The organism is Dyella sp. EPa41 (genome assembly GCF_016586165.1).
Lineage (GTDB): Bacteria > Pseudomonadota > Gammaproteobacteria > Xanthomonadales > Rhodanobacteraceae > Dyella.
Window position 1 is genome coordinate 111,936 of the sequence record NZ_BCPR01000002.1, and the last position, 55,822, is coordinate 167,757.

Annotated in this window: 54 protein-coding genes, 1 tRNA gene and 1 other RNA gene (2 of these 56 only partly in view); 42 read left to right on the plus strand and 14 right to left on the minus strand. The window is 66.6% G+C overall.

Translation table 11 applies throughout. From position 1 onward, the window contains the following. Positions 1 to 662, plus strand: the 3' portion of a protein-coding gene (locus JMF82_RS01355; protein WP_201312735.1) for an SDR family oxidoreductase. It extends 397 nt beyond the left edge of the window; 662 of the gene's 1,059 nt are visible here — the last part of the coding sequence; the start codon falls outside the window, past its left edge; the stop codon is at positions 660 to 662. 27 nt (positions 663 to 689) lie between these two features. Then, positions 690 to 1,706, plus strand: coding sequence for a zinc-binding alcohol dehydrogenase family protein (locus tag JMF82_RS01360; RefSeq protein WP_201312736.1), 1,017 nt, complete (start codon positions 690 to 692; stop codon positions 1,704 to 1,706). A gap of 64 nt (positions 1,707 to 1,770) precedes the next feature. Here JMF82_RS01360 and JMF82_RS01365 read toward each other — a convergent pair whose 3' ends face one another. After that, the gene (locus JMF82_RS01365; RefSeq protein ID WP_201312737.1) at positions 1,771 to 3,147 is read right to left on the minus strand and encodes an FAD/NAD(P)-binding protein; all 1,377 of its coding nucleotides are present in this window, start codon (positions 3,145 to 3,147) and stop codon (positions 1,771 to 1,773) included. A gap of 37 nt (positions 3,148 to 3,184) precedes the next feature. After that, positions 3,185 to 3,763 carry a cysteine dioxygenase family protein gene (locus JMF82_RS01370; protein WP_201312738.1) on the minus strand — a complete coding sequence of 193 codons (579 nt, stop codon included), beginning with the start codon at positions 3,761 to 3,763 and terminating at the stop codon, positions 3,185 to 3,187. Between the two features lie 222 nt (positions 3,764 to 3,985). Here JMF82_RS01370 and JMF82_RS01375 point away from each other — a divergent pair, with 222 nt between their 5' ends. After that, positions 3,986 to 4,273, plus strand: coding sequence for a hypothetical protein (locus tag JMF82_RS01375; protein WP_201312739.1), 288 nt, complete (start codon positions 3,986 to 3,988; stop codon positions 4,271 to 4,273). A gap of 101 nt (positions 4,274 to 4,374) precedes the next feature. Here the strand turns inward: JMF82_RS01375 and JMF82_RS01380 are convergent, their stop codons facing one another. Both JMF82_RS01380 and JMF82_RS01385 read right to left on the minus strand, forming a co-directional pair. Next, positions 4,375 to 5,028: an energy transducer TonB gene (locus JMF82_RS01380; RefSeq protein ID WP_201312740.1), complete on the minus strand. Its 654-nt coding sequence runs from the start codon at positions 5,026 to 5,028 to the stop codon at positions 4,375 to 4,377. A gap of 175 nt (positions 5,029 to 5,203) precedes the next feature. Further along, positions 5,204 to 6,031, minus strand: a complete 828-nt coding sequence (locus tag JMF82_RS01385; RefSeq protein WP_201312741.1) for a universal stress protein — start codon at positions 6,029 to 6,031, stop codon at positions 5,204 to 5,206. 319 nt (positions 6,032 to 6,350) lie between these two features. On the opposite strand from JMF82_RS01385, the gene JMF82_RS01390 reads away from it, so the two are divergent. The 3 genes from JMF82_RS01390 (at position 6,351) to JMF82_RS01400 (ending at position 7,925) form a co-directional block, all read left to right on the plus strand. Further along, positions 6,351 to 6,776: a hypothetical protein gene (locus tag JMF82_RS01390; protein ID WP_201312798.1), complete on the plus strand. Its 426-nt coding sequence runs from the start codon at positions 6,351 to 6,353 to the stop codon at positions 6,774 to 6,776. A gap of 106 nt (positions 6,777 to 6,882) precedes the next feature. Next, positions 6,883 to 7,551 carry a hemolysin III family protein gene (locus tag JMF82_RS01395; RefSeq protein ID WP_201312742.1) on the plus strand — a complete coding sequence of 223 codons (669 nt, stop codon included), beginning with the start codon at positions 6,883 to 6,885 and terminating at the stop codon, positions 7,549 to 7,551. Further along, entirely contained in the window at positions 7,548 to 7,925 is a 378-nt protein-coding gene (locus tag JMF82_RS01400) for a TfoX/Sxy family protein (RefSeq protein WP_201312743.1), read from the plus strand. The genes JMF82_RS01395 and JMF82_RS01400 overlap by 4 nt, the downstream gene beginning before the upstream one ends. A gap of 15 nt (positions 7,926 to 7,940) precedes the next feature. On the opposite strand, the gene JMF82_RS01405 is transcribed toward JMF82_RS01400, so the two are convergent. Together JMF82_RS01405 and JMF82_RS01410 are read right to left on the minus strand one after the other, a co-directional pair. Next, positions 7,941 to 9,710 (minus strand): DUF885 domain-containing protein, encoded by a 1,770-nt coding sequence (locus tag JMF82_RS01405; protein ID WP_201312744.1) that lies wholly within the window; start codon positions 9,708 to 9,710, stop codon positions 7,941 to 7,943. A gap of 98 nt (positions 9,711 to 9,808) precedes the next feature. Then, positions 9,809 to 10,291, minus strand: coding sequence for a DUF456 domain-containing protein (locus JMF82_RS01410; protein WP_201312799.1), 483 nt, complete (start codon positions 10,289 to 10,291; stop codon positions 9,809 to 9,811). A gap of 183 nt (positions 10,292 to 10,474) precedes the next feature. Between JMF82_RS01410 and JMF82_RS01415 the strand changes: the two genes are divergently transcribed. Beyond that, complete coding sequence (locus JMF82_RS01415; protein ID WP_201312800.1) at positions 10,475 to 11,074, plus strand: RIO1 family regulatory kinase/ATPase; 600 nt, start codon at positions 10,475 to 10,477, stop codon at positions 11,072 to 11,074. Between the two features lie 170 nt (positions 11,075 to 11,244). Here JMF82_RS01415 and JMF82_RS01420 read toward each other — a convergent pair whose 3' ends face one another. Further along, positions 11,245 to 12,021 (minus strand): ferredoxin--NADP reductase, encoded by a 777-nt coding sequence (locus tag JMF82_RS01420; protein WP_201312745.1) that lies wholly within the window; start codon positions 12,019 to 12,021, stop codon positions 11,245 to 11,247. Between the two features lie 363 nt (positions 12,022 to 12,384). Between JMF82_RS01420 and JMF82_RS01425 the strand changes: the two genes are divergently transcribed. The 5 genes from JMF82_RS01425 (at position 12,385) to JMF82_RS01445 (ending at position 16,531) form a co-directional block, all read left to right on the plus strand. After that, positions 12,385 to 13,014, plus strand: coding sequence for a TMEM175 family protein (locus JMF82_RS01425; RefSeq protein WP_201312746.1), 630 nt, complete (start codon positions 12,385 to 12,387; stop codon positions 13,012 to 13,014). 90 nt (positions 13,015 to 13,104) lie between these two features. Beyond that, complete coding sequence (gene dusA, locus JMF82_RS01430) at positions 13,105 to 14,040, plus strand: tRNA dihydrouridine(20/20a) synthase DusA (protein ID WP_236585247.1); 936 nt, start codon at positions 13,105 to 13,107, stop codon at positions 14,038 to 14,040. Positions 14,041 to 14,137: 97 nt separating this feature from the next. Next, the gene (locus JMF82_RS01435; RefSeq protein WP_201312748.1) at positions 14,138 to 14,455 is read left to right on the plus strand and encodes a hypothetical protein; all 318 of its coding nucleotides are present in this window, start codon (positions 14,138 to 14,140) and stop codon (positions 14,453 to 14,455) included. Then, on the plus strand, positions 14,455 to 15,147 hold the full coding sequence (locus JMF82_RS01440) for a response regulator transcription factor (RefSeq protein ID WP_201312749.1): 693 nt from the start codon (positions 14,455 to 14,457) through the stop codon (positions 15,145 to 15,147). The genes JMF82_RS01435 and JMF82_RS01440 overlap by 1 nt, the downstream gene beginning before the upstream one ends. Beyond that, positions 15,113 to 16,531 (plus strand): ATP-binding protein, encoded by a 1,419-nt coding sequence (locus JMF82_RS01445; RefSeq protein ID WP_201312750.1) that lies wholly within the window; start codon positions 15,113 to 15,115, stop codon positions 16,529 to 16,531. Before JMF82_RS01440 ends, JMF82_RS01445 begins: the two co-directional genes overlap by 35 nt. 107 nt (positions 16,532 to 16,638) lie before the next feature. Here the strand turns inward: JMF82_RS01445 and JMF82_RS01450 are convergent, their stop codons facing one another. After that, the gene (locus tag JMF82_RS01450; RefSeq protein ID WP_201312751.1) at positions 16,639 to 17,406 is read right to left on the minus strand and encodes a M90 family metallopeptidase; all 768 of its coding nucleotides are present in this window, start codon (positions 17,404 to 17,406) and stop codon (positions 16,639 to 16,641) included. Between the two features lie 12 nt (positions 17,407 to 17,418). Then, positions 17,419 to 17,640, minus strand: a complete 222-nt coding sequence (locus JMF82_RS01455; protein ID WP_236585243.1) for a hypothetical protein — start codon at positions 17,638 to 17,640, stop codon at positions 17,419 to 17,421. Positions 17,641 to 17,979: 339 nt separating this feature from the next. Here JMF82_RS01455 and JMF82_RS01460 point away from each other — a divergent pair, with 339 nt between their 5' ends. The 11 genes from JMF82_RS01460 (at position 17,980) to JMF82_RS01510 (ending at position 26,602) form a co-directional block, all read left to right on the plus strand. Continuing rightward, positions 17,980 to 18,951, plus strand: coding sequence for a biotin--[acetyl-CoA-carboxylase] ligase (locus JMF82_RS01460; RefSeq protein ID WP_201312753.1), 972 nt, complete (start codon positions 17,980 to 17,982; stop codon positions 18,949 to 18,951). Further along, the gene (locus JMF82_RS01465) at positions 18,948 to 19,706 is read left to right on the plus strand and encodes a type III pantothenate kinase (RefSeq protein WP_201312754.1); all 759 of its coding nucleotides are present in this window, start codon (positions 18,948 to 18,950) and stop codon (positions 19,704 to 19,706) included. The genes JMF82_RS01460 and JMF82_RS01465 overlap by 4 nt, the downstream gene beginning before the upstream one ends. Positions 19,707 to 19,742: 36 nt before the next feature. Beyond that, on the plus strand, positions 19,743 to 20,471 hold the full coding sequence (locus tag JMF82_RS01470) for an SPOR domain-containing protein (RefSeq protein WP_201312755.1): 729 nt from the start codon (positions 19,743 to 19,745) through the stop codon (positions 20,469 to 20,471). 35 nt (positions 20,472 to 20,506) lie between these two features. Further along, positions 20,507 to 20,582, plus strand: a tRNA-Thr gene (locus JMF82_RS01475). A gap of 279 nt (positions 20,583 to 20,861) precedes the next feature. Continuing rightward, positions 20,862 to 21,842: a polysaccharide deacetylase family protein gene (locus tag JMF82_RS01480; RefSeq protein WP_201312756.1), complete on the plus strand. Its 981-nt coding sequence runs from the start codon at positions 20,862 to 20,864 to the stop codon at positions 21,840 to 21,842. Further along, complete coding sequence (locus tag JMF82_RS01485) at positions 21,832 to 22,602, plus strand: formyl transferase (RefSeq protein ID WP_201312757.1); 771 nt, start codon at positions 21,832 to 21,834, stop codon at positions 22,600 to 22,602. Before JMF82_RS01480 ends, JMF82_RS01485 begins: the two co-directional genes overlap by 11 nt. A 185-nt stretch (positions 22,603 to 22,787) precedes the next feature. After that, positions 22,788 to 23,261, plus strand: coding sequence for a rhodanese-like domain-containing protein (locus JMF82_RS01490; protein WP_201312758.1), 474 nt, complete (start codon positions 22,788 to 22,790; stop codon positions 23,259 to 23,261). 9 nt (positions 23,262 to 23,270) lie between these two features. After that, positions 23,271 to 24,185 (plus strand): arginase, encoded by a 915-nt coding sequence (gene rocF, locus JMF82_RS01495; protein ID WP_201312759.1) that lies wholly within the window; start codon positions 23,271 to 23,273, stop codon positions 24,183 to 24,185. Between the two features lie 34 nt (positions 24,186 to 24,219). Continuing rightward, positions 24,220 to 25,584: a tryptophan--tRNA ligase gene (locus JMF82_RS01500; protein WP_201312760.1), complete on the plus strand. Its 1,365-nt coding sequence runs from the start codon at positions 24,220 to 24,222 to the stop codon at positions 25,582 to 25,584. Positions 25,585 to 25,622: 38 nt separating this feature from the next. Next, positions 25,623 to 25,949, plus strand: a complete 327-nt coding sequence (locus tag JMF82_RS01505; protein WP_201312761.1) for a hypothetical protein — start codon at positions 25,623 to 25,625, stop codon at positions 25,947 to 25,949. Positions 25,950 to 25,963: 14 nt separating this feature from the next. Beyond that, positions 25,964 to 26,602: a DUF6348 family protein gene (locus JMF82_RS01510; RefSeq protein ID WP_201312762.1), complete on the plus strand. Its 639-nt coding sequence runs from the start codon at positions 25,964 to 25,966 to the stop codon at positions 26,600 to 26,602. A gap of 108 nt (positions 26,603 to 26,710) precedes the next feature. Here the strand turns inward: JMF82_RS01510 and JMF82_RS01515 are convergent, their stop codons facing one another. The 4 genes from JMF82_RS01515 to JMF82_RS01530 form a co-directional block, all read right to left on the minus strand. Next, a complete protein-coding gene (locus JMF82_RS01515) occupies positions 26,711 to 28,081 on the minus strand; it encodes an FAD-linked oxidase C-terminal domain-containing protein (protein WP_201312763.1) in 1,371 nt (456 codons plus the stop codon). A gap of 58 nt (positions 28,082 to 28,139) precedes the next feature. Further along, on the minus strand, positions 28,140 to 29,630 hold the full coding sequence (locus JMF82_RS01520) for an alpha/beta hydrolase (RefSeq protein ID WP_201312764.1): 1,491 nt from the start codon (positions 29,628 to 29,630) through the stop codon (positions 28,140 to 28,142). Positions 29,631 to 30,442: 812 nt separating this feature from the next. Then, positions 30,443 to 30,799: a YraN family protein gene (locus JMF82_RS01525; protein WP_201312765.1), complete on the minus strand. Its 357-nt coding sequence runs from the start codon at positions 30,797 to 30,799 to the stop codon at positions 30,443 to 30,445. Further along, positions 30,799 to 32,655, minus strand: coding sequence for a penicillin-binding protein activator (locus JMF82_RS01530; protein WP_201312766.1), 1,857 nt, complete (start codon positions 32,653 to 32,655; stop codon positions 30,799 to 30,801). Before JMF82_RS01530 ends, JMF82_RS01525 begins: the two co-directional genes overlap by 1 nt. A gap of 82 nt (positions 32,656 to 32,737) precedes the next feature. Here JMF82_RS01530 and rsmI point away from each other — a divergent pair, with 82 nt between their 5' ends. The 17 genes from rsmI (at position 32,738) to lpxC (ending at position 51,345) form a co-directional block, all read left to right on the plus strand. Then, positions 32,738 to 33,565 (plus strand): 16S rRNA (cytidine(1402)-2'-O)-methyltransferase, encoded by an 828-nt coding sequence (rsmI, locus tag JMF82_RS01535; protein WP_201312767.1) that lies wholly within the window; start codon positions 32,738 to 32,740, stop codon positions 33,563 to 33,565. A gap of 208 nt (positions 33,566 to 33,773) precedes the next feature. After that, positions 33,774 to 34,140, plus strand: an RNA gene (gene rnpB / locus JMF82_RS01540) — RNase P RNA component class A. A 313-nt stretch (positions 34,141 to 34,453) separates the two neighbouring features. Next, positions 34,454 to 34,900: a division/cell wall cluster transcriptional repressor MraZ gene (gene mraZ / locus JMF82_RS01545; protein ID WP_201312768.1), complete on the plus strand. Its 447-nt coding sequence runs from the start codon at positions 34,454 to 34,456 to the stop codon at positions 34,898 to 34,900. A gap of 57 nt (positions 34,901 to 34,957) precedes the next feature. Next, positions 34,958 to 35,884 (plus strand): 16S rRNA (cytosine(1402)-N(4))-methyltransferase RsmH, encoded by a 927-nt coding sequence (gene rsmH, locus JMF82_RS01550; RefSeq protein ID WP_201312769.1) that lies wholly within the window; start codon positions 34,958 to 34,960, stop codon positions 35,882 to 35,884. Positions 35,885 to 35,889: 5 nt separating this feature from the next. Then, positions 35,890 to 36,150 carry a cell division protein FtsL gene (gene ftsL, locus JMF82_RS01555; RefSeq protein WP_201312801.1) on the plus strand — a complete coding sequence of 87 codons (261 nt, stop codon included), beginning with the start codon at positions 35,890 to 35,892 and terminating at the stop codon, positions 36,148 to 36,150. Then, positions 36,147 to 37,961, plus strand: coding sequence for a penicillin-binding protein 2 (locus JMF82_RS01560; RefSeq protein ID WP_236585244.1), 1,815 nt, complete (start codon positions 36,147 to 36,149; stop codon positions 37,959 to 37,961). Before ftsL ends, JMF82_RS01560 begins: the two co-directional genes overlap by 4 nt. Continuing rightward, positions 37,958 to 39,430 carry a UDP-N-acetylmuramoyl-L-alanyl-D-glutamate--2,6-diaminopimelate ligase gene (locus JMF82_RS01565; RefSeq protein WP_201312770.1) on the plus strand — a complete coding sequence of 491 codons (1,473 nt, stop codon included), beginning with the start codon at positions 37,958 to 37,960 and terminating at the stop codon, positions 39,428 to 39,430. Before JMF82_RS01560 ends, JMF82_RS01565 begins: the two co-directional genes overlap by 4 nt. Further along, positions 39,427 to 40,797, plus strand: a complete 1,371-nt coding sequence (gene murF / locus JMF82_RS01570; protein WP_201312771.1) for a UDP-N-acetylmuramoyl-tripeptide--D-alanyl-D-alanine ligase — start codon at positions 39,427 to 39,429, stop codon at positions 40,795 to 40,797. Before JMF82_RS01565 ends, murF begins: the two co-directional genes overlap by 4 nt. Beyond that, a complete protein-coding gene (gene mraY, locus JMF82_RS01575) occupies positions 40,787 to 41,887 on the plus strand; it encodes a phospho-N-acetylmuramoyl-pentapeptide-transferase (protein WP_038621185.1) in 1,101 nt (366 codons plus the stop codon). Before murF ends, mraY begins: the two co-directional genes overlap by 11 nt. Positions 41,888 to 42,013: 126 nt before the next feature. Next, positions 42,014 to 43,252, plus strand: a complete 1,239-nt coding sequence (gene ftsW, locus JMF82_RS01580; RefSeq protein WP_201312772.1) for a putative lipid II flippase FtsW — start codon at positions 42,014 to 42,016, stop codon at positions 43,250 to 43,252. Further along, positions 43,249 to 44,328, plus strand: a complete 1,080-nt coding sequence (murG, locus tag JMF82_RS01585; RefSeq protein ID WP_201312773.1) for an undecaprenyldiphospho-muramoylpentapeptide beta-N-acetylglucosaminyltransferase — start codon at positions 43,249 to 43,251, stop codon at positions 44,326 to 44,328. Before ftsW ends, murG begins: the two co-directional genes overlap by 4 nt. Next, a complete protein-coding gene (gene murC, locus JMF82_RS01590; protein ID WP_201312774.1) occupies positions 44,325 to 45,767 on the plus strand; it encodes a UDP-N-acetylmuramate--L-alanine ligase in 1,443 nt (480 codons plus the stop codon). The genes murG and murC overlap by 4 nt, the downstream gene beginning before the upstream one ends. Then, positions 45,764 to 46,699: a D-alanine--D-alanine ligase gene (locus JMF82_RS01595; RefSeq protein WP_201312775.1), complete on the plus strand. Its 936-nt coding sequence runs from the start codon at positions 45,764 to 45,766 to the stop codon at positions 46,697 to 46,699. Before murC ends, JMF82_RS01595 begins: the two co-directional genes overlap by 4 nt. Then, complete coding sequence (locus JMF82_RS01600) at positions 46,696 to 47,433, plus strand: cell division protein FtsQ/DivIB (protein ID WP_201312776.1); 738 nt, start codon at positions 46,696 to 46,698, stop codon at positions 47,431 to 47,433. Before JMF82_RS01595 ends, JMF82_RS01600 begins: the two co-directional genes overlap by 4 nt. After that, positions 47,430 to 48,662, plus strand: a complete 1,233-nt coding sequence (gene ftsA / locus JMF82_RS01605; protein ID WP_201312777.1) for a cell division protein FtsA — start codon at positions 47,430 to 47,432, stop codon at positions 48,660 to 48,662. Before JMF82_RS01600 ends, ftsA begins: the two co-directional genes overlap by 4 nt. Positions 48,663 to 48,780: 118 nt before the next feature. After that, positions 48,781 to 49,962, plus strand: a complete 1,182-nt coding sequence (gene ftsZ / locus JMF82_RS01610; RefSeq protein ID WP_201312778.1) for a cell division protein FtsZ — start codon at positions 48,781 to 48,783, stop codon at positions 49,960 to 49,962. Between the two features lie 468 nt (positions 49,963 to 50,430). Beyond that, positions 50,431 to 51,345: a UDP-3-O-acyl-N-acetylglucosamine deacetylase gene (lpxC, locus tag JMF82_RS01615; RefSeq protein ID WP_111984208.1), complete on the plus strand. Its 915-nt coding sequence runs from the start codon at positions 50,431 to 50,433 to the stop codon at positions 51,343 to 51,345. A 221-nt stretch (positions 51,346 to 51,566) separates the two neighbouring features. Here lpxC and JMF82_RS01620 read toward each other — a convergent pair whose 3' ends face one another. Further along, a complete protein-coding gene (locus JMF82_RS01620; protein ID WP_201312779.1) occupies positions 51,567 to 52,052 on the minus strand; it encodes a DUF721 domain-containing protein in 486 nt (161 codons plus the stop codon). 29 nt (positions 52,053 to 52,081) lie between these two features. Between JMF82_RS01620 and JMF82_RS01625 the strand changes: the two genes are divergently transcribed. Next, positions 52,082 to 53,011: a M23 family metallopeptidase gene (locus JMF82_RS01625; RefSeq protein ID WP_201312780.1), complete on the plus strand. Its 930-nt coding sequence runs from the start codon at positions 52,082 to 52,084 to the stop codon at positions 53,009 to 53,011. Between the two features lie 264 nt (positions 53,012 to 53,275). Beyond that, on the plus strand, positions 53,276 to 55,822 hold the 5' portion of the coding sequence (gene secA, locus JMF82_RS01630) for a preprotein translocase subunit SecA (protein ID WP_201312781.1). It continues 186 nt past the right edge of the window; only the first 2,547 of its 2,733 coding nucleotides appear in the window; its start codon is at positions 53,276 to 53,278; its stop codon lies beyond the right edge, outside the window.

A 55,822-nucleotide genomic window follows, 5' to 3' on the forward strand; every position in this document is an offset into this window, starting at 1 on the left:
GCGAAACCGATGCGGCCTTCATGCCGCCGGAGTTCATGCACGACCAGCAACGTTTCCTTGAGCGGCGCCAGCAAGGCGCAAGCTGGAGCTGGTCGGCGATCCGTCCCGCCGTGGTCGGCGGATTTGCGCTGGGCAATCCGATGAACCTGGCACTGGCCATCGCCGTGTATGCCTCGATGAGCAAGGAGCTGGGGCTGCCGCTGCGTTTTCCCGGCAAGCCAGGCGCCTACGATCATCTGCTGGAGATGACGGACGCGGGCCTGCTTGCGCGCGCCACCGTTTGGGCAGCCACGGATCCGGCGTGCGCCAACCAGGCGTTCAACATCACCAACGGCGATCTGTTCCGCTGGAGCGAGATGTGGCCTGCCATCGCCCGCTACTTCGACATGGAGGTGGAGCAGCCGCTGCCGCTCTCGCTGGACTCGGTGATGGCGGACAAGGAACCGCTGTGGCATGCGATGATCGAGAGGCACGGCCTGGCCGGCCACGCCTACGCCGATGTCTCATCCTGGCGTTTTGCCGATTTCGTGTTCTCGTGGGACTACGACATGTTCGGCGACGGTTCGAAGGCGCGGCGCTTCGGTTTCCACGAGCACATCGAGACGCAGGCGATGTTCACGCGACTTTTCGATGACTTCCGCCGGCGCAAGATCATTCCCTGATACATCCCTCTTTTGTCCGGAGAACCCATGAAAGCCGTCGCTTACCGTCGCAGCCTGCCCATCGATGACGCGCAGAGCCTGCTGGATGTGGAATTGCCCGAACCCGTGGCCCAGGGGCGCGACCTGCTGGTGAAGGTCGAGGCCGTATCCGTCAACCCCGTGGATACCAAGATCCGCAAGCGGGTGGATCCGCAAGGTGCGGACAAGGTGCTCGGTTGGGATGCCGCCGGCACCGTGGTCGCGGTGGGTGCCGATGTCACGTTGTTCAAGCCGGGCGACACGGTGTACTACGCCGGCGCCATCGACCGTTCCGGCAGCAACGCCGCGCTGCAGCTGGTGGACGAGCGCATCGTCGGGCGCAAGCCGTCGACGCTGGATTTCGCGCAGGCTGCGGCCATGCCGCTGACCACGCTGACAGCGTGGGAGCTGCTGTTCGATCGCCTGGGTGTGCCGCGCGGCAGCACGGCGCGCAGTGGCGTGGTGCTCATCGTCGGCGGTGCGGGCGGGGTGGGCTCGATGGCCATCCAGCTTGCGCGGCGCCTCACCAACTTCACCGTGGTCGCCACCGCGTCGCGTGACGACAGTCGCGCGTGGGCCACGGGCATGGGGGCTCATCACGTGGTGGATCATCGCGCCGATCTGGTCGCCGCGGTGAAGGCCGTGGCACCGCAGGGCGTGGACTACGTGCTCAGCCTCACCCACACCGAACAGCATTTCCCCGCGCTCGTCGAGCTGCTCAAGCCGCAAGGCAAGCTCGGCCTTATCGACGATCCGGCGACGCCGCTGGATATCGGCCTGATGAAATCCAAAAGCATCTCACTGCATTGGGAATTCATGTACACCCGCTCGCTGCATCACACCGAGGACATGCAGGCCCAGCACCGTATCCTCAACGAGGCGAGCGACCTCGTCGATGCCGGCGTGCTGCGCACGACGCTGCGGGAAAACCTCGGCGCCATCAACGCCGGCAACCTGCGTCGCGCCCACGCGCAACTGGAAAGCGCCAGCACGATCGGCAAGCTGGTGTTGAGCGGTTTCGCCTGACCGGCGGCAGGAAACACAAAGGGGCGACGCAAGTGCGCCGCCCCTTTGCCGTGCGGTCGATCGATCAGGCGACCTGTGGCGCGAGCAGGCGGTCCGCCAGGTTGCGCGCCTGCTGGCGGATCTCGGGTATCGCGGTGGATTCCCACAAGGTGCCGCGCAGCAGCGTGCCAATGGCGTAGAAGTGCTGCCACGCATGACCGTCGTGCTCCAGGCGCCCTTCGGTCGAGGCGGCACAGCCCAGGCCGAGCGGGTCGGGCGTGATGTGGCCGTTGGTGGAAAGCTGGCGCACAAGCGGATGCTGGGTACGGCGCACATCGGTGTTGAGGCCGACGGTCTGTACCACGAGGTCCGCATCCATGGTTTCCACGCCCTTGCCGTGCGGCAAGCGGATGTCCAGATGCAGTTTGCCATCGGCCAGGTCCACGGCCTGCAGGCGGCCGCGGCGACGATGCAGGCGGCCTTCGCTTTCCAGCCGATTCAGGGAAGCCATCACCTGCGGCGCCATGCGATGGCGCACGCGCTCCCACGCCCAGCGCGCATGGCGCAGGAAACGCGAACGCTCGACCGGCGGCAGCAACGCCCACAGCGAGGGCGTGTGCGGACGCAGGCTGTCGATCACCGTGCGCCAATCCGTGCTCTGCGCAACGGCCTCGCGCAGCAGGCGAATCCAGGTGCGGATGTCCGGTGCTTCGCGCATCGCCTCGATCAGCTCGCCGCTGTCATCGGCCGGTGCCGAGGCGGCTTCCAGGTGCGGCTCGGGCAGCAAGCCGTGGCGGGAGATCGCCTCGAACGTGGCGTTGGGCCATAGCGCCGAGAGCTCCAGCACCACGTCCACCGCGGTGAGTCCCAGGCCGATCAGCACGACCTTGCGCGGGCGCGGGTCCGGTGTTGCCGAGGCCAGGAAGCCCCAGGGCTCCGTGACGTACAGTCCGCTCTCGAGCGCGGCATCGCTGACCCCGGCCAGCGGTTGCGGCGGCAGCGAACCGATCGCCAGCACGGCGGCATCCACGCGGCTGTTCTCTTCGCCGTGGATCACGGTGACGCCATCTTTTTCCGGCACCACGGCATCGGCGGCAAACGGCAGCACGCGCACGTCGTGCCCGGCTTCGCGAGCGCGTGCGAGCGCGCGGTTGACCTCGGCTTCGAGGTAATCACCGTACAGGCGGCGCGGCAGGAAATCGGTGCCGGCGATGCTGCTGTCGCCGCGTTGCGCGAATTCGAGAAAACCCTGCGGCCTGGCAACGAACATGCTCATGGAAGCGGCGCGCACGTTCAGCAGGTGCCGATCCGAGCGCGTGCCATAGGCGACGCCGCGCGCCGGCGTGCCGCCGCCGGTATACCAGTCCAGATGCAACGGCTGCGGCGGCTGGCGATCCAGCAGCTCGCTCAGCAGCGCTGCCGCTGCAGCGCCGCCGCCGATGATGGCGACCCGTCGATACATGCCACTCCCTTGAAAAGCGTGATTTGTCTGGTGCGGCTCAGGCGTACAGCTGGCCAGCAATGGCGCTGCGCTGCGGCTTCACGAGCCACTGGCCGGATTTCCCGGCTTCTTCGTATGTGAAGTACTGTGCCAGATCGCCACCGTAGACGTGAAGCGTCAACGCTGTTTCCTGCCGCGACAGATTGCGACACCGGTGCGCATGGCTGTCATCGGCATCGAACCAGGTGGCATCGCCGGGGCCCAGCCAATCGCGGCCGGTCTGGCGCAGGGCCTTGCCATCCGCGCCACGATCCCACGATTCCACTTCCAGCGCGCCGTGCAGGGCAAGCTCCAGGCCCCAGAGCCCGCCGTGGTCATGGATGGGCGTGATGTAGTTCGCCGGCCACGCCATCACCAGCACGCTGACGCCCGGCTTGCTCCGCTGCGCGACCAGCCAGCGTTCGAAGCCCTGGTCCCGCGTGCGCAAATCGGCCAGGCCGTCGTTGATCGATTGCCTGTGCTGGAATACCGCCCGGCTCAAGTCCCGCGCCATCGAGGCGAGATCAGGGTGATCGCCCACACCGTAGTCGAACGCGATGTCGCGCAGCGCCTTGAGGTGTTGCATGTGTCTGGCCATGCGAGGCTACTCGATGGGAACCGGCGCGCAGTGGATCATGCGCATCGTTAAAGTCCCGTAACCTGGAAGCGGGAATCGTCCCGTCCGTGGCATGACTTTCGCGACATGTGCGGGCCGTGCCAAAAGCGCACGATCACTACCGCACAAGCCTTGAAATACGCTTCGGTCGCCAGCATGACGCCCGGGCACCAAGGCCACCGGCTGCTGCGGAGGAGGATCGCCATGATCACGATGAGCGTGCTCTTGATGTTGTTCGTGGGTCTCTGGCTCGCGGTTGCCTTGATCGGCGCCGTATTCAAGCTGACCTTCGCACTGGTCGGCGGATTGTTTCATCTCGTCGGCGCCGTGCTTGGCCTGGTGTTCGGCGGATTGGCACTGTTGATCGTCGCGCCGATCGTCGCGCTGGCGGTACTGCCGTTCTGCCTGCCCGTGATCCTGCTGGTGGCGGTGATATGGGCGATCGCGCGTGCATCCCATCGCACGGCGACACCCGCCAACGTGGCACATTGATGGATGGTCGATTGCCGTGGAAGGGCCCGGTCTGACACTGGATGCAGGCCGGGCCTTCCCCTCGACGCGCATGACGCGATGCCGTCACGTCATGCGCATGCTTACAGCTGGTTGACGTTGAAGCTCACCGGTACGCGTGCCCAGGCGCGCACGGCCTGGCCACCCGCGGTCGCCGGCTGGAAGCGCCAGCCGCGCAACACCTGGTCGCGTGCGCTGCGATCGAGCAGGGCGTATCCGCTGCTCTGTTCGATCGTCACTTCCTGGGGCACGCCCTGCTCGTCCACCAGCACCTTGAGCACCACCGTGCCCTCCATGTGCGCGCGCAGCGCGGCGGGCGGAAATTTCAGCGGGACGGCGCGATAGGCGAGGGTGGCTTCGATCGGTGCGGTGCCGACGTTCGGTTCGACCGCCGGCGTGGCGGCCGGAGGCACCGGAGGTGCGGCGAGGGTGCCCTCGTCGGTGGTCGTCGCTGGTGGCGAGACAGGTTTTGGCTGGACGTGCGTGCGCGGCACCGGCACCGGCTTGGGCACGGGTTTGAGCTCGATGTCCGGAGGGGTTTCGACCTTGGGTGGTGCCGGGATCCAATGGATGGTCATCTCGCTGATGTGTTGCATCTGCTGCATCAGTTGCGGCGCCATGGGCCGCAGGACGGCCAACAGCGCAACGAGATTGACGGCGATGGCCGCGCTCAGCGCCGCGATGCGCGCGGCGTCGGGATGGGCATGACGGGGTACGGCCAGGCTTGCGGACGACATGGGCGACCTCCTGACGTTTCGATGTGGATGGCTCGCACCGGGCACGCCGCATGGGGATGCGGTGGGGATCGTGCTGGTGCGATGTCAGCCTAAGCCGATCGAAAACGCTTGCACAAGTAGCCGTATGGAAGGCTATTCTGCGCGGAGTGCCCGCGAGTACCGCGAGACGGAATTTTCAGTGCGCTACCAGCATCGGCACGTCGCCGTGCATGAACAGGTGGCGGGTGGTGCCGCCCAGCACCATCTGCGCCAGCCGCGAACGGCTCCAGGCGCCCATCACGATGAGGTCGGCGCCCCGCTCGTGGGCCGCGTCCAGCACGGCCGGACCGGCGGCATGGCTGGGCCCCGTGCTGAAAGTTTCGACGGTTGCCCGGATGCCATGGCGTTGCAGCCAGTCGACCAGGCCCGGCGGCGGCAGGACCGGTAGCATGTCCGCATTCATCTCGCTGCCGTCGAGTACCTGGACCTCGTCGGCCCGCTGCAGCACGGGTAGGGCGGCAGCCAGGGCGAGGGCCGACTCCCGGCTGCCGTTCCATGCCACCAGCACGCGGCTGCCGATGCCGTTCACCGGTGAAACATCCGGCACCACCAGCACTGGCCGTCCGCAGGCGAACACGCAGCGCGATACCGAGCCGAAGCCCACCGGGGCGTCGCTGCGCTGCTGGCTGCGTTCCATCACAAGAAGGTCGTAGCCGGAAGCCGCCTGGCTGACGGTCTGCACGGTGTCGCCCTGGGTGACCCGCCACGCGCCGGCGAGCCCATGGGAGGCGAGGGTCCGTTGCCATTCGTCGTGGTGGGTCTGCGCTTCGGCCACGCGCCGCTGGGTTTCCTCGAGCTGCACGGGCACCGCCTCGGGCAGGCTGAAGGCGGTGGCGGGGAGATCTGCCACGTAGAGCGCATCGAGCCTGGCGCCCAGGCGCTGCGCCAGGGCGATGGCCGCACGGGGCGCGGCGACGCCGAGGTCCAAGTGGTCCAGATGCAACAGCAGGTCGATGGTCGACATCGCGCGATCCTCCCGGTTCCCGGTTCGTCACCAGCTTAGAGCCTGCCATGGACGTCCGTGTAGCCCGTGTTGCCGCAGCGTGGCCGTGTCCGGGCGGCGCACAAAAAAAGAGCCCCGCACAGGGGGCGGGGCAGCAAGTCCGGACGTCGGGGGAGAGAGAGGGGACATCCGGTGATGCTATTGTCCCCAGGTTGTGCTTGTTTTGCCGTACATCCAGGGTGAAGACTGCATTCACGTGGCAGACGGCGAATGCTTGCCAGAATCGACGGGATTACCTGCCGGGCGGCCGGCGGGCCCCGCGAGGAGAACCGGCATGGCGATGACGAAGATCATGGGCGCGGCGGCGCTGGCCCTTGCCGGCATGCTGGCGCTGCCGGCGCACGCGGGCGACCTCGAGTGCAAGATGAATTTCCGGCTCTCCGGCTGGTCGGTCTTCTACCAGACGGCCGAAGGCAGCGGTACCGTCCATTGCAGCAACGGGCAGACCATGGGCGTGCACATCCGCGTCAAGGGCGGCGGCCTGACCTTCGGCAAGAACCAGATCGACAACGGCGTCGGCAAGTTCTCCGGCATCACCAGCATCGGCGAGATCAAGGGACATTACGCCGACGCCGGCGTGCATGCCGGCGCGGCCAAGTCGGCGGGCGCGCGGGTGATGACCAAGGGCAATGTCTCGCTGGCCCTCAGCGGCACCGGCAAGGGCTGGGACCTGGGCATCGCTTTCGGCGCTTTCATCATCGAGTGACCTGAGGCACGGCGCGGCGTTCCACACACGCCGCGCCGCTTGCAATCGAGCCTGGGGCGGCTATGGTGGCGTACGCCCCCGTACGTCGCTTCACAAGGATCTCCCCATGTCCGTCAGTTCCGGCTCGGTGCTACCCCGCTACGCGTTCGGCGATGAACTCGCCAGCAGCGTCATTCATGGCATCGGCATCCTGCTGAGCATTGCCGGCCTCGCCACCCTCGTGGCATTCGCCTCGCTGTACGCCGATGTGCGGGCGGTGGTGGCCAGCGCCGTGTTCGGCGCGTCCCTGATCCTTTGCTATACGGCGTCCACCCTGTACCACTCGGTGCCCGGCGCACCCGCCAAGCGCGTGCTGCGGACGCTGGACCACATCGCGATCTTCCTGCTGATCGCCGGCACCTATACGCCGTTCACCCTGATTGCGTTGCCCGGCGTGTGGGGCTGGAGCCTGTTCGGCACGGTGTGGGGGCTGGCGCTGGTGGGCAGTGCGCTGGAACTGGGCCTGTTGAAGAAGTACCGCAAGCTCGCCGTGCTGATGTACGTGGGCATGGGCTGGGTCGGCGTGGTGGCGTTCAAGCCGTTGATGGCGCATCTGCAGACGGGCGGCATGGTGCTGCTGCTGGCCGGTGGCATCGCCTACACGCTGGGCGTGCCGTTCTACCTGGGACGCAAGATCCCGTATCACCACTCGATCTGGCACTTCTTCGTGCTCGCCGGCAGCGTGCTGCATTTTCTCGCGGTGCTGCTTTACGTACTGCCTGACGGTCCGGCGTGAACCCTGGGCTGGACGCGCTGCGTGCCGATCTCGAGGATGCGGCCACGCACCTGGGTCGTCCGCACGACCTGCGCTTCAAGCCGATGTTCGGCGGCCTCATGGCCTACTTCGCCGAGAAGCCCTGCGCGTGGTTGTCTGCCGACGGCCTTGCGCTGAAAGTCGCCGCCGCCGACCAGGAAGAACTGCTGGCCATCGAAGGCACGCGGCGTTTCCGGCACACGCCGGCGGCCGCGCCCAGCCGTGGCTATATCCTCGTGCCGCCGTCGCTGCGCCACGACACGCCTCGATTCTCCGCCTGGCTCGCGCGCAGCGCGCTCGCCGCGCCGATGGCGCAAAGAAAAGGGCCGCGCCCGAAGACGCGGCCCTCGCGCTAAGCCGACCGGCCGCGCCTACTTCTTCTTCTGCGACGGAACGAACTGCGTGCGCACCGCTTCGGCAAGCTGCTCGGGCGGCAGCAGGCCTTGGCCGATCACGAAGTCGTTGAACGCCTGGCGGTTGAAGTCCTTGCCCAGCGCCAGCTCGGTGTTCAGGCGCGTCTGTTGCAGGCGCATGTAGCCGTAGAAGTACGCCGTGGCCTGGCCCGGGCTGTTGAAGGTGTAGCGGTCCAGTTCCTGCTGCGTCATCGCCTCGGACAGGCCGACGTCGTAGCGCAGCACGTCATGCGCGCGTTCCTTGCTGATCAGCCCCAGGTTGAGCATCGGGTCGAGGTAGGCGCGCGCCGCGCGCTGCAAGCGTGCCTGCAGTGCCACGAACTGGCCCGACGGCGGCTCGTACGGCAGCATTTCCGATTCGGCGTAGAGCGCCCAGCCTTCCACGTTCACGCTGTTGAAGGCGAACAGGCTGCGCGCCAGCGACACGCCGCGCTCGACCATCGCCGCGAACTGCAGCTCATGGCCCGGACGACCCTCGTGCGCCGTGAGCGTCCACGCGGCGGCCTTGTACGTGAAGTCGTCATACGAGTCCGACTTGCTGCCGCTGGGGTTGCCCATGGTCAGCACGAAGGTGCCCTGTTCGCCGTGGTTGTTGATGAACGGCGGGGGATCCATGTGCGGCGCCGGCACCGCGGCCGTCTCGGCTTCCGAGGCGAGGCGCATCTGCATCTTGCGCTGCGGGAGCGTGATGATGTGCTCGCGACGGATGGTGTCTTCGATCTTGCCGATGATCTCGTGGTACCACGGCACCACGTCGTCCTTGCCGAGCTGCTGCTTCTTGAGCGCCTTCAGCACATCGCGGTAATCGTTCGACGGGATGCCTTCTTCCTTCGCCACCACCGGCGCCATCATCTGCATGGCCGAGCGCAGTTCGACGAACTCCAGCTGCGCCTGCTTGATCAGCTCCTGCGGCGCAATGTCGATGCCGACCTGCTTGAGGTTGTACGCGTACAGCGGCTCGGGCAGGCGGAAGTCCGCGCGCTGGCGCGGCACGATGGTGCTGCGCACCCAGCCGTCGTAGTCCTTCAGCTGCGCGTCCATGGCATCGAGCGCCGCCTTGCCGTCGGCGTTGTCGAGCTTGTACTTGGCGAACAGCTGGCGGATGCCCTGCGCATAGCGCTGCGTGTTGGAAAGCTTCTGCTCGACCTCGTTCTTGTAAGGACCGATCAGGTCCTTCTCGCCGATGCGCGCCTGCGTCTGCGCCTTGGCCAGTTCAACGATCGGCGTGCAGCCCGGCGCCTTGCCCACGTAGCACTGCAGGCGCTTGAGGGCGGACGGGCGGCGCTTGGCGTCCACGTCGTCCTTCAACAGCGCGAACTCGCCCTGGAAGATGGTCTGGCCCACGTCCTGGTAGGGCAGCATGTACTTGTGGTTGAGGTCGATGCCTTCGACCTGCTCGTTCGCCGCCTTGATCATGATCTGCAAGTCCTGGCGGACGTTCTCGTCCTTCTCGGCCGCCAGCATCTTTTCCAGCTTGTCCTTGGCCTCGACCAGCGCCGCGCGGGTGCGCGCATCGACGTCGGGCTTGAGATCCACCACCTTGTCGTCGTAGCCGGGCACGCCGATCTGCGAGGCGAATTCCGGATTGAAGCGGGCGAGCACGTCGAGCAGCACCTTGGCGTCGGTGTTGCTGCGTTCGATCCAGGTTGGCGTCTTGGTCTCGGCGGCTTGTGCCGATCCGGCGGCCGCCAGCGATACCGCCATGGCAAGGGCAAGGCGTTTGGACATGGGTCTTTCCCTGATGATGTGGTCGCACGAGCCTAAAGGGACGGGTATGTCCTGTGCCATGTGCCGAAGGTTGCGGAAGCGCGACCCGGGCCGCGCCTTCAGCCGACCAGCCAGGCAAAGCCGAACAGGCCGATCATCATGAACGAGAGCACCAGTTTCACCAGGGTGCCGAGCAGCAGGCCGATCCAGGTGGCCGCGCCGACATGGGCCGAGCGCAGCACGCTGGTGCCGGAGAGCAGTTCGCCCAGCAAGGCGCCGACGAACGGGCCGAGCAGCAGGCCTGCCAGTCCGAAGAACATGCCCACCACCGTGCCCAGGGCGGCACCGCTGAGCGCGAGCTTGCTGGCGCCCACCCGCTTGGCCCCGAGCGTGGCGGACACGAAATCGACGATGACACCGATGGCGCCGAGCGCGCCGATGATCAGCAGCCACCACAGCCCCAGGTGCCGGTACTCGTCCACGGCCGCCGCCAGCCAGATGCCGCCGAAGATCATCGGGATGCCCGGCAGCGCCGGCAGGATATTGCCCACCAGCCCGCCCACGATCAGCACCGCGGCAAGCACGTAGAGCGCGATCTCCAACCCGATCTCCCCGGTGGTGGTGAGCTCGCAGCATATCGGCTCCCACGTCGCCGGCGATAGTGCGACTGCCATCGGTGAATCGGCGACAATGACGGCCACGGCGCATGGCGCGCCGTTGGCGGATGCTTAGTGGATACCTCGGGCGACACCTTGCTGAAGGCCGACGAGCTCGGCCGCATCGAAATGGTCGAACGCAACGGCGTGCGCGTGATCCGGCGCGACATCGCCGCGGCACGCTGGTGGGCGCGTGCGTTTGCGCGCCGCGCGGCCGCACGCGAGGCGAGGGCGCTCGCGAAGCTCGACGGCATCGAAGGCATCCCTGCCTTGCTCGGATGGAATGGTCGCGAACTGCTGCGTGGCTATATCGCCGGCGCGCCGATGCAACAGGCGCAGCCGCGGGACCGGGCCTATTTCCGCGACGCGCTGCGGCTGCTGGCGGTGCTGCATCGCCGGGGCATCGTGCACAACGATCTGGCGAAGGAACCGAACTGGCTGGTGCGCGCGGACGGGCGTCCTGCACTGGTGGATTTCCAGATCGCCTGGACCCGCGGCCGGCGCGGCACGCTGTTCCGTGTGCTCGCGCGCGAAGACCTGCGCCATTTGCTCAAGCACAAGCGCACCTACTGCCCCGAGGCTTTGAGCGCGCGCCAGCGCGCCATCCTCGACACGCCGGCGCCGCATTCAAGGTGGTGGCGTGCGACCGGCAAGCGTCTCTACAAGCTCATCGCGCGTCGCGTGTTCGGCTATTGGGACAACGAAGGCCAGGGGCGCGTGCGCGACTGACGCGACGGCAACGCCCCCTTTTTGTAGGAGCGCACCCAGTGCGCGAAAGGCCTACAAAGCGACGACGCCATGGCATCGATGGGGCGAGGACTGTTTGATCGGCGATGCCCGGACGCTGCGGTCGCGCACTGGGTGCGCTCCTACAAAAACAGGCGCCGGGTCGCGTGAGGTTATTTCTCCACGAACGCCCGCTCGATCACGTAGTCGCCCGGTTCGCGCGTACGCGGCGATACCTGGAAACCCCGCTCGTCGAGCAGCACGCTGGTGTCGTTCAACATCGCGGGGCTGCCGCACAGCATCACGCGGTCGGTGGCCGGATCGAGCGGCGGCAGGCCGATGGCCTGGCTCATCGAGCCGTTGACGATGTTGTCGGTAATGCGGCCGCGGTTGCGGAACGGCTCGCGCGTGACCGTGGGGTAGTAGACCAGCTTCTCCCGCACCAGCTCGCCCAGGTATTCGTGCCGCGGCAGCTCGTTTTCCAGGTAGTCCTGGTAGGCGAGGTCGCTGATGTTGCGCACGCCGTGGGCGATCACGATCTTCTCGAAACGCTCGTAGGTCTCCGGATCGCGCACCAGGCTGAGGAACGGCGCGAGGCCGGTGCCCGTGCCCAGCAGGTACAGATGCTTGCCCGGCTTGAGGTCGTTGAGCACCAGGGTGCCGGTCGGCTTGCGGCTGACGATGATCGGATCGCCGGGCTTCAGGTGCTGCAGGCGCGAGGTCAGCGGGCCGTTCGGCACCTTGATGCTGAAGAACTCCAGGTGCTCCTCGTAGTTCGCGCTGGCGATCGAGTAGGCGCGCATCAGCGGGCGGCCGTCGACCTCCAGGCCGATCATCACGAACTGGCCGCTGTCGAAGCGGAAGCCAGGATCGCGCGTCGTGCGGAAACTGAAGAGGCTGTCGTTCCAGTGGTGCACGTCGATCACGTGCTCCGTCGCCAATGCCACCATTGCCGGGTACCGTCGTAGAAATAAGAAAGCTGCAGGCAGCAGCACCCGCCAAAGGCCGGTGCCGGGACTCGTGTGGGGAAGGCGATGAGCCGCTGCGCCTGACGAGTGCTGCCTTGGGTGCAGCGCGTGGGCGTGCATTATGCCATCGGGCGCCGCATCGTTCATGATCGGGCCCCGGCCGCGTTCTCGCGTCAGCCTCGGGGCTGAATCGAGTCCGGGCGCGGTGTTGCGCGGGTTGGCAGGCGGTCCGGGACAGGCCTTGCTCGCGACGGAAGGATGGCTGCGGCATCATGTCAGGAGAGGCCGCACGCTCGGGGAAGGGCGATAGCGGTGTGGCCTCCCGCCGACATCAGGGGAAAGGACATGACGCAGGGAAAGGACGCGCAGGCCACGCATGGGCTGGCCGCGCAAAAGCATCTGGAGCGGCTGGTGATGTTGTCCGATGGCGTTTTCGCCATCGCCATCACCCTGTCGGCGATCGAGATCCGGCCCGAGGCGGGGGAGGGCCTGACGCTCTGGCAGGCATGGGCGCCGTCGCTGCTGGCCTATTTCCTCAGCTTCTTCCTGATCGGCGTGATCTGGATGGCGCACCGGCTGATCGTGTCCCACCTGCGCGATATCGATGGCCCGGGCACGATCATCAACATGGTGCTGCTGAGCCTGGTGGCGCTGATGCCTGTGGTCGTGCGCTTCGCATTGACCCATTCCCCGGAACAGGGCTCGTACCTTGTCTATGCACTGGCCTTCGCCGTCCTCTATGGCGGCCTGGCCCTGTTGTGGGGCTACGTGGCGTTCAAGGCGAGGCTGACGGCGCACATGCCGCCCAGCGCCATGCGTGAGCTGCTCTACAAGCTTTGCTTCGCGGTGGCCTTTTTTGCCGCCGTGGCGGCGTATCAGCTCGGCTCCCTTGTCGGCACGGTGATGTGTGCCCTGGCGGCCCTGCCGCTGCGGTGGCTGGCCTGGCGCCAGGGGCAGCCGGCCGCGGCGCCCTGAGCCAGCCGGTACAATAGGGGCATGTCAGCCCCCGCCGAATCCCGCCGCCAGCCGCTGCAAAAGGACGACTGGCGCCTTACCGTCGCGCCCATGATGGACTGGACGGACCGCCACTGCCGGTATTTCCACCGGTTGCTGTCCCCGCATGCCCGCCTGTACACCGAGATGGTGACCAGCGCCGCGCTGGTGCGCGGCAGGCAGCTGCGCCTGCTCGAACACAGCCAGCAGGAGCATCCGGTGGCGCTGCAGCTGGGCGGCAGCGAGCCGGAAGAGCTGGCCGTCGCCGCGCGCTACGGCGCCGACGCGGGCTACGACGAGATCAACCTCAACGTGGGTTGTCCTTCCGATCGCGTGCAGTCCGGCCGTTTCGGCGCCTGCCTGATGCGCGAGCCGGCGCTGGTCGGTGACTGCGTGAAGGCCATGCGCGATGCGGTCGATGTGCCGGTGACGGTGAAGTGCCGCATCGGCGTGGACGACCAGGACGACTACGCCGACCTGCAGCAGTTCACCGAAACCATGCTCGGCGCGGGCGTCCAGTTGCTGGTGGTGCATGCCCGCAAGGCCTGGCTGCAGGGCCTCAGCCCCAAGGAAAACCGCGAGATTCCTCCGCTCAACTACGAGCGCGTGTATCGACTCAAGCGGGAGTTCCCGGAGCTGGTCATCGTGATCAACGGTGGCATCACCACGGTGGACGAAGTGCAGGCGCATCTCGCCCAGGTCGACGGCGTGATGCTGGGACGCGCGGCCTACCACGACCCGTACGTGCTGGCGAAGGTGGAGGCTGCGCTTTACGGCGAGCCGCTGCCGGCGCGGGAAGACGTCCTGCGGCGCCTGCGCCCCTACATCGAGGCCGAACTGGCTCGTGGCACGTCCCTCAAGCACATCAGCCGCCATCTGCTCGGCCTGTACCAGGGCGAGCCTGGCGCCCGCGGGTTCCGCCGGCGGCTCAGCGAGGGTGCCCATTTGCCGGGTGCCGGCTGGTCGCTGATTGAGCAGGCCATCGCGCAACCGCGGGTGGCGGCGTGACGCCGTCCGGTTATCCGGTCAATATTCAGCCCCGATTCCATAGTCTGAACGACGATGCGTTTCCGCCCCGCGGACTGATTTGGGCTTGTTTAACGAAATGAAAACAATTTTGCGCCCCCTGGTATTGCTGCTGTCGCTGTCGGCCGGTCCGGCCGTGTGGGCGGCGCAATCGGCCGAGCCGGCGTTGTCGCTGGAGCAGGCCGTGGTCCAGGTGCAGAAGGAAACGGGCGGCAAGGTGCTGTCGGCCAGCACCGTGCGGCGCGGACGCAGTTCCTTTGAACATCGTGTCAAGGTACTCACGCCGGAAGGCCATGTGCGCGTGGTGACCGTAACGACGGAAGCGGCCAAGGCCGGTTCCAACGATTCGACCAAGAACCCGTCCAGTGACGGCGAGAGCAACAAGGAGAAACACTGATGCGCATCCTTTTGGTTGAGGACGAGGCGCCGCTGCGCGAAACGCTCGCTGCCCGCCTGAAGCGCGATGGTTTTGCCGTCGATGCAGCCCAGGACGGTGAGGAAGGCATGTACCTCGGTCGCGAGGTGCCGTTCGACCTGGCCATCATCGACTTGGGGCTGCCCAAGATGTCGGGCATGGACCTGATCCGCTCGCTGCGCGAGGCCGGCCAGCGTTATCCCATCCTGATCCTCACCGCCCGCGGCGGCTGGCAGGACAAGGTGGAAGGCCTCAAGCACGGCGCCGACGACTACCTCGTCAAGCCGTTCCACGTCGAGGAACTGCTGGCCCGTATCAACGCGCTGGTGCGCCGCGCGAGCGGCTGGTCCAAGCCGGTGCTGGCCTGCGGCCCGATCAAGCTGGACACCACCGCGCAGACGGTGACCGTGGAAGGCAAGGCGGTCGACCTCACCAGCTACGAGTACAAGGTGCTGGAATACCTGATGCTGCATGCGGGCGAGCTGGTCTCCAAGGCCGACCTCACCGAGCACATCTACCAGCAGGATTTCGATCGCGACTCCAACGTGCTGGAGGTCTTCATCGGCCGTCTGCGCAGGAAGCTCGATCCGGAAGGCAACCTCAAGCCCATCGAGACGGTACGTGGACGCGGATACCGCTTTGCCATCCCACGCAGCGAAAGCGACGACGAATGATCCGCCACCGCCGCGCCGCCCGTTTTCACTGGCGGCGCGCGCGGCTCTGGCCACGGGCTTTGTGCTGGCCGCCTTTCTCGGCGTGGTCGGCCTCACCCTCACGCGTACGGCGGCCGACAGCGCACTGAAGGGACTGCAGGATCGCCTGCAGAACTTCGTCGTGGCTTATCTCGCAGGCACCGAAGTCGGTCGTTCCGGCAAGGTGCTGCTGCCCGACACCCCGCCCGACCCGAGCTTCTCGCGGCCGGGCTCGGGCCTGTACGCCGTCGCCATCGGCGACAACGGTTTCCGCTGGGAGTCGCCGTCGGCCATCGGCCGCGACTTCGGTTTCCTGCACCCGCTGGAACCGGGACAGGGACAGTTCGTCGGGCCCGTCGATACGCGCATGGGCCGCCTGTACTACTACGTCTACGGCGTCGCGCTCGACACGTCGGAAAAAAAATCGGTGCACCTCACCTTCATGGTGGCGCAGACCGAAGACCAGCTGGAAGGGCGCAACGCGGTGTTCCGGCGCAGCCTCATCTTCTGGCTGGCGTCGCTCGGCGTGATGCTGATCCTGCTGCAGATGCTGCTGTTGCGCTGGAGCCTCACGCCGCTGCGCAAGGTAGCCAATGAAATGTCCCGCGTGGAGCGCGGCGATCGCGATCACCTGGGCGACCAGTACCCGGCCGAACTCATGGGCCTCACCCAGCGCATCAACGCCTTCATCGACAGCGAACGCGAACAGCGGGTGCGCACGCGCAATACGCTGGCCGATCTCGCGCACAGCCTGAAGACACCGCTCGCGGTGGTGCGCTCCAGCCTGGAAAGCGCCAGCGGCGAATCCGGCCTGCGCGACACCGTGCTGGAGCAGGTGCGCAAGATGGACGAACTGGTCGCCTACCAGCTGGCGCGCGCGGCAACGTCGGGCCGGCAGACCTTCGCCACCACCGCCATCCCCATCGCCGGCCACGCCGAAGACCTGGTGCAGAGCCTGGAGAAGGTTTATGCGGCCAAGAACGTGCTGTGCGAATTCGACATCGACGACAACGCGGCGTTCTACGGCGAGCAGGGCGACCTGCTGGAACTGATGGGCAACCTGCTGGAGAACGCCTTCAAGTGGGCGCGCCATCGCGTACTGCTGGTGGTGAAGATGCGTCCGGTGGCCGGCCGTCCACGCCCCGGCCTTTGGCTGAGCGTGGAAGACGACGGCCCGGGCATCGACGACGACAAGATCGAGAGCGTGCTGCAGCGCGGCGTGCGCGGCGACGAGCGCGTGCAGGGCCACGGCATCGGCTTGTCCATCGTGCAGGACATCATCCGCGCCTATGGCGGCGAGCTGGTGGTTGATCGTTCGCCGGAGTTCAATGGCGCGCGTTTCAGCGTGAAGTTGCCCCCGGGCTGAGCCATCCGCTTTTCTGTAGGAGCGCACCCAGTGCGCGATAAGCCTACGTGGCAGTCACCTCCCTGGCCGTGATCGCGCACTGGGTGCGCTCCTACAAAAAGCCTTGTTCAACCCGGCGCGGGCGATGGCCCGTAATACGCCGCCAGCAACTCCGCCACCGCTGCATCCGCACGCCGCAGCACGCCGGGTTGCGACCAATGCAGCTCGCTCACCACGGCGAAAAATTCATCCGCGCTTTCCGCCGCATACGGATCGATCAGCGTGTCGCGTCCCCGCGCCACGTCGTTGGACAGATGATCGAACGCCCGCTGGAACGCCACGATCCACTGGCGACGGGGAATATGCGGCGGCAGCGGCGGTACGCCATCGGATGCGCCATCAAGCATGTCCAGCTTGTGCGCGATTTCGTGTACGACGACGTTGAAACCGTCCCATGGCTGTTCGAGGTCCAGCTGCACATCGGCCAGCGACAACACCAGCGGACCACGTTCCCATGCTTCGCCGATCAGTACATCGTCGCTTTCGGTCACCACGCCGCTGTGATCGTCGTGGTGGCTGCGCCGCACCTTGAACTCACCCGGATAGACCAGGATCTCGCGCCATCCTCGCAAGGCCTGCGGGCCGTGGCGCAACGCGGGAAGGCAGGCCTGCATGGCGATCAGCAGCTGCAGCTGCGGTGTCAGTGCCGCGCCGGCCAGCGGGTGGAACCGCTTGCGGGCGAGGAACATGGCTGCGAGTTGGCGCAGCTCATCCTGTCGCGCGCGATCCAGCCTGCGCGCCAACGGACACGCATCCACGGCTTCGCGCCATGTCGCGGCGGGGATCGGAGGAGGTGTCAGGTAGGCGCGGAAGCGCCGCCACCAGGAGTCCGGCACGGGCCTGGGGCTTTACTGGATGGAACCGGGCAACAGCGACTGCCAGCCGAGGGTGGCGCGACGGTTGCTGCGCGCCGGCGAGACCGGGTTCGGACCCGGGCAGCTGTCGCTGCTCGAGGACGAGGAGGAGCCGGACGACACCGGGGCTTCACGCGACAGACCCAGCGCGTCGCCTCCACTGCCGGCGCCCGCGCCTTCGTGGTTGCTGGAGCTGTTGTCGAGCGAACGCTGCATCGTGGACAAATCCTGGCCGTCGGCATCCATGGCCGACGCGACGCCGAGGCCGCCGACGCACAGAGCGCATCCGATCAAGAATTTCCCGATAGCCACGGCGGCTCAACCCCTTGATCCGCAATCCAAGATCTCGATGCTGGCAGAAACGGGGGGCTGATGCCAGTGCCCCGGAACACCGCAAAAAATGCCGCGAGTCCCAGAAGTCATGGGACGGAAGCACCATGGCGACCTGCGGGCCCGTCGCAGGGCACGTTAGAATCGGCAGATGCCTCGCCTCCCTTTGCTTCCGCTCGTCCACTGCGCCGCCGCATGCGGCGTCTCGGGCGTGGGCGCGCCGTAATGCAGGCACAGGACCTGCTCGTGGCGCTGGCCGATGGTGGCACCATTTCCGGGGCCCAACTGGCCGAGCGCGCCGGTGTCACCCGCGCCGCGATCTGGAAACAAGTGGAATCGCTGCGCGCGCGCGGCGTACCGGTACAGTCGCAAGGCACGGCGGGCTATCGCCTGCCGTGGCCACTGCAATTGCTGGATGTGACGGCGATTCGCGCGGCAATGCCGACGGCCGCGCGCAAGTTGCTGGGCGAGCTGGAGCTGCATTGGGAGATCGACTCAACCTCCAGTGAGATCCAGCGCCGCGCGGCCACGCTGCCCGACCTGAGCATGATGCTCGCGGAGACGCAGAGCGCCGGACGGGGCCGTCGCGGGCGCAGCTGGTTGTCGCCGCCGGGCCTCAACATCTATCTCTCCTGCCTGAAGCGGTTCGACGCCGGCTTTGCCTCGCTGTCGGGGTTGTCGCTGGCGGTGGGCGTCATCGTGATGCGCACGTTGGCGACGCTTGGCATCCAGGGGGCCGGGCTCAAATGGCCCAATGACGTGCTGAGCGATGCCGGCAAGCTGGCGGGCATCCTGGTGGAGCTCAGCGGCGAGTATCAGGGGCCGTGCGCGGCGATCATCGGTGTCGGCCTCAATGTGCGCCTGACGTCGGCGTTGCGGGAACAGGCAGGTCAGCCGGTGAATGATCTGGTGACGCTGGCCGGTGGCATCGCGCCGGACCGCAACCGGGTCGCCGCCGCCCTGATCGCCGCCTTGGCCGAGGGCTTGGGGCAGTTCGAGCGCGAAGGTTTTGCCGCCTTCGTCGACGAATACGCCGCCCACGACCTGCTGCGCGGCAAGGCGCTGCGCGTGCAGGGCGCACAGGCTTCGATGGACGGCGCGGGCGCGGGCGTCGACGCGCGCGGTGCGTTGCTGGTGCAGGCCGCCGATGGCATGCACCGCATCGACAGCGCCGATGTCTCGGTGCGCCGCACATGAGGCTGCTGCTCGATCTCGGCAACACGCGCCTGAAGTGGGCGCTGCGCGAAGGCGCCGGCTGGCATGCGCAGGGCGCGGTGGGCTGGAGCGAGGACGTCGTGCTTTCGCTGCACGACGCCTGGCGCAGCCTGCCCGTGCCGGCCGATGTGTTCGGCGCGTCGGTGGTCGACGCGGGACGCGAGGCGCAGGTGGCCGCGGTGGTCGCTGCGTGCTTCTCGCGCGACACCGAGTGGCTGCGCACGCCCGCCGCGGCGTGTGGCGTGCGCAATGCCTATCCGGAGCCGGCACGCCTAGGCGTCGATCGCTTCCTGGCCATGGTCGCGGCACACGCCGACGAACCCGTGTCGTGCGTGCTCGCGGGCGTCGGTACCGCGCTGACGCTCGATGCACTGGCGGCCGATGGCCAGCATCTGGGCGGATTGATCGCACCGGGACCGCAGCTGATGCAGCAATCCTTGCTGGGCGCGACCTCTCGCGTGCACGTGGAGCGACCGGGTCGGGTGCTGGAAGCGGCGGACAACACGCCCGACGCGGTGGCTTCGGGTTGCTGGCAGGCGAGCGCGGCGCTGATCGAGCGCTTCGTGTCGCACATGACCGCCCCGCTGGGTGGATCGCCGGTGCTGATTCTCGGCGGTGGCGATGCGGAGGCGATGCTTCCCTTGCTGGCACCACCGGCTCGACTCAGCAGTGACAGCGTATTGCGTGGTCTGGCCGTGTGGTCGGATGCACATTCCCCCTTGGCGCCGGCTCTCTAGAATGCCGGCTCTTGTCGTTTGCATGACGGATCGACGATGTTCCTGCGCCTGCTGTTCGTTCTGCTGATCGCACTCAATATCGCAGTGGGCGCATGGCTGTTGCTGGGCCAGGACGACGTGCACGGGCGAAGCGCCACGGACGCGGGCGTGCCCGAACTGCATCTGCTCAGCGAACGCCCGGCACCGCCTGCCGCCGCGGCGTCCACGGCGCCGATGGCGATGGCGCCTGCGCCCGTCGGCGTGGCGCCGGCGGCCTCCACGGCGACCTCCACTCCGGCCCCCGCGCCTGCCCCCGTCGTTCCGCCGCGACAGACCTCCTACACCTGCATGGCGCTGGGCCCGTTCGCCACCCAGGCGGATATGCGAAGCGCGCGCAGCGCACTCAGCAACCAGGCGGCCCGCATGCGCTCGCGCCAGGAACAGACGACGCAGACCACGGGCTGGTGGGTCTACCTTCCCGGTGGCGGCAGTCGCGATCGCGCCTTGGAACTGGGCCGCCGCCTCGGTGCCGCGAACGTGGGCGAATACTTCATCGTGAGCAGCGGCGACCAGTCCAACACGATTTCGCTGGGCCTGTTCAAGGATCCTGCCAATGCCCGCCGTCGCCGCGACCAGGTGGTCGCGGCCGGTTTCCCAGCCCAGATGAGCGAGCGCACGGAAAGCGTTCCGGAGTACTGGCTGGACGTGGTGATCGCCGACAACGGCCGCGCCGACTGGCGTAGCCGGGTGCATGGCGTAGGCTCGCACAGCACCGGCTGTTTTTGAGTCGTGGCGGCGGCCTGCTAGACTCCCCCTCCCATGCCGGTATAGCTCAGTTGGTAGAGCAACTGATTTGTAATCAGTAGGTCGCGGGTTCGACTCCTGCTGCCGGCACCATCCTGGCGATATCCCCTCCTTGTCCGTCGGGCCGCATGGCGGTCACGGGCGGTGTCGCGCGGGCCGCGCGGCGCCTGTTTTCGGGGACGCGGGCTCAGCCTGTACGTACCCCCGCCCGCGGGCCGGGTGCCTCAGCCTGCCTTCACGATCGGGCCCGAACAATCCCCTTTGTTCGCCCTGGCAGCGCGGGATGGCCGGGGCCGGACATGGGTGCCGATTGCCGGCTGGATAGCTCAGTAGGGGGCTGACAACGGATCAACGGGATGGGTGCACGACCTCATGCCAGGCATATTTACCGTTTCGCTGGATCTTGAGCTCTATTGGGGCGTGCGCGACAAGCGCAGTATCCAGGACTACGAAGACAACCTTCGCGGCGAGCGACAGGCCATACGCGAGATGCTCGCGTCGTTCGATGCCCACGGGGTGCATGCCACCTGGGCCACCCTGGGTTTCATCTTCTTCGAGGATGTCACCGCGCTGCGTACGAAGCTGCCGCGCGATACGCCGGCCTATCACAACGCCGAGCTGTCGCCCTACCGCTACATCGACGAGCACGCATGGGGCAGCGACGACGAATATCACTTCGCGCCCGAGGTGATCGAGCTGATCCGCCAATACCCCGGCCAGGAAATCGGCACGCATACGTTCTCGCACTACTACTGCCTGGAACCCGGCCAGACCGCCGAAGCGTTCAAGGCGGACCTGGCGGCGGCCATCGACGCGGCGAGGGCGCGCGGCATCGACGTCCATAGCCTGGTGTTTCCGCGCAACCAGGGAAACCCGGCGTACCTGCCGGTGCTGGAGGAGCTGGGCATCCGTTGCTATCGCGGCAACGAATACGCGGGTTTCTACACGCCGCGCAACCAGGAGCAGCAGAATCCGCTGGTGCGCGGCCTGCGGCTCGTCGACGCCTACCTCAACGTCACCGGCTACAACACCTACAGCTTCGAGGAATGCGCGCAGAGCCGCCCGTACAACATTCCCTCGAGCCGCTTCCTGCGGCCGTATTCGCCGTCCGTGGCATGGCTGGACGGCTTGCGCCTGCATCGCATCAAGCGTGCGATGCGCCACGCGGCGATCAACAACCGCCTGTTCCACCTGTGGTGGCATCCGCACAATTTCGGCGCGCACATCGAGGAAAACCAGCGGTTTTTGGAGCGCATCCTCGATTACTACGGCGAGCTGAAGCAGCGCTACGGCATGCAGTCGTTGAACATGGGCGAGATCTCCGCGGAACTGGAGCGCTCGCATGCCGCCTAGGCCGCGCATCGTGATGCTCGCAGGTCCGGGCTTGTCCACGGAGCTGATGTACAACGGTTTGCGCGGCAGCTGTGACATTGCTGCGGTGGTGCTGGAAAAGAAGCCTTCGTCCAGGAGCATGATCAAGTACCGGGCGAAGACGCTGGGGTGGCGCACGACGCTGGGCCAACTGGCCTTCATCGTGTACAGCCGGTGGCTGGGCAGGAGTTCGCGCAGGCGCGTGCAGCAGCTGATACAGCGCTACGACATGGACGACTCGCCGATACCGGCGCAGGTCGTCACCAAGGTCGACAGCGCGAACAGGCGCGAGGTGATCCGCCTGCTGAAGGAGCTCGCGCCCGATGCGGTGGTGGTGAACGGCACGCGCATCCTCTCGAAGAAATTGCTGGGATCGATCAAGGCGCCCTTCATCAACACGCACATGGGCATCACGCCCGCCTATCGGGGCGTGCATGGTGGCTACTGGGCCTTGGCGATGGACGACCGCCGCCGCTGCGGGGTCACCGTGCACATGGTCGATGAGGGCGTGGATACCGGCGGCATCCTGTACCAGTCCACCATTGATGTCGGTACGGCGGACAATTTCGTGACCTATCCGATCCACCAGATGGCCAAGGCCATCCCGATGATGCAGGCCGCCCTGCGCGACGCCGTGGACAACCGCCTCTCGCCCATTGCCAGCGAAGGTCCGTCGCAGCAGTGGTATCACCCCACGCTGCTCTTCTACCTCCGGCAGCGGTTCCAGAACGGCATACGTTGAGCCGGGGCGCGGCCCGGGCGCGCGCACTTACAGGGCGGCCATCGGCCTTTCCGTCCCGCGGCCATTTCGCCGGCGGGTGGCGGCTATACTTCGAAGCTCGTCCTCTGGCAGCCCGACCACGGCCGGCCAGTGTCTTTGGCGGTGACTGTGACGTTAGGCTTCGTGTGCTTCCCAGCGTTCTGCCCATGAAAAACCCGTTCGAACGACACCTGCGGCGCCGCTCGCTGCGCCTTCACGGGGTGCAGCGCGTGCGATCGCTCGTCGCGTTCGTCGTGCTCTGCGTGGCGGGGTCGGGTGTCGCCCTGGCCACGGAGACACCGCTCGCCGCCTCGCAGCTGGTGGAACGCCAGCAGGTGGGGCAGGCGCCCCTGTTGCTGGACGTGCGCCGCGCCGACGAGTACCGCGACGGGCATATCGCTGGCGCCCTCAACATTCCCGTGGAACAGCTCGGTAGCCGCGCGGGCGTACTGGGCATCCCCCGCGACCGCGAGATCGTGGTGTACTGCGTCTCGGGACGACGCGCGGCGCGTGCACAGGAAACCCTGCAATCGTTGGGTTACAACCACGTGCGATTGCTCGATGGCAGCCTCAACGCCTGGCGACAGCAGCAGCTGCCGCTCGTGCGCGAAGGCTCTGCCGATCCCGCTCCTTCACACTGACAGGCTTGCATGGTCAACAAGGCAATTTCCCTGATTGGCGTTCCCACCGACATCGGCGCGGGTCATCGCGGCGCCTCGATGGGCCCGGAAGCACTGCGCGTGGCCAACCTCGGACCAAGGCTGGCCAAACGCGGCCTGGATGTGGTCGATCGCGGCAACCTGCAGGGGCCGCTGAACCCATGGCAGCCGCCGCACGACGGTTATCGCCATCTGCCCGAGGTGCTGGCCTGGAACCAGTCCGTGCACGAGGCGATCTACGCCGAGCTGCAGGCGGGCCGCCTGCCGATCATGCTGGGCGGCGACCACTGCCTCGCCATCGGCTCGATCAGCGCCGTGGCGCGTCATTGCCGCGAACAGGGCAAGCAGCTGCGCGTGCTGTGGCTGGATGCGCACGCCGACTTCAACACCGCCGAGGTCACGCCGTCGGGCAACATCCACGGCATGCCCGTGGCCTGCCTGTGCGGCCAGGGTCCGCGGGTACTGGTGGAAGTGGGTGGCCATGTGCCCGCGACCACGCCGGACGTGTTCCGCCAGGTCGGCATCCGCTCGGTGGATGAAGACGAAAAACGCCTGGTGCGCGAATCGAAGGTAAGCATCTTCGACATGCGCCACATCGACGAAGTGGGCATGAAGCGCACGATGGAAGAAGCGCTCACCGGCGTCGACGAGAACACGCACCTGCACATCAGCTTCGACGTGGATTTCCTCGACCCGACCATTGCGCCGGGCGTTGGCACCACCGTGCGCGGCGGCCCGAATTATCGCGAGGCGCAGCTGTGCATGGAGATGATCGCCGATACCGGCCGGGTCGGCTCACTGGATATCGTCGAACTCAATCCGGCCTTCGACAAGAAGAACCAGACCGCACGCCTGGCCGTGGATCTGGTCGAGTCACTGTTCGGCAAATCCACGCTGATCCGTTGACCACTTTCCATCACGACACCAAGAACGAGAGCTCATGAAGACCCGCGTACTCACCGGCATCACCACCACCGGCACGCCGCACCTTGGCAACTACGTCGGCGCGATCCGCCCGGCGGTGGCCGCCAGCAAGCGCGATGACGTGGACGCGTTCTACTTCATGGCCGACTACCACGCGCTGATCAAGAGCGACGATCCGGCGCGCATCGAGCGTTCGCGCCTGGAGATCGCCGCGACGTGGCTGGCCGCGGGCCTCGATCCGCAGAAAGTCACCTTCTATCGCCAGTCGGACATTCCCGAGATTCCGGAGCTCACCTGGTTCCTCACCTGCGTCACCGCCAAGGGCCTGCTCAACCGCGCCCACGCGTACAAGGCCTCGGTGGACAAGAACACCGAGGCGGGCGAGGACGCCGATGCGGGCGTCACCGCGGGCCTCTACATGTATCCGGTGCTGATGGCGGCCGACATCCTCGCCTTCAACGCGAACAAGGTGCCGGTGGGCCGTGACCAGATCCAGCACATCGAGATGGCGCGCGACATCGCGCAGCGGTTCAACCACATCTACGGGCGTGACTTTTTCGTACTGCCCGAAGTGGTGATCGAAGAGCAGGTGGCGACGCTGCCCGGGCTGGATGGCCGCAAGATGTCCAAGAGCTACGACAACACCATTCCGCTGTTCGCCGGTGGCCAGAAGCACCTGCGCGAATCGATCATGCGCATCGTGACCGACTCGCGCCTGCCGGGCGAAGCGAAGGATCCGGACAGCTCCTCGCTGTTCACCATCTTCCGCGCGTTCGCCAGTGAAGCGGAATCGGCAGCGTTCCACGAAGCACTGGTCGGCGGCATCGGTTGGGGTGAAGCCAAGCAGGTGTTGTTCGAGCGTCTCGAGGTCGACGTGGCGCCGATGCGCGAAAGCTACGACGCGTTGATCGCACGCCCCGCCATGATCGAAGAGATCCTGCAGGAAGGCGCCAGGAAGGCCCGCGCCATTGCGGCGCCGAAGATCGCCGAGCTGCGCGACGCGATCGGCCTGCGCTCCGGCATAGCCGTGGCGCCGCAAGCCGCCGCAGCCAGGCCCGCGCCGAAGGCAGGCAAGCCGCCGCGCTTTGCCAGCTTCCGCGACGCCGATGGCAGCTTCCGTTTCCGGCTGTTCTCCGGCGATGGCGAGGAACTCTTGCTGTCCCGCTCGTTTGCCGATCCCAAGGCCGCCGGCGCCTTGCAGAAGCGCATCAAGGAACTGGGCGCCACCAGCGCCGTGGTGCAGGTGCAGCCGCTGTCGCTCGTGCTCGAGCTGGACGGCGAACAAGTCGCCGCCACGCCCGACTACGAGGGTGAGCAGGCGCGCGACGAAGCGCTGAACCGCCTGCGTGGCGCGTTGGACCAGCTGGCAGCGCAGGAATGAGCGCGCCCGGCGCCCATCTCCAAGGAGTGAACTGACGCATGCGTTACCTGGCCATCCTGCTGTTGGCGCCCTGGCTGTTGATTCTTGGCTGGGCGTACTGGGCCTACCCCAAGAGCCTGCCACGCACGCGTGCGCGCCGTGGCTTCGACCTGGCCGCGCTGTTGCTGGCCGCCTTTGCGGCCGTGGAGTGCGCCAGCACGGCGTTCGACACCGCGAGCGTGCCTGCGGTCGGGCAGTACGGCCCGGCAAGCGGCGCGATCTGGCAGCAGGTGCTGCCGGCTCTCTACGGTTACGGCGCCTGCGTGCTGGTGCTGGTGCTTGCCATGATCGTGCGCCAGCTGCTGTGGCGCCCCCGCGCGAACTGACCGAGGTTCTGTCCATGCAAGACGCCGCGCTTCAGCAATATCTCCAGCGTCTCTTCCAGCGTCACGGCGTCGAGCTCGAGCCTGATGAAGACTGGCTGATGACCGACGGCGATTTCCCCGCCGTGCGCGCCATCTGGTCCGAAGGGTCCGCCGGCCAGCCTGGCCGTCTGGACGTCGATATCGTCATCAGCGAAGAGCGCCATATCGAAGAGAGCTTCGCTGGCGCAGGCCATGGCGAGGCTGCCTGTCGCGATGCCCTGGACGCCTTCGAGCGCGGCGTGTTCCACGTGCTGCTGGCCGCCTGCTGGTACGTCACCGACGAACGCCGCCTGCAGACCTACGGCTGGGAATTCGGTATTCGTACCTGGGACGTTTTCGTCGCTCCATGGCTGTCGAGCCGGGATGACGTCGACGTGCCACAGGACATCCTTCCCACCCTGCGCGAAGCCCTGCAGCGCGAAGCCCTCAGCGCCGAGCCGCACTGGGTGCGTCTGTTCCATCGGCGCGGCGACGACGGCCAGGTAACCGCCGAGGTGCTGCTCGACAACGCGCCGTGGGCCGCCGGCGATCGCGCGCTCGCGTCCCTGGCGTGGCCCGAAGGCGAGGGCTACAGCGTGCGTGGCTTCATCATGCTGGACATCCGCGACTACTGAAAGCAGTGCTCTCTGTAGGAGCGCACCCAGTGCGCGATCACAACCTTGCGCGTGCTCGGCAATCCGGTGGCTATCGGTCGCGCACTGGGTGCGCTCCTACAACAGGTCCTAGGGCAGCAACTTCCCGGGATTGAGAATCCCCTCGGGATCAAATGCGGCCTTGACGTTGCGCATCAGATGCAACGTCGCCGGTTGCAGCGCCAGCGGCATGAACTCGCGCTTCACCAGCCCGATGCCGTGCTCGCCCGACAAGGTGCCATCCAGCGCGATCACCAGGGCAAACACCTCGGCCAGGCACGCATGTGCGCGCTCGCGCTCGGCGTCGTCGCGCGGCAGCAGGTTCACGTGCAGGTTGCCGTTGCCCGCATGGCCGAAACTCACGATCAACACATCGTGCTTCTTCGACAGCCGTTTGATGCCATCGACCAGCTCGGGCAGGCGGCTGACCGGCACCACCACGTCCTCGTTGATCTTGTTCGGGGAGATGGTGCGCTGCGCGGGCGACAAGGCCTTGCGCGCCGACCACAATGCCAGCGTTTCCTCGGCGGTTTCCGCCACGCGCAGTTCTTCCAGTCCGTCGCCGCGCGCCGCGCGCGAGACGGCGTCCACGGCGCTTGGCAGCGTGTCGGGCTCGCCATCGACTTCGATCATCAGCATCGCGCCCGCCACCGGCACGGTGTCGCCGCCGTGGTCGCGCGCCAGCTTCAAGGCCACATCGTCGATGAATTCCAGGGCGCAGGGCGTCACCGGTTGCGCCATGATCCGCGCGACGGCCCGCGCCGCCGCACCCACGTCGCGATAAGTGGCGCGCATGGTGCGCAGGCCGGAGGGCTTGGGCGTGAGCTTGAGCGTCGCTTCGGTGATCAGCGCCAAGGTGCCTTCCGAGCCGATCAGCAGGCGCGTCAGGTCATAGCCCGTGGCGCCTTTGCTGGTGTAGGTGCCGCAACGGAAACCCTCGCCCGTACCTGCCACGGCGCGCAGGCCCAGCGTGTTCTCGCGCGGGCTGCCGTATTTCACGGTGCGCGGGCCGGCCGAGTTGCAGGCGAGATTGCCGCCGATGCTGCACCAGGGTGAGGAGGTCGGGTCCGGCGGCCAGAAGAAGCCGTGAGGCTTGAGCGCCTGTTGCAGGTCGCCATTGAGCACGCCCGGTTCCACCACGGCGAGGCGATTGTCCGGGTCGATGCGCACGATACGATTCATCCGCTCGAAACTCACCACCACGCCACCATCCACCGGCACCGTGGCGCCCGTGGTATTGGTGCCGCGCCCGCGTCCTGTCACCGGCACGCGGTGTTCGCGGCAGAGCTGCACCAGCACCTCCACCTGCCCATGCGTGGTCGGGAACACCACGGCATCAGGCAGCGCGTTGCGTCGCGAGTTGTCGTAGGCGTAGGGGAGCCGCTCTCCCATTTCGGTGGTCAGAGACTCCGGTGAGAAGTGCGGTCGAAGGGCGCAGAGCAGGGTGTCAGGCAGTGTCATGGTTCCAGTATCCCACCGCCGGGCATCGGGTGCCCGCATGGCATGCAATGGCGATGCGCTAGGGCCTCGTGGGCGCGGTGGCGTCCGCCGCATGGGCAGTGGGCGCAATGACCGACTCGATGCGCTCACGCACGTACGGATAGAAAGGGTTGGAGCTGATGCGCAGCACCGCATCGAGATTCAATACCAGTGCGCCGCGCTCCCCGCGTGGCGCTGCCGTACCCAGCCGCACGCCGAAATTCTCCGACATATCCGGTTCCGTGCCGTAGAGCGGGTCATTGGCCGGGAAGGGAAGGGCGATGTGCGACATCGAAAAAATGTTGTCGGGATAGCTGATGGAAAGCGGCGTCACCGTGGACTTGCCGGTGTCCGCCTCGGTCGTGCGCGCGACCGTGCGGCTATCGTTCTCCGCCGCATTGGCAATCACGGTGATGCGGAAAGCATGCGCCCCCGGCGACACCAGACGCTGTAGCGCCTGCAGCGAGCTCGCCCGCAGCAACGAGTCGAACCGGTGGTTACGATTCACGTCGAACAATACGACCTCGCTGCCGTTGTCGGGCAGTTGCGCATAAAGCGTCCGCAGAACGGCGGGTGCGCTGACGGTGTCGTCGACCACCGACTGGAACGTGAGGATGGGTGGCAGCCGGGACAGCTGCCGCGTGCGCGCGAGCTGCTGCATCTGCCCGCGGATCACATCCGTCAGCAGGTAGGTCTGCCGCGCGGCGTTGACCGGGAAGGAGTTGTACTTGAACGGGTTGTACTCGGGAATCAGGTCCAGCCATGCCGCCTTGGCAAAAGCGGGCAGGATCGCGGGCAGCCCCGCCAGGCCGGCAAATCGCGCAAAGCTCGTCACGCCGATCATGGGCGACAGCAGCACGAGCCGCGAAGGCATCGTCAGCTCCTCATGCTCGCAGGCATCCAGCGTGTACTTGAGGGCCAGCGCTCCGCCATTGGAATAACCCACCATGTGGATCGGTGCCTGCGGCCCCACCCGCCGTCGTGCTTCGCGCATGGCCAGACGAGTGGCCGCCAGCCAGTCAGGCCACTGCGCTTCGGTCAAGGCCGCGGGCACCGTGCCGTGTCCCGGCACACGCAAGCCGATGGCGACAAAACCGCGATCGCGATAGAGCTCCGCGATATCGCGCAGGCTATAGGGCGAATCGGTGAGGCCATGAATCAGCACCACGGCACCGGCGGGCGGCCCCGGCGGCTCAAGCACATAGGAACGATTCCAGTCAGTCTTGAAGTGCTCCGGATACATCGGTGCGCCTTCGAAGTAGCGATTGGTGGCCACGCGATCCGACGCGTCCAGCTTGTCGCTGACTTGCGTCTTCACCTCATCGAACACCCTCTGCTCTGCCGCGAGATAGCCGGGCCAGTCCGTAGCGTCGATCTCCGCAGCAGTCAGCTCATGCGGCACATAGGTCTGCCACAACGCCAACGGGTCGCCACGCTGCGAATCCCAGGCGCGAATGCCGAGCAGGGAAACGAAAAAGATCAGGAAGACAATGGCTGTCCATTTGGCGACCTTGACCAGTGCTCGCAGCATGCTGATCCCCTTGTCGGCCTCTGCCGTTTGGCTGCAACCGGCAGCAGCTTGCTCTAGGCGGCATGAGCAAATTGTCGAGAGGCGCCCTTTGCAATGCCGAGTATGCGCCCGGGCCGGAAGCGACCTCGTACAGGGTCTACCAAGTGAGTCTCAGTGAAAACAGTATCGCCAAAGCAATGGCTAACGACATGGCATCAAGTGCCGCGCAGAATAGCCATCGCGCGGCTCGAGTGAATTTACTCATGGGAAAGCCACCCCCCGGTCAGCAGATCTGTTAAGGCCTGGATACCAGCCATCCATTCGCCCGATCCGTTTTGGTGTCGAAACTGTCGCCAGCTCGGGTCCGGCCACGTTGCCCAACTTCAGTTTACGCATTGGCTTGCCGTCCCGCGCCCAGTCGGCTCGAAGCACCCGCTGGCCGCACTGGCGCACTGGTTGCCCTTTGGGGTCTCAACGCACTCGCTTTGGCATTCACGCGAACTTTTGCAGGCCTTTCCGCCGTCCGTCGTTTGAAGCAAGCAGTACTTGGTGGCGTTCTGTGGTCCGGCAAAGATCCATTCACCGCCCCGTGCGACGCATGCAGATTCCGTTTTTGGCAATGGCAGCTTCTTCACCGGCGCATCTGTTGCGAAAGCGCTGGCGGAGAGTGCCGCACCAGCGAATCCAGTGCTTGTTGTCAGGCCCAGGACATAGAGGATCAGAAGCTGGCGCATCATTTCCTTCCAATGCCCGGAACAAGGTCCGGAAGCGGGCGCTTCGGGATCATCCTAATCCAACAGCGGGCAAGAATTTCAGGCAGCGGCCTAACCCAATCAAATCGCCTCAAAGGCCGCTCGCCACCATGCCATCGCTGCGCTGTCAGCGGGGCCGTCGTAGCTCACCACGTCAAACCGGCAGGTGTGGTTTGCGTGACGCGGATGAGTGGACAGCCAGAGTTCGGCCGTCTGAATGAGTTTGGTCTGTTTGCGTGCGGTGACGGTTGCGGCGGCATTGCCGTGGGTATTGGCCAGGCGATGGCGCACTTCCACAAACACCACCGTGTCCCGATCCAGCATCACCAGATCGATTTCGCCGTAGCGGGTGGTGTAGTTGCGGTCCAGCAGCTTGAGGCCTGCGCGTTGGAGTTCCGCGCAGGCTCGTTGTTCGAAGATGGCGCCGGCGGCGCGCATCAGTGGTGGTCGGTGGGTTGGCCGTTGTTCGGCTGGGGGACGTTGTTGTCGGTCGGCGGCGCGAGGGCGGGTGCGCTGTCCATCTGCAGGCTGCCGTTGAGCGGGCGGGCGAGGCCGTCCTGGAACTTGGCCCATACCAGCACGCGGCGAATGCGGCCGAACTGGTCGGCGGTGAGCTGGCCGCTGGCGCCGGGCAAGTAGCTGCCGGGGTGGGCCCGCAGCCAGTCGACGTAGGGCGCGAGGTTCCATGCATCCATGCCGAAGGCGAACAGGCGCGCCGAGGTACCGCGCGCGGCGGGTATTTGGCCAGCGATATCGCCGTGGTTGGGCAGGCCGGGCTGTACGTCGAACAGCCAGGGCGCGTCGCAGAACTCCACGCCTTCCAGGTCGCGGTTGGCACCGGCATCGTCGACGCCGGCATAGATGTGCGAGGTGCCGAACACGGGCAGGTTCACGCGGGCCAGCTTGAGCTGGGGCAGCAGCAGGCGTGCCTGTTGCGGACGCATGCTGATGAAGATGCCGGTGTTGTTGGTGGCCGCGGAGACATCGCCGGTATCGGTGGGCATGCCCAGGCCGCTGATGGTCGAGGCGTAATTGACGCCGGTCGCACCGAGGTTGCCCATGCCGGCCACCTTGCCGCCGCGTGCCTCCAGTTCGGCCTTGAACGACTTGGCCGCGCGCTGCGCGAAGTCATCGTTGCCGGCGATGACAAAGGCATTGGTGATGCCGCCTTCGGCCATGTGGTCGGCGGCCTGTGTGCCTTCCGTTTCCGGCAGCAGGCCGAATTCGCTGACGCCGCTGGCCGGCAGGCTCTTGTCGTCAGGATGGTTGAGTGCGAGCAAGGCCACGGGCAATTGCGGCTGGCCGAACAATGCGGACACTTCAACACGGGTCAGCGGACCGATCACCAGCTGCGCGCCATCGTCGACGGCCTGCTGGTAACCCTTGATGGCGCCGGCGGCGGTGCCGCCGCTGTCATACACGCGCACGGGCGGACGCGGTGCATGGTTGCGCGAAGAGTCGGCATAGGCCGCGAAGAAGCCCTCGCGCACCGTGGTGCCGGCAGAAGCGGTACTGCCGCTGATAGGCAGCAGCAAGGCGACGCGCGCAGGCATCTTGAAGCCTTCGCGCACGTTCGCGCCTTCACCGGGAATCATCGTGCCCACCTCCTGCTCCAGCGATGGAGCGGGGCGCGCCACGGCGACGCCGAGCTGGCCCAAGGCCTCGTTGACCCAGGGCAGCATGCGGTCGCCCGGCTGCATGGCCGCGGCGCGCGCCTTGAGCGGTTCCATCCCCAGCTGGGTAAGCAGGGTGACGACCTGCTTGCGGTTCTGTGCCTGGTCCAGGCCGGTCAATTGGCCGTCCATTTCCACGCGCGTGCGCGCCGCGCCCCACGGGTCGCCGGTTTGCTGCATGGCCTGCGAGCGCAGTTCGAGCAGGCGCACCTGCAGCGCGGCGGGCACGGCGAGATTCGGCTGCGTGGTGAGCTGCAGGGCATGCGGCGCGTTGTGCTGCTTGAGCGCGAGTTCGGCCTGCAGCAGGTCCAGTCGCACGGGTTCGTCGCCGGTGAGGCGCTGGCGGCGAATGCCGGCGAGGAACGGCGCGGCACGGTCGAGCTGGCCTTCCTGGCGATAGGCCTCGGCGGCGAGCAGCTGGTATTCGTCGCGATTGCCGCTGGTCTGCGCCAGCGTGAGATACGACTGCGCCGCATCCTCGAACTTGCCTTGCTGCGCCAGTGCCTGAGCCTGCTGGGCGGCGGCGATCTCGGTGGGAGAGCGCTGGGCTGCAGGCGGTACGCAGGCAGTGAGTGCCAGTGAAATCAGCAGGGCGGTGCCTGCGGCGCGGTACAAGCGCATGGCCAAATCCCTTCGAGCTTTTGACGCGGATGGGCGATGATAGCCCATTGGATCGCCGCCTCGCGGCGGAGGAATTGGCAAGATGTCACAGATTCAGCCCGGCCAGCTATGGGTCGTCGCCACGCCGATCGGTCATCGCGATGACTTTTCCGCGCGCGCCATCGAAACCTTGCGTTCGGTGGCGGTGATCGCGGCGGAGGACACGCGGCACAGCCGTCCGCTGCTCATGCACTACAACATCGGCACGCCGCTGGTGGCCTTGCACGAGCACAACGAGCGCGAGGTGGTGGACGCGATCGTGCGGCGGTTGCAGGGCGGCGAATCGGTGGCGTTGATATCCGACGCGGGCACGCCGTTGATCAGCGATCCGGGCTTTCGCCTCGTGCGCGCGGCGCGCGCGGCCGGCATCCGGTGTGCGCCGGTGCCGGGTGCGTGCGCCGCCATCGCGGCGCTGTCGGTGGCGGGGTTGCCCAGCGATCGTTTCGTGTTCGAAGGCTTTCTCCCGCCCAAGGCCGCCGCGCGGCGTTCGCGCTTGCAGGAACTTGCGGGCGATGCGCGCACGCTCATCTTCTATGAGTCCTCGCATCGCGTGGCTGAAAGCCTGGCTGACATGCGCGACGTGTTCGGCGCGGCGCGCGAAGGCGTGCTGGCCCGTGAACTCACCAAGTTGTTCGAAACGGTGATCGGTGAGCCGCTGGGCGAGCTGGCGACGCGCGTGGCGGATGATCCGGACCAGCAACGCGGCGAGTGCGTGATCCTGGTGGCCGGGCGCGGCGAAGAGGCGGATGCGCGCGAGGCGGAAGGGCGTCGCGTGTTTGCCATCCTGCGCGAGGAATTGCCGCCGGCGAAGGCGGCGAAGCTGGCGGCGGCGATCAGCGGGGCGCCGAGGAAGCTTCTATATGAAGGTTGAAGCTTTTTGTGGGAGCGCACCCTGTGCGCGACATGGGCAGAGCTGTAAGGGGGCGGTGCGAAACCGGCCACGGAGTCCAGGCCGCACCTCTGCTGTCGCGCACAGGGTGCGCTCCCACAATGACTCTGGCCGGTCTGCGTTGAATGGACTCGTTCGCGCGATCTGCTCTCAAGCGCTTTGAGCCTCACATTCCATTAGAATGCGCGCCGGAGTCGGCCGGACAGTCGCGTCGCGCGCAAGCGCATCGAGGAAAGTCCGGGCTCCATAGGGCAAGGTGCCAGGTAACGCCTGGGCAGCGTGAGCTGACGGCCAGTGCAACAGAGAGCAGACCGCCGAACGGCATCTCCGGATGTGCGTGGTAAGGGTGAAAGGGTGCGGTAAGAGCGCACCGCGTGCGGGGCTAACGCCGCATGGCACGGTAAACCCCACCTGGAGCAAGACCGAATAGGGGAACGATAACGCGGCCCGCGTTGTTCCCGGGTAGGTTGCTGGAGCCTGGCGGTGACGCCAGGCCGAGAGGAATGACTGTCGCGCCGCAAGGCGTACAGAACCCGGCTTACAGGCCGACTCCACCCTCCTTCTTACCGGTCGTCGCCACCGCGTCGAGTCCCGACGCGGTGGCGACGGTCGCGTATGGAAGGTCTGAACGGCCGGTTCATGCGGGATGGCATTCCGGTGGCTGGAGGGCGCTCCGTTGAAGGTGTCTCGGATTCAAAAAATCCCAGTCATTCAAGCACCTTCGGGCGGTTCCTCATAAAAGGCTGGAATTGCTACCAGATCACCGCCTTTCTCATTGATTCACAAGCAAAATTCCCTTGACAGTCTCAGGGGGCGAGACTATCGTGGGTTCCTGTGTGAAATCGTGGGAATTCGTGGAGCCTAACGGTCGTGTTCCAGGGCGAAACCGCCATCACTGTTGACGACAAAGGCCGGCTGGCCATTCCGACCGCGTACCGCGAGTTGGTGGCCGGCGCCTGCGCCAATCGTCTGGTGATCACCTACAACCCCTTCGAGACGGGCTGCCTGTGGCTGTTCCCGTACGCCGAGTGGGAAAAGGTGCGCGACCAGGTGAACGCATTGTCCAAGGTCAAGGCCGCCCATCGCGACATGCAGATGAAGCTGGTCGGTGCCGCGGCGGTGGTCGAGCCGGATGGCGCCGCACGCCTGCTGCTGCCTGCCAGCCAGCGCGCGACCACGGGCATCGAGAAGAAAGCGGTTCTGCTGGGCATGGGCAACAAGTTCGAGCTTTGGAGCGAACAGGCCCACCTGGCCAAGATCCGCCAGACCATCGGCGAAGACGAGATCACAGACGAGATGGCGGAGCTGCAGCTGTAACCGGCAACGGTTGTGGCGCGGCTATTTGGTGGCGGGACGGGAGCGGGAGTGCGCGGCATGGCCGAGCAGCAGCTGAAGCACATCCCGGTGATGCTGGGTGAAGCAGTGGAGGGACTCGCCGTGCATTCTGGCGGGCGTTATCTCGATGGCACTTTCGGACGCGGCGGCCACGCCCGCGCCGTGCTGTCGCGCCTGGGTCCCGACGGCCGCCTGCTGTTGATGGACCGCGATCCGCAGGCCATCGCCACGGCCCAGGCCGAGTTCGCCAGCGACCCGCGCGTGTCCATTCGCCACGCCAATTTCTCGACCATGGCCGAGTGGGACGAAACTGCCGGCGGCCTGGACGGCATCCTGCTCGACCTGGGCGTGTCCTCACCCCAGCTTGATGAAGCCGCCCGTGGCTTCAGCTTCATGGCCGATGCGCCGCTGGACATGCGCATGGACACCACGCAGGGCGAGAGCGCGGCCGATTTCCTGGCGCATGCGTCGGAGAAAGAAATCGCCGACGTGCTGTGGATCTACGGCGAGGAGCGTTTCAGCCGCAAGATCGCCCGCGCCATCGTCGAAGACCGCACCGACAACCCGATCACCCGCACCGGTCAACTGGCCAGCCTGATCGAGCGCGTGGTGGGTCGCCGCGAACCGGGCAAGCATCCGGCCACGCGCAGCTTCCAGGCGCTGCGTATCCGCGTGAACGGCGAGCTGGACGCACTGGAGCATGGCCTCAACGCCGCGCTCGAACTGCTCAAGGTCGGCGGCCGCCTTTCCATCATCAGCTTCCACTCGCTGGAAGACCGTGCCGTGAAGCTGTTCATCCGCGACCACTCGGGTCGCGTGCAGGGCAGCCGTCGCGGTCCCCCGGTGGCGGCGGCGCCGGCGCGCCTGGCCGCCGTGGGCAAGGCCAGGTTTCCTTCGGACGAAGAGCTCTCCGTCAATCCGCGCTCCCGCTCGGCCGTGCTGCGCGTGGCGGAGAAGCTCGCATGAAGGTCATCGGCACCCTCTTCATGCTGATCCTGATCGCGGCGGTGCTGTCCAGCGCCATTGCCGTGGTGTGGACGCGCCATGAGAGCCGCGTGCTGTTCGTCGAGCTCACCCGCCTGCAGAACGCGCGCGACGACCTCAACATCGAATACGGCAAGCTGGAACTGGAGCAGGCCACCTGGGCCGAGCCGCGTCGCGTGGACGACGAGGCGCGGAAGCTGGGCATGCTCAATCCCAAGCCGCAAGACATCCAGCTGGTGCGTCGATGAAGCCGCGCCCGCGCACGACACCTTCGCCCACACGCCGCCGCACCGCGGCCCCCAGCGCCCGCCGCCGCATGTTGCTGGTGGTCGGCGTGCTGTCGCTCGCCTCGCTGGGCCTGGTGGCTCGCGCGTTCGACCTGCAGGTGGTGCGCAAGGAGTTCTACCAGAACCAGGGCGACGCCCGCTTCCTGCGCGAGGTGCCGATCGCGGTGTCGCGCGGCACCATCTTCGATCGCAACGGCGAACCGCTGGCGGTTTCCACGCCGGTCGTCTCGATCTGGGCCAACCCGTCCGAGGTGCTGAACAGCGAGGACAAGCTGCCGGCGCTGGCCAAGGCCATCGGCATGGATGCGGACGCGCTCAAGCAGTACCTGATGCAGCGTTCGGAGCGCGAGTTCGTCTACCTCAAGCGCCAGATGTCGCCGGATGCGGCGCAGGTGGTGCTCGACCTTGCCGTGCCCGGCGTCAACGGCCAGCGCGAATTCCGCCGCTTCTATCCGTCGGGCCCGGTGACCTCGCACGTGTTGGGCTTCACCAACATCGACGACCACGGCCAGGAAGGCCTGGAGCTGGCCTTCGACGACTGGCTGGCCGGCAAGCCGGGCGCCAAGCGCGTGATCCGCGACCGCATGGGCCACGTGGTGGAAGACGTGGAACTGGTGCGCGCGCCGCAACCGGGTCGTGACATCACGCTCAGCATCGATCGCCGCATCCAGTTCCTTGCCTACAACGAGCTGAAGAACACCATCGAGCAGTCCGATGCGGACTCCGGCTCGATGGTGATCCTGGATGTGCACACCGGCGAAGTGCTGGCCATGGTGAACTGGCCGACGTACAACCCGAACGCCCTGCGCGGCAGCAATCCGTCGAGCCGCCGCAACCGCGCGATGACCGACGTGGTGGAGCCCGGCTCCACCATCAAGCCGTTCGTCATGGCCGCCGCGCTGTCCAGCGGCAAGTACTCGCCGACCGGTCCCATGATCGACACGGGCAACGGCCACTTCTATTACATCTCGCACGACATCCGCGACACGCACGCCTACGGCATGCTGTCGCCCACGGGCATCCTCGCCAAGTCGAGCAACATCGGCGCCGCCAAGGTCGCGATGACGCTGGATACCGGCCTGATGTACGACACCTACCGTGCGTTCGGCTTCGGCAACAGCACCAACAGCGGCTTCCCCGGCGAAGCCTCCGGCTACCTCAAGCCGGGCAAGAGCTGGGGCATGCTGGAGAAGGCCATCCTGGCCTACGGCTACGGCCTCAACGTGACGCCGCTGCAGCTGGCGAACGGCTACGCCACCATCGCCGACAGCGGCGTGATGCACCTGCCCACCTTCGTGAAGGGCTCGGACAACGAAGCCAGGCAGATCGTCGACCCGAAGATCGCCAACCAACTGGTGCAGATGTTGGAGTCGGTGACGCAGCCGGGCGGCACCGCGGCGCCGTGGGCGTGGATCGCCAACTACGGCGTGGCCGGCAAGACCGGTACCGCGCACAAGGCCAGCGCGGGCGGCTACTCGAAGAACAACTACAGCGCCGCCTTCGCCGGCATCGTGCCTGCTTCGAACCCGCGCATGGCGGCGGTGGTGGTGATCGACAACCCGAAGAAGGGTAGCTACTACGGCGCCCTCGTTTCCGGCCCCGTCTTCGCCAAGGTCATGGATGGCGCGCTGCGCCTCATGGATGTGCCTCCAGACAATATCGGGCGCTGGTATGTCGGCGGCCCATTGCAAGGACAGAACGGTTTGACCAGCAACAAGCAGCCCACCGTCGAACAGGTGGACGACGCACCGATCGAGGGGGCCACGCCATGAGCGCCCGCCTCGACCAGCTTCTCCATGGCATCGCCGACACCCCGGGTGTTGGCGATATCGTCGTTTCAGGGCTCACGCTGGATTCGCGCCAGGTGCGGCCCGGCGACGCGTTCTTCGCGCTGCGGGGCACGCGCGAGCATGGCATCCATTTCGCGAAGGGCGCCGTCGCGCGCGGCGCGCGCGTGGTGCTGGCCGAAGCGCCGGCTGCCGATGCATCCGGCATCGACGTGCCGGTGCTGTGGGTCGATGGCCTGCATGGCAAGGTAGGCGAGATCGCCGCGCGCTTCTTCGGGCGCCCGTCCGACGCATTGCACGTGATCGGCGTGACCGGCACCAACGGCAAGACCTCCACCGTGCAGCTGCTGGCGCAGGCGCTGGAATGGCTCGGCCATCGCGCCGCCACCATCGGCACGCTGGGCGCCGGCCTGCATGGCCAGCTCAACGAAGGCGAGCGCACCACGCCCGACGCCATCAACGTGCAGGGCCTGCTGGCCTCGTTCCGCGACCAGGGGGCGACACACGTGGCGATGGAAGTGTCCTCGCATGCACTGGAGCAAGGTCGCGTCGGCGCGGTGGCCTTCGACGTGGCGGCATTCACCAATCTCACGCGCGACCATCTCGACTATCACGGCAGCATGGAAGCCTACGGCGAGGCCAAGGCCAAGCTGTTCGCGTGGCCGACGCTGAAGGCTGCGGCGATCAATATCGACGATGCCTTCGGCCGCTCGCTGACCGATCGTCTTCCGCCGGGCGTGCACGCGCTGCGCCTGAGCGCGGAGGGTGATGCCACGGCCGACGTACGTGCGACCGATGTCATGACGTCCGCCGAAGGCCTCGCCTTCACCCTGCATACGCCCTGGGGCGAGCGCGCCGTGCGCAGCCGCCTGCTCGGCCGCTTCAACGTGGCCAACCTGCTGGCCGTGGTGGCCTGCCTCGGCGCCATGGGCGAACCGTTCGAGCGCATCGCCGATGCCATCACCGTGCTGGAGCCGATCAACGGCCGCATGAACCGCCTCGGCGGCGTCGACGGCGTGCCGTTGGCGGTGGTCGATTACTCGCATACGCCGGACGCGCTGGAGCAGGCGCTGAAGGCACTGCGTGCGCATTGCGAAGGCCGCCTGATCTGCGTGTTCGGTTGTGGCGGCGACCGCGACGCCGGCAAGCGCCCGCAGATGGGCGAGATCGCCGAGCGCCTTGCCGACGCCATCATCATCACCGACGACAATCCGCGTACCGAGGACGGCGACGTCATCGTGGCGAACATCGTCGCCGGCCTTCGTCATCCGGAAGCCGCCACGGTCGAGCGCGATCGCGCCGCCGCCATCCAGCACGCGCTCGCCTCGGCCAAGGCCGGCGACGTGGTGCTGATCGCCGGCAAGGGACACGAGACGTATCAGGAAGGCGCGACGGGCAAGCGTCCGTTCGACGACCTGGCCGTGGCCCGCCACGCGCTGGAGACCCGGGCATGATGCGCCTGAGCGCCATCGCCCTGTGGACCCGCGGACGCCTGCTCGGCGACGACGTGGACGTCACCGGCGTCGCCATCGACACGCGCAAGCTGCAGCCCGGCGACCTGTTCGTGGCGATCAAGGGCGAGCGCGTCGATGGGCACGATTTCCTCGCCGATGCGAAGGCCAAGGGTGCGATCGCCGCGCTGGTCACGCGCAAGGTCGACTTCGACCTGCCGCAGGTGCTGGTCGACGATACGGAACTGGCCCTGGGCGACCTCGCCAGCGCCGTGCGTGCGCAGAGCAACGTGCGCGTGATCGGCATCACCGGTTCCAACGGCAAGACCACGGTGAAGACGCTGACGGCGTCGATCCTGTCGCGCCACGGCCGCACGCACGTCAACGCCGGCAATTACAACAACGAGCTGGGCCTGCCGCTCACCCTGCTGGCGATGCCGCAGGACACGGAATACGCCGTGCTGGAAATGGGCGCGGGCAAGCCGGGCGACATTGCCTACCTCGCCGCCATCGCGCGGCCCGATATCGGCCTCGTCAACACCATCGCGCCCGCGCATCTTGAGCGCATGGGCAGCGTGGAAGGCGTGGCCGAGACCAAGGGCGCGCTGTATCAGGCCTTGCCGGTCGACGGCGTGGCGATCATCAATGCGGACGAGGCTTTCGCCAGCTTCTTCACCGGGCTCGCCGGCACGCGCCGCCAGCTGCGCTTCGCGCTGGACCACAAGGCCGACGTGGGCGCCGACATCCTCGACCAGCGCGTCGACGGCTCGCACTTCCTGCTGAGCACCCCGGTAGGCGATGCCGAAGTGCAGTTGCCGCTGGCCGGTCGCCACAACATCGCCAATGCGCTGGCCGCCGCGTCCATTGCGCTGGCACTGGACGTGCCGCTCGACACCATCGTGGAAGGCCTCGAGAACGTGCCCGGCGTCGCCGGCCGCCTGCAGTTCGAGCGCATGCGCGGTGGCTGGACGCTGATCGACGACAGCTACAACGCCAATCCCGGCTCGGTCGGCGCGGCCATCGATACGCTGGCGCTTGCCGAAGGCGAGCGCTGGCTGGTGCTGGGCGACATGGCCGAGCTTGGCGAAAACGCCGTGGCGCTGCACGCCGGCATCGGCGAGCGCGCGCACCAGCGCGGCATCGATCGCCTGTTCGCGGTCGGCCCGTTGAGCGCGGCCGCGGTGAAGGCGTTCGGCGAACGCGGCGAACACTTCGCCGACAAGGCGGCGTTGGCCGCCGCATTGAAACAACATCTGCACAGCGGCGTTGCCTGTCTGGTCAAGGGCTCGCGCTCGTCCGGCATGGACCAGGTGGTCGCTGCGCTTCGCGACAACAAGAAAACAGGGGAGGGCGCATCCGATGCTGCTTGAACTCGCAGACTGGATGGCACGGCACTTCACCGCCCTCCACCTGTTCCAGTACATCACGTTCCGCACCATCATGGCCGCGCTCACCGCGCTGGCGATGTCGCTGCTGTTCGGGCCCAACGTGATCCGCAAGCTGGCGGAATTGAAGGCCGGCCAGGTGGTGCGCAAGGACGGCCCGCAGACGCACCTGTCCAAGGCCGGCACGCCGACCATGGGCGGCGTGATGATCCTGCTGGCGGTCACCCTCTCCACCATCCTGTGGACCGACCTGCACAACCGCTACGTGTGGCTGGTGCTGGCCGTGCTGCTCAGCTTCGGCGTGATCGGCTTCTACGACGACTACAAGAAGCTGGTGCTCAAGGACAGCCGCGGCCTCGCCTCGCGCTGGAAGTATTTCTGGCAGTCGGTGTTCGGCCTCGCCGCCGCGCTGTTCCTCTACTACACGGCGCCGCACGGCGTCGGCAACGCGCCGGTGGCCGAGACGGCGTTGTACGTGCCGCTGTTCAAGCAGGTGGCGGTGCCGCTGGGCGTGATGTTCGTGGTCATCGCCTATTTCATGATCGTGGGCTTCTCCAATGCGGTGAACCTCACCGACGGCCTGGACGGTCTCGCCATCATGCCCACCGTGCTGGTGTCCGGCGCGCTGGGCGTGTTCGCGTATCTCGCGGGCAACCGCGTGTTCTCCGAATACCTGGGCATCCCGTCGATTCCCGGCGCGGGCGAGCTGGCGATCTTCTGTGGCGCGCTGTCCGGCGCGGGCCTGGGCTTCCTCTGGTTCAACACCTACCCGGCCCAGGTGTTCATGGGCGACGTGGGCGCGCTGGCGATCGGCGCGGCGCTGGCGGCGATCGCGGTGATCGTGCGCCAGGAAATCGTCCTGCTGGTGATGGGCGGCGTGTTCGTGATGGAAACCGCCTCGGTGATGATCCAGGTGGCCAGCTTCAAGATGACCGGCAAGCGCGTGTTCCGCATGGCGCCGATCCATCACCACTTCGAGCTCAAGGGCTGGCCGGAGCCGCGCGTGATCGTGCGCTTCTGGATCATCAGCGTCGTGCTGGTGCTGATCGGCCTCGCCACGTTGAAGGTGCGCTGATGAGAGCAGTGAACAGTCAATGGGGAATGGTAAACAGGAAGAGCGCGCTCGCGTCGCGCACCATCGTGCGTGCTTTTTCCCATTCACTGTTCACTGTTTACCGTTCCCCGGTCGCGGAGCGAGCCCATGTTTGACACCACCCAGGCCAAGCGACGACAGGGACCCCGCGGCAGCTTCGACATGCCGCTGGTGATCGCGCTCGTCGGTCTGGCCTGCATCGGGGTGGTGATGGTGGCGTCCAGCTCGATCGCGGTGGCCGAGAGCCAGCACATCGGCGCGTTCTACTTTCTCAAGCGCCACCTGCTGTTCCTCAGTATCGGCATGGTGCTGGCGGGCATCGCCATGCGCACCGAACTGAAGTTCATGGAAAAGAACGCCTACCTGCTGCTGGCGGGTGCGGTGGTGTTGCTGCTGCTGGTGTTCGTGCCGGGCATCGGCATGCGCATCAACGGCGCGCGGCGCTGGCTCAACTTCCTGATCACCAGTTTCCAGCCGGTCGAAGCGGTGAAGCTGATCCTGGTCGTGTATACGGCGAGCTACCTGGTGCGCCATCGCGAGAGCGTGGAAACCAGTTTCTGGGGCCTGTTCAAGCCGATCATGGTGGCCGGCCTGTTCGTGCTGCTGTTGCTGGCGCAGCCGGACTTCGGCTCGGCCACGCTGATGATCGCGGTCACCATCGGCATGATCTGGATGGGTGGCGCCAAGCCGGTCTACCTCGGCGGCATGGGCCTGCCGGTGGTGGCGCTGCTGTGGTTCGTGGCGAAGTTCGAGCCGTACCGCATGCGCCGCCTCACTTCGTTCATCGATCCCTGGGCCGATCCGTTCAACGACGGCTTCCAGCTCACGCAGTCGCTGATGGCGATCGGCCGTGGCGAGTGGACCGGCGTGGGCCTGGGCTCCAGCGTGCTCAAGCTGTCCTACCTGCCCGAAGCGCACACCGACTTCATCTTCGCGGTGATCTCCGAGGAACTGGGCCTGGCCGGCATCCTGCTGGTGATGGGCCTGTTCGCGCTGGCGGTGGGCCGCGGCCTCTTCATGGGCCTGAAGGGCATGGAGATCGGCCAGCGCTTTGCCGGTTTCGTCGCCTGCGGCGTGTCGCTGATGCTCGGCCTGCAGACCATGGTGTCGATCGGCGTGAACCTCGGCGCGCTGCCGACCAAGGGGCTGACCCTGCCGCTGATCAGCTACGGCGGTTCGTCCATCGTGCTGACCTGCGCGATGGCCGGTGTCCTGTTGCGCACCACCTATGAGATCAACCGCGCCCTCGATGCGCGCCAGATGGCGGCGCGCATGCCGGCGAACGCCGTGCCCGACGCGAACACGTCCGTGGCCGCGACGCCCGCGCGTGAGGCGGTGACCGCATGACCAAGAGCCTGTCGCAGCCCGTGCTCATCATGGCCGGCGGTACCGGTGGCCACATCTTCCCGGGCCTCGCCGTGGCCGAGGCGCTGCGTGCGCAGGGCGTGCCGGTAGTGTGGCTGGGTGCCGAAGGCGGCATGGAGACCAAGGTCGTGCCGGCGCACGGCATCGAGCTGGTGACCGTGCCGGTGGGTGGCCTGCGCGGCAAGGGCCTGAAGACGCGCCTGCTGGCGCCGCTCATGCTCGCGCGTGCCTTGCTCGCGTCGCTCGGTGCGCTGCGCCGCATCAAGCCGCGCAGCGTGTTGTCGATGGGTGGCTATGTCGCCGGCCCCGGCGGCGTCGCTGCCCGGCTCACGCGTCGCCCGCTGCTGGTGCACGAGCAGAACCGCGTGGCCGGCTTCACCAATCGCAAGCTCGCCGAGCATGCCCAGCGCGTGCTGGCCGGCTTCAGCGATGCGTTGCCGGGTGCCGAGTGGGTGGGCAATCCGGTGCGCGGCGCCATTGCCGCGTTGCCGGCGCCCGCCGAGCGCATGGCCGCACGTGCCGGTCGTGCCCGCCTGCTCGTGCTGGGCGGCAGCCTGGGCGCCCGCGCGTTGAACATCGCCTTGCCGCAGGCGCTGGCGCTGCTGTCGCCGGCGCAGCGTCCGGACGTGTTGCACCAGTGCGGCAACCGCGGCATCGACGAAGCGCGCGCCGCCTATGCCAAGGCCGGCGTCGACGCGCAGATCGTGCCCTTCATCGAAGACATGGCAGGCACCTATGCCTGGGCGGATCTCGCGGTCTGCCGCGCGGGCGCGCTCACGCTGGCCGAGCTCACGGCCGCCGGGCTCGGTGCCGTGCTCGTGCCGTTTCCCTATGCGGTGGATGACCACCAGACCCGCAATGCCGAGGCGCTGGTCGCCGTGCATGCGGCCGAATTGATTCAGGAGAAGGATCTGGACGTACAGCAGTTGGCGCAGCGCCTCGAGGCGCTGCTGGAAGATCGCGAGCGCCTGGTCGCGATGGGCGAGGCCGCGCGCACGCTGGCCAAGCCCGATGCCGCGGCGGTGATCGCGCGCGCGTGCATGGAGGTGGCCGCATGACGCCGCGTCGCTTGCTCGCGCACGAGGATTTGATGACCACCTTCCGCCGCGTGCATTTCATCGGCATCGGCGGCGTGGGCATGAGCGGCATCGCCGAGGTGCTGCACAACCTGGGTTATGCCGTCTCCGGTTCCGATCGCGCCAATTCGCCGACGGCGCAGCGTCTCTCCGCGCTGGGCATTGAAGTTCATGTCGGCCACGCCGCCGAGAACATCGGCGATGCCGACGTCGTGGTCACTTCCAGCGCCATCAACGCCGACAACCCCGAACTGCAGGCTGCCCGTGCCGCGCGCATCCCGGTGGTGCCGCGCGCCGAGATGCTGGGCGAGCTGATGCGCTTCCGCCGCGGCATCGCCATCGCCGGCACGCACGGCAAGACGACCACCACGAGCCTTGCGGCGAGCGTGCTGGCCGAGGCGAACTACGATCCGACCTTCGTGATCGGCGGCCAGCTCAACGCGGCCGGTGCGAATGCCCGCCTCGGCACGGGCCAGTACATCGTGGCCGAGGCCGACGAATCGGACGGTTCGTTCCTGATGCTGTCGCCGGTGGTCGCGGTCGTCACCAACATCGACGCCGATCACCTGGAGAACTACCACGGTGATTTCGCGCTGGTAAAGAAGGCCTTCGCCGACTTCCTGCACCGCCTGCCGTTCTACGGCCTGGCGGTGCTGTGCGTAGACGATCCGGAAGTGGCCGAGCTGGCCAGGTCCACCACGCGTCGCGTGATGACCTACGGCATCGACACGCAGGACGCCGACGTGCGCGCGAGCAACCTTTCGCAGCACGGCTTCGAGATGCACTTCGACCTGTGGCTGCCGGGTCGCAACGAGGCGCTGCACGTCAAGCTCAACCTGCCGGGCCGCCACAACGTGCTCAACGCGCTGGCCGCCGCCACCATCGGCTGGCAGCTGGGCGTGGAAGCCGAGGCGATCGCCCGCGCGCTGCAGAATTTCCAGGGCGTGGGCCGTCGTTTCCACCGTCGCGGCGAGATCGCGCTGGACAAGGGCACCGCGCTGCTGGTGGACGACTACGGCCATCACCCCCGCGAACTCGCGGCGGTGTTCGCCGCGGCACGTGGCGGCTGGCCGGACCGCCGCCTGGTGGTCGGCTTCCAGCCGCATCGCTACAGCCGCACGCGCGACCTGCTCGATGATTTCGCCAACGTGCTGGCCGAGGCCGACGTGCTGGTGTTGACGGATGTCTATCCGGCCGGCGAAGCGCCGATCGCGGGTGCCGATGGCCGCGCCTTGGCGCGTGCGGTGCGCGCGCGCGGCAAGGTCGATCCGGTGCTGGTCGATCATCCGCGTGAACTGAAGGAGACGCTGCCCGCGCTGCTGCGCGACGGCGATCTGTTGCTGCTGCTCGGCGCCGGCGATATCGGCGCGGCGGCGGTGGAAATGGCGAACGCCGGTCAACTGAAGACGAGCAAAGCATGAGCAAGACGATTACCGACCCCGCACAGTTTGGCCGCGTCGCCGTGGTGATGGGCGGCAGTTCGGCCGAGCGCGAGGTGTCGCTGGATTCCGGCCGCAACGTGCTGGCCGCGCTGCAGGCGCGCGGCGTGGATGCGCATGCCATCGATGGTATCCCGGCGCTGCTGGACGCCGTGCGCGCCGGCCACTTCGCCCGCGTGTTCAACATCCTGCATGGCGGCGGTGGCGAGAACGGCGAGCTGCAAGGCGCGCTGCAATCGCTGCGCGTTCCGTTCACCGGCTCCGGCGTGCTCGGATCCGCGCTCTCGCTCGACAAGATCCGCGCGAAGCTGGTGTGGCAGGCGCTCGGCCTGCCGACGCCGAGGTTCAAGGCGCTGCCGCGTGGCGCCGACGTGCATGCCGCCGCGCGCGAGATCGGTTTCCCGCTGATCGTGAAACCGGCATGGGAAGGTTCCAGCGTGGGCGTCACCCGCGTGTTCAAGGAAGAAGACCTCGACGCCGCCGTGGCGTTGGCGCAGCGCTATCCCGGCGACATGCTGATGGAGACGCTGATCGAAGGCGGCGAGTACACCGTCGGCGTGCTCAATCGCCAGGTGCTCGCCACCATCAACATCGTGCCCAAGGGCGAGTACTACGACTACAACGCGAAGTACATCGCCGAGGACACGCAGTACATCTGCCCGGGCCTGCACGGCGACGCCGAGCGCGAGATGCAGGACCTGGCCCTGCGCGCGTTCGATGCACTGGCGTGCTCGGGCTGGGGCCGCGTCGACGTGATGCGCGACAAGCAGGGTCGCAACTGGCTGCTGGAAGTGAACACCGCGCCGGGCATGACCTCGCATTCGCTGGTACCGAAGGCCGCGGCCGTCGCCGGCATCGACTACCAGACGCTGTGCTGGCGCGTGCTTGAAACGAGCTTCCGGGAGGACGTGTGAGGGGAACCATCCGCCTCGTTGCCTGGGTGTTGGCCATCGCGCTCGTGGCGCTGCCGATCGTCGGCGTGCTGCGCGGATGGTTTGCGGCCAATCGCTGGCCGGTGACCCAGTTGACGGTGCAGGCCGAGTTCAAGCACGTGACCGAGGACGAGCTCCGTACGGTCGTCATGCCGCGCCTCGGCAAGGGGTTCTTCGCGCTCGACCTCGATGGCGTGCAGAAGGCGGTCGCCGCGCTGCCGTGGGTGGAATCGGTGGAGGCGCGCAAGCGCTGGCCCGATACGCTGATCCTGCGCATCTACGAGCGCCAGCCGTTTGCACGCTGGAACGAGAAGCGCCTGATCAGCCGGCAAGGTCTGGTATTCGACGTGCCTGACGTGTCGGCCAATGGCGATCTGCCCGACTTGCGCGGCCCCGATGCACGCCTGGCGGAAGTGGTGAGCTTCTATGCGGAAACGCAGAAGGCCTTCGCCAACACCAAACTGAAGATCGTCGGCGTTTCGCTCACCGAGCGCGGCAGCTGGAGCCTCACCACGAACAGCGGCGCGCAGATCGTCGTAGGCGATCGCGACCAGGCCGGTCGCCGCCTGCGCCGGTTCCTCGACGTCTACCCGCAGCTGATGGCCGGCCACTCCGAGGGCTTCGCCTATGCCGATCTTCGTTACACCAATGGATTTGCCGTTCGATGGCCGCCGCAGGCGAGCACCGTGAACGCTGGAGGCTCACCCCGCACATGAAGACCAAGAACGACAAGCAACTGGTGGTCGGCCTCGACATCGGCACCTCCAAAGTGGTGGCGATCGTCGGCGAGTACGAACCCGGCGAGCCGATCGAAGTGATCGGCATCGGCACCCATGTCTCGCGCGGCATGAAGCGCGGCTCGGTGGTGGACATCGAATCGACCGTGCACTCGATCCAGCGCGCCGTGGAGGAAGCCGAGCTGATGGCCGGCTGCGATATCCGCTCGGTCTACGCCTCGATCTCGGGCAGCCACCTGGAGACCAAGAACTCGCACGGCACCGCCGCGATCCGCGACCGCGAAGTGACCCCGGGCGACCTCGACCAGGTGCTGGAAGCCGCCAGCGCGGTGGCGATCCCGGCCGACCGCAAGGTGCTCTACAAGGAGTCGCAGGAATACCGCATCGACGGCCAGGACGGCATTCGCTCGCCGGTGGGCATGAGCGGCGTGCGCCTGGAGGCGAGCGTGCACCTGGTGACCGGCGCGGCGGCGGCGGTGCAGAACATCTCCAAGTGCATCCAGCGCTGCGGCCTGACCGTGGACGAGCTGGTGCCCTCGGCGGTGGCCAGCGCCAAGTCGGTGCTGACCGATGACGAGCGCGAACTGGGCGTGTGCCTGGTCGACATCGGCGCGGGCACCACCGACATCGCCATCTATACGCAGGGCGCGATCCGCTACACCAAGTCGCTGCCGGTCGGCGGCGACCAGGTCACCAACGACATCGCCTACGGCGTACACACGCCGACCGCGCATGCCGAGGAGATCAAGATCAAGTACGCCTGCGCGCTGGCCCAGCTGGCGCACGCGGAAGAGACCATCCAGGTGCCCAGCGTGGGTGACCGTCCGCCGCGTCGCCTGGCCCGCCAGTCGCTCGCGCAGTCGGTGCAGGCGCGCTACGAGGAAATCTTCGAGATGGTGCAGGACGAGCTGCGGCGCTCGGGCTACGAGAGCCTGGTGGCGGCCGGCGTCGTGCTCACCGGCGGCGCTTCGCGCATGGAGGGTGCGCTGGAACTGGCCGAGGAGATCTTCCACAAGATGGTGCGCATCGGCGTGCCGCAGCACATCAGTGGCCTGGGCGAAGTCATTTCCAATCCGCTGCACTCCACCGGCGTGGGCCTGCTGCTGCACGGCGCGCGCCACGGCGGCATGCGCATGAGCGGGCCGTCGGGCGGCAGCGTGGGCGGCCTGGTCGACAAGCTGCGCGGCTGGATCACCAAGAATTTCTGATTTGGGTGGGGCAGGAGGCCCCGCCATGGACGAATGGATGTTCGTCCGCCACCAAGGGGCGACAGGAACGTCGACACCCGCGGATACAACGACAACAGAGCTCTACGGAGGACGGGAAATGTTTGAACTGATCGAAAAACTCGCACCCAATGCAGTCATCAAGGTCATCGGCGTGGGTGGCGGCGGCGGCAACGCCGTGGCCCACATGCTCAATGCAAACATCGAAGGCGTCGAGTTCGTCGTCGCCAACACCGACGCGCAGGCCATGAAGAGCTGCGGTTCGCGCACGCACCTGCAGCTGGGTGCCAACGTGACCAAGGGCCTGGGCGCCGGCGCCAACCCGGAAGTGGGCCGCCAGGCCGCACTGGAAGATCGTGAGCGCATCGAGGAAGTGCTCGAGGGCGCGGACATGGTGTTCATCACCGCCGGCATGGGCGGCGGCACCGGCACGGGCGCAGCCCCGGTGGTGGCGCAGCTCGCCAAGGAAAAGGGCATCCTCACGGTGGCCGTGGTCACCAAGCCGTTCCCGTTCGAAGGCCGTCGCCGCATGCAGGTCGCGGCCAAGGGCATCGAGGATCTCTCGCAGCACGTCGATTCGCTGATCACCGTGCCCAACGAGAAGCTGCTGTCGGTGCTGGGCCGTGAAGTGACGCTGCTCAATGCGTTCAAGGCCGCCAACGACGTGCTGCAGGGCGCCGTGCAGGGCATCGCCGACCTCATCACCGCGCCGGGCCTGATCAACGTCGACTTCGCCGACGTGCGCACCGTGATGTCCGAAATGGGCATGGCCATGATGGGTTCGGGCACCGCCCGCGGCGACGACCGCGCGCAGGCCGCCGCCGAAGCCGCCATCAACAACCCGCTGCTGGAAGACGTCAACCTCAACGGCGCCTGCGGCATCCTGGTCAACGTCACCGCCGGTCCGAACCTGACCATGCGCGAATTTGACGAGATCGGTCGCATCATCCACGACTTCGCCAGCGAAGACGCGACTGTGGTGATGGGCACCTCGCTCGACCCGGAAATGCAGGACGACGTGCGCGTCACCGTCGTGGCCACGGGCCTGAACCGTGCTGCGGCCCGCCAGCCAATGCGTCCGGTGGTGACCCAGCAGGTCGAAATGCGCCAGCGTCCGCGTCCGGTCGTGCTGCGTACCGGCACCGGCAACGAAGTGGTGGATTACGCCCAGCCGGAAGTCACCACGACCACCCGCGTCGAGGCCAGCGCGTCCGCCAAGAGCGCCGATCCCAGCTTCGATTACCTCGACATCCCGGCCTTCCTGCGCCGCCAGGCCGACTGAGATAGCTGACAGGGCAAATAATTTGAAGAAAAATTGAACAAATCGCCGGTTTCACTTGTCAGTAACGAAACGCACACCTGTCGTTCCCTCGGGAAGCCGGTGTACGTAAGGGTTTTCCGCCCCTTTGGGGTGGATGTCCGCTGACGTCGCCGGCGAGCGTTCTGGACGTACGCAAGCTCCAACGACTGTGCTTCAGGGATGACGCATGGCCTGCCGGAAGTGGATTTTCCGGTCGGCCCGGCGCTCCGTGACCGGAATCCCGTCCCGGTCCGGAGCGCCGTGTCAGAACTTAAGTCGTTGAAGTTGCTGGGAAAAGCGCTGATCACCCCATGAATAAATGTTATTCATGGATGAAAGGAACATGAAAGGGTGAACAGTGTGTGCGGAATGGATCGCCTTTTCACAGGTTAAGACTGTGTTAGCATCCGTTCCCTAATTTGGCTGCTGCCCCTTACAGGTACCCAAAAAATGATCAAGCAGCGTACGCTCAAGAACATCATTCGTGCCACCGGCGTCGGTCTGCATACCGGCGACAAGGTGTACATGACGCTTCGCCCCGCTGCCCCGAATACGGGCATCGTGTTTCGTCGTACCGATCTGAATCCGCCGGTGGAAATTGCCGCTCGTCCCGACAATGTCGGTGACACGCGCCTGTCCACCACCCTCGTCAATGGCGATGTGCGCGTCTCCACCGTTGAGCATCTGCTCTCCGCGATGGCAGGCCTCGGCATCGACAACGCCTACGTCGACCTTTCCGCGCCGGAAGTGCCGATCATGGACGGCAGCGCGGGCCCGTTCGTGTTCCTGCTGCAGTCCGCAGGCATCGAGGAGCAGAACGTCGCCAAGCGCTTCATCCGCATCAAGAAGCCGATCAAGGTGCAGGAAGGCGACAAGTGGGCCAGCTTCGAGCCGTTCGAAGGCTTCAAGGTTGGCTTCTCGATCGAGTTCAACCACCCGATCATCAGCAAGCGCACGTCCAAGGCGGAGATCGACTTCTCCACCACCTCGTTCGTGAAGGAAGTGAGCCGCGCTCGCACCTTCGGCTTCATGCGCGACATCGAGATGCTGCGCGAGCACAACCTCGCGCTCGGCGGTTCGATGGACAATGCCGTGGTGCTGGACGACTACCGCGTGCTCAACGAAGACGGCCTCCGTTACGAGGACGAATTCGTCAAGCACAAGATCCTGGACGCCATCGGCGATCTCTACCTGCTGGGCCACAGCCTGGTCGGTGCGTACTACGCGCACAAGTCGGGCCATGAGCTCAACAACAAGCTGCTGCGCACCCTCATGGCCGACGTTTCCGCCTGGGAAGAGGTGAGTTTCGCCGACGACCCGGCCACGGCGCCGATTTCCTACGCGCACCCCGCGCAGGCGATCTGATCGCGTAAGTCCTTCACAAGGCTGAACAAACTGAACGGCCGCGTCCTCAGGGACGCGGCCGTTCGTTTTGTGATATACCTCCCGCCTTCTATTGGCAGCTGTTCACGTCCTGATGACATCACGGTCTATCCGGTTCGTGGGGGCATGGTATAAACCCATGCAGGCCGACCTCAGGGTCGGTGCAGGGGAAGTACCGCAATGGTGTCGGCGAAGTTCGGACGTCAGTCCGCCGCTTCGCCGGGTTGGGAATCAGAAACTTCGGCGACGGACGCCAGCTCAAGGAACAGTTCCCGCAATTCGGGGTCTGTTGTTGAGGCTGCAGCGGCTCTCAGGTGAGAGGCTGCGGCCGGCGAAAGCGGTTTTGACCGATCCGGCACGATGTCTGTCGGTGGAGGGGGGGCCACTTTCACGGTGACTGAACTGGCGTACGTGCCGATGGCGCGTGCGGTCGAGAGGATTTGCGTCTGGAGAAGGCGCACCCTGGCGGCCAGAGCCGGCGAAGGAGCCAGAAAAACGAGGCGGCCGTCTTGCAGGTTGGCGAAGCGAACCTGCTCGCGGAGTGGTGACGGTAACGTCTGGCGCAGTGCGCGATCCAAAGCATCCAGCTCACGGGCTTTGCGGGCCAGTGAGGCAATGGGGCCGAACGCGGTGATGGGCGTGAGTCCGGAACCGGTGCGGCGGGAGGGTGGTGGAGCGTCGCGCTGCATGGATACCGGCATCTTCGACGAAGAAAGACATGCAAATCATACTTGTGTCCCGCACCAAAAAGGTGCCCAAAACATTCAACCTCGCCGACCGGCGCCTGCGATGGCGACTGTTGGGGGTGGCGGCGGTGGCGGTACTGGGATGTGCGGGACTGGGCGGCGCCCTCGCGATGGCAGTGGCCAGTCCGCATGATCGCGCCCTCACCGAGATCCGCCAGTTGCGCCAGCAGGTGCAGCAGCAGAACCAGCAACTGGTCGGCGTACGCAAGGATGCCCAGCGCGATATCGACGCGCTCGCCGTGAAGCTGGGCCAGCTCCAGGCCCAATCGACCCGTCTCAATGCCCTTGGCGAGCGCCTTACCCAGGTCGGCAAGCTCGACGATGGCGAATTCAATTTCGACGAGCAGCCTGCCGTCGGTGGTGTGGAAGATGCGGTGGACGGTGGTTATGCCCTGCCGCAGACGCTCGACACCAGCATCAATCAGCTCGCCAACCAGTTCGACAGCCAGCAGGCGCAGCTTTCCGCGCTGCAGAGCCTGTTGCTGGACGCCAAGATCGAATCCAATCTCAAGCCCACCGGCATGCCGGTCGACGGCTACATTTCCTCCTATTTCGGCGGTCGCCCGGACCCGTTCAGCGGGCACAGCGCCTATCACACGGGCCTGGACATCTCGACGCCGAAGGGCACGGCCGTGCATGCGGTCGCCGAAGGCATGGTGACCTTCGCCGGCGAACGCACCGGCTACGGCGAAGTGATCGAAATCGACCACGGCAACGGCTACATGACCCGCTACGCCCACAACAGCAGGCTGGACGTCACGCCCGGCCAGCGCGTGCATGTGGGTGACGTCGTCTCCGAGGCCGGTTCCACCGGCCGCTCCACCGGTTCGCACGTGCATTTCGAGGTCTGGTACAAGGGCCGCGTGGTCAACCCGCTGGCCTTCGTGAAGAACCATCGCTGACCGTGTTCCGGGGCGGCCGCCGGCCGCCCTTGAAAGCTTTTGCGCGAGCCGCCACACCTACGGCGACGAGACCTGATCAGCGTTGCCCTGGCTGGGACGATGATCGGTGGAGTCCGCGGGCCGCTTTCCAGCGCGCATCCCGCCGGGCCGCGGGAGGGTGACCTCCGGCGTTTGGGATAGCCCGCCGACCCTAGTATCATCAATCCTTTCGTCCCGCCCGGTTTCCCCAGGCGGGCGGCTCATGAATCCTGATCCGGAAGATCGATGCTCAACCGTGCCCTGACGAGCCTTTTCGGTAGCCGCAACGAACGCGTGCTCCGCCAGCTCTCCAAGACTGTCGTGCGCATCAATGCGCTCGAACCCGAGTTCGAAAAGCTGAGCGACGAGGCGCTGCGCGCCAAGACCGACGAGTTCAAGCAGCGCGTGGCCGGTGGCGAGTCGCTGGACAAGCTGCTGCCGGAAGCATTCGCGGTGGTGCGCGAGGCCGCCAAGCGCGTGCTCGGCATGCGCCACTACGACGTGCAGATGATCGGCGGCATGGTGCTGCATTCGGGCCGCATCGCCGAAATGCGCACGGGTGAAGGCAAGACCCTGGTGGGCACGTTGCCGGTGTACCTCAATGCGCTGGAAGGCAAGGGCGTGCACGTGGTCACCGTGAACGACTACCTGGCCCGCCGCGACTCGGCGCAGATGGGCAAGCTGTACGGTTTCCTCGGCCTGACCACCGGCGTGGTGTGGCCGGGCATGGACCACGCCGACAAGCATGCCGCGTATGCCGCGGACATCACCTACGGTACCAACAACGAATTCGGTTTCGACTACCTGCGCGACAACATGGCGCTCAGCAAGGACCAGCGCTACCAGCGCGGCCTGCATTACGCCATCGTCGACGAGGTCGACTCCATCCTGATCGACGAGGCGCGCACGCCGCTGATCATCTCCGGCCCGGCCGAGGATTCCCCGCAGCTGTACATTTCGGTGAACAAGATCGTGCCGAAGATGATCCGCCAGGAGAAGGAAGACGGCGCGGGCGATTACTGGGTCGACGAGAAGCAGAAGCAGGTGCACCTCTCGGAAGAGGGCATGTCGCATGCGGACGAACTGCTGCGCCAGGCCGGCGTCATCGATCCGGAGAGTGGCCTGTACGACTCCAAGAACCTGGCCGTCGTGCACCATCTCAACGCGGCGCTGCGCGCCAACGCGATCTACCACCGCGACGTGGACTACATCGTCCGCGACGGCGAAGTGGTGATCGTCGACGAATTCACCGGCCGCACGCTGCCGGGCCGCCGCTGGTCGGACGGCCTGCACCAGGCGGTGGAGGCGAAGGAAGGCGTGCCGATCCAGCGCGAGAACCAGACGCTGGCGACGGTCACCTTCCAGAACCTGTTCCGCATGTACAAGAAGCTGGCCGGCATGACCGGTACGGCCGATACGGAAGCCTACGAGTTCCAGCAGATCTACGGCCTGGAAGTGGTGGTGATCCCCACCCACAAGCCGATGATCCGCCAGGACAACCCGGACATGGTCTTCCTCGCCCAGCAGGCGAAGTACCGCGCGGTCATCGAAGACATCAAGGACTGCCACAAGCGCGGCCAGCCCGTGCTGGTGGGCACCACGTCCATCGAAGTGTCCGAACTGCTGTCGAACCTGCTGCGCAAGGAAAAGATCGCGCACGAAGTGCTCAACGCGAAGCAGCACGAGCGCGAGGCGCACATCGTGGCCCAGGCCGGTGCGCCGGGCTCGGTGACCATCGCCACCAACATGGCCGGCCGCGGTACCGACATCGTGCTGGGCGGCAGCCTGGAAGCGGCGCTGGCGACCTTGCCAGAAGACGCCTCGGAAACCGAGCGCGCCAAGGTCAAGTCCGACTGGAAGAAGCGCCACGAGCAGGTGCTCGCCGCGGGCGGCCTGCACATCGTGGGCACCGAACGCCACGAGTCGCGTCGCATCGACAACCAGCTGCGTGGCCGTTCGGGCCGCCAGGGCGACCCGGGTTCCTCGCGCTTCTACCTGTCGCTGGAAGACAACCTGCTGCGCATCTTCGCCGGTGACTGGGTTGGCCGCTGGATGCGCATGTTCGGCATGAAGGAAGACGACGCGCTGGAAGACCGCATGGTCAGCCGCCAGATCGAAAAGGCGCAGCGCAAGGTCGAGCAGCACAACTTCGACATCCGCAAGCACCTGCTGGAGTTCGACGACGTCGCCAACGACCAGCGCAAGGTGATCTACGCGCAGCGCGACGAGCTGCTGGAAGTGGACGACGTGTCCGACACCATCGCCGACATCCGCGAGGACGTGATCACCGACCTGGTGCGTCGCCACGTGCCGGCCGACAGCGTGGACGAGCAGTGGGATCTTGCCGGCCTCGATCGCGAGCTGGAAAGCGAGTTCGGCTTGTCGCTCGACATGAAGCATTGGGTCGAGCAGCAGCACGAGGTCGACGACAAGATGATCCTCGAGCACGTGAGCGAAGGTGCCGAGCAGCTGTTCAAGAGCAAGGAACAGCAGATCGGACCGGAGACCATGCGCCAGCTCGAGAAGCACATCATGCTGAGCGTGGTCGACAACGCCTGGAAGGAACACCTGGCCAGCATGGACTACCTGCGCCAGGGCATCTATCTGCGCGGCTACGCGCAGAAGCAGCCCAAGCAGGAGTTCAAGCGCGAATCGTTCGAGCTGTTCTCCAGCATGCTCGATCGCATCAAGAGCGAAGTCGTGCAGATGCTGGCACGCGTGCGCGTGCGCAGCGAGGAAGAAGTCGCTGCGATGGAAGCCGAGCAGCAGCGTCTGGCCGAGCGCCTGCAGCGC

Coding starts and splice junctions, on each gene's coding strand:
- JMF82_RS01360 (WP_201312736.1), top strand. CDS start 690: ATGAAAGCCGTCGCTTACCGTCGCAGCCTGCCCATCGATGACGCGCAG.
- JMF82_RS01365 (WP_201312737.1), bottom strand. CDS start 3,147: ATGTATCGACGGGTCGCCATCATCGGCGGCGGCGCTGCAGCGGCAGCG.
- JMF82_RS01370 (WP_201312738.1), bottom strand. CDS start 3,763: ATGGCCAGACACATGCAACACCTCAAGGCGCTGCGCGACATCGCGTTC.
- JMF82_RS01375 (WP_201312739.1), top strand. CDS start 3,986: ATGATCACGATGAGCGTGCTCTTGATGTTGTTCGTGGGTCTCTGGCTC.
- JMF82_RS01380 (WP_201312740.1), bottom strand. CDS start 5,028: ATGTCGTCCGCAAGCCTGGCCGTACCCCGTCATGCCCATCCCGACGCC.
- JMF82_RS01385 (WP_201312741.1), bottom strand. CDS start 6,031: ATGTCGACCATCGACCTGCTGTTGCATCTGGACCACTTGGACCTCGGC.
- JMF82_RS01390 (WP_201312798.1), top strand. CDS start 6,351: ATGACGAAGATCATGGGCGCGGCGGCGCTGGCCCTTGCCGGCATGCTG.
- JMF82_RS01395 (WP_201312742.1), top strand. CDS start 6,883: ATGTCCGTCAGTTCCGGCTCGGTGCTACCCCGCTACGCGTTCGGCGAT.
- JMF82_RS01405 (WP_201312744.1), bottom strand. CDS start 9,710: ATGTCCAAACGCCTTGCCCTTGCCATGGCGGTATCGCTGGCGGCCGCC.
- JMF82_RS01415 (WP_201312800.1), top strand. CDS start 10,475: ATGGTCGAACGCAACGGCGTGCGCGTGATCCGGCGCGACATCGCCGCG.
- JMF82_RS01420 (WP_201312745.1), bottom strand. CDS start 12,021: ATGGTGGCATTGGCGACGGAGCACGTGATCGACGTGCACCACTGGAAC.
- JMF82_RS01425 (WP_201312746.1), top strand. CDS start 12,385: ATGACGCAGGGAAAGGACGCGCAGGCCACGCATGGGCTGGCCGCGCAA.
- dusA (WP_236585247.1), top strand. CDS start 13,105: ATGATGGACTGGACGGACCGCCACTGCCGGTATTTCCACCGGTTGCTG.
- JMF82_RS01435 (WP_201312748.1), top strand. CDS start 14,138: ATGAAAACAATTTTGCGCCCCCTGGTATTGCTGCTGTCGCTGTCGGCC.
- JMF82_RS01440 (WP_201312749.1), top strand. CDS start 14,455: ATGCGCATCCTTTTGGTTGAGGACGAGGCGCCGCTGCGCGAAACGCTC.
- JMF82_RS01455 (WP_236585243.1), bottom strand. CDS start 17,640: ATGCAGCGTTCGCTCGACAACAGCTCCAGCAACCACGAAGGCGCGGGC.
- JMF82_RS01460 (WP_201312753.1), top strand. CDS start 17,980: ATGCAGGCACAGGACCTGCTCGTGGCGCTGGCCGATGGTGGCACCATT.
- JMF82_RS01465 (WP_201312754.1), top strand. CDS start 18,948: ATGAGGCTGCTGCTCGATCTCGGCAACACGCGCCTGAAGTGGGCGCTG.
- JMF82_RS01470 (WP_201312755.1), top strand. CDS start 19,743: ATGTTCCTGCGCCTGCTGTTCGTTCTGCTGATCGCACTCAATATCGCA.
- JMF82_RS01480 (WP_201312756.1), top strand. CDS start 20,862: ATGCCAGGCATATTTACCGTTTCGCTGGATCTTGAGCTCTATTGGGGC.
- JMF82_RS01485 (WP_201312757.1), top strand. CDS start 21,832: ATGCCGCCTAGGCCGCGCATCGTGATGCTCGCAGGTCCGGGCTTGTCC.
- JMF82_RS01490 (WP_201312758.1), top strand. CDS start 22,788: ATGAAAAACCCGTTCGAACGACACCTGCGGCGCCGCTCGCTGCGCCTT.
- rocF (WP_201312759.1), top strand. CDS start 23,271: ATGGTCAACAAGGCAATTTCCCTGATTGGCGTTCCCACCGACATCGGC.
- JMF82_RS01500 (WP_201312760.1), top strand. CDS start 24,220: ATGAAGACCCGCGTACTCACCGGCATCACCACCACCGGCACGCCGCAC.
- JMF82_RS01505 (WP_201312761.1), top strand. CDS start 25,623: ATGCGTTACCTGGCCATCCTGCTGTTGGCGCCCTGGCTGTTGATTCTT.
- JMF82_RS01510 (WP_201312762.1), top strand. CDS start 25,964: ATGCAAGACGCCGCGCTTCAGCAATATCTCCAGCGTCTCTTCCAGCGT.
- JMF82_RS01515 (WP_201312763.1), bottom strand. CDS start 28,081: ATGACACTGCCTGACACCCTGCTCTGCGCCCTTCGACCGCACTTCTCA.
- JMF82_RS01520 (WP_201312764.1), bottom strand. CDS start 29,630: ATGCTGCGAGCACTGGTCAAGGTCGCCAAATGGACAGCCATTGTCTTC.
- JMF82_RS01525 (WP_201312765.1), bottom strand. CDS start 30,799: ATGCGCGCCGCCGGCGCCATCTTCGAACAACGAGCCTGCGCGGAACTC.
- JMF82_RS01530 (WP_201312766.1), bottom strand. CDS start 32,655: ATGCGCTTGTACCGCGCCGCAGGCACCGCCCTGCTGATTTCACTGGCA.
- rsmI (WP_201312767.1), top strand. CDS start 32,738: ATGTCACAGATTCAGCCCGGCCAGCTATGGGTCGTCGCCACGCCGATC.
- rsmH (WP_201312769.1), top strand. CDS start 34,958: ATGGCCGAGCAGCAGCTGAAGCACATCCCGGTGATGCTGGGTGAAGCA.
- JMF82_RS01560 (WP_236585244.1), top strand. CDS start 36,147: ATGAAGCCGCGCCCGCGCACGACACCTTCGCCCACACGCCGCCGCACC.
- JMF82_RS01565 (WP_201312770.1), top strand. CDS start 37,958: ATGAGCGCCCGCCTCGACCAGCTTCTCCATGGCATCGCCGACACCCCG.
- murF (WP_201312771.1), top strand. CDS start 39,427: ATGATGCGCCTGAGCGCCATCGCCCTGTGGACCCGCGGACGCCTGCTC.
- mraY (WP_038621185.1), top strand. CDS start 40,787: ATGCTGCTTGAACTCGCAGACTGGATGGCACGGCACTTCACCGCCCTC.
- ftsW (WP_201312772.1), top strand. CDS start 42,014: ATGTTTGACACCACCCAGGCCAAGCGACGACAGGGACCCCGCGGCAGC.
- murG (WP_201312773.1), top strand. CDS start 43,249: ATGACCAAGAGCCTGTCGCAGCCCGTGCTCATCATGGCCGGCGGTACC.
- murC (WP_201312774.1), top strand. CDS start 44,325: ATGACGCCGCGTCGCTTGCTCGCGCACGAGGATTTGATGACCACCTTC.
- JMF82_RS01595 (WP_201312775.1), top strand. CDS start 45,764: ATGAGCAAGACGATTACCGACCCCGCACAGTTTGGCCGCGTCGCCGTG.
- ftsA (WP_201312777.1), top strand. CDS start 47,430: ATGAAGACCAAGAACGACAAGCAACTGGTGGTCGGCCTCGACATCGGC.
- ftsZ (WP_201312778.1), top strand. CDS start 48,781: ATGTTTGAACTGATCGAAAAACTCGCACCCAATGCAGTCATCAAGGTC.
- lpxC (WP_111984208.1), top strand. CDS start 50,431: ATGATCAAGCAGCGTACGCTCAAGAACATCATTCGTGCCACCGGCGTC.
- JMF82_RS01620 (WP_201312779.1), bottom strand. CDS start 52,052: ATGCAGCGCGACGCTCCACCACCCTCCCGCCGCACCGGTTCCGGACTC.
- JMF82_RS01625 (WP_201312780.1), top strand. CDS start 52,082: ATGCAAATCATACTTGTGTCCCGCACCAAAAAGGTGCCCAAAACATTC.